Source organism: Ruegeria sp. G7, from assembly GCF_056535465.1.
This window is the reverse complement of the sequence record NZ_JBQFIL010000002.1, coordinates 1-57,671: the sequence shown is the minus strand read 5'-3', so window position 1 is coordinate 57,671 and position 57,671 is coordinate 1. Positions and strand designations below refer to the sequence as shown.

Here is a 57,671-nt window from a genome sequence, read left to right as displayed (position 1 = left end):
TACGCCATCGACATGCAAAGCAACGCCGCCCTCCGCGCCCTGCCCGGCTGGCAAGAACCGGTGGATAACCGCATGAACACAAGCGCGGTGCGCTGGTTCCGCCCCGACACGACCGCCCTGACCCGTGGCATCACGGTTGAGCTGCGCGTCACTTGGTTGTCGCGTCTGATCTCGCGCCGCAGTGTTCTGAACCGGGCCGAGCGGATGATCGTGCAGGAATTTGAGATGATCGGCGATGATCTGGTGGACACTGCCCGCAGTGATCTGACAGAACGGTTGCAAACCGTTTTGGATCACTATCTGGCGCTACTGGCCGGGCATCTGGAACATCGAACCGGTGGCGGCACCAATGCCCGCGCCGAAGCGCAGCGCGCAGTGGATCAGGCGCGCCGCATCACGGATGAGCTGGGGTCGGTGCAGGGTACCGCATCGGCAGATACGCGACAGGCAGAGGCTGCAGAATGATTGAATTCCCCGGAACCGAGCAGGAAGTGCGCCAGCTGGAGCGCTTTTTGACCGTCACCGAAAAGCAACCCGCATCAGCGGACTTGGACGAGATGCGCGCCCGCGCTCTGGCCCATGCCGAGCGGTTGTCGAACGCGGTGTCAATCGGGTTCGCCGGGGAGTTCGGCGCGGGCAAATCCAGCCTCGCCAACATGCTGGCGGGCGCTGATATCCTGCCCACCGGCCCACAGCACCTAAAGCTGCCTCTGGTCATCGTGGCTTATGCCGATGCGCCCGAAACCACCGTCGGCTGGTGGGACAAGGAACCCAAGGTCTATTCCGGCATCGCGCTTGAAAAAGCGGCGGCCGACAATCCCGATTTTATCTCGGTCGGGCTGAACACCCCTGCCCTGCAGGAAATCTCGTTGTTTGACCTGCCCGGCGCAGGGTCTCTCGACGAGTCATATGAGCAGACGTTGAACTTGCTGGAATATGTCGACTGCGCGATTTGGTGCACCAATGGCACCAATGCCTGGCGCGAGACCGAGCGGCATCTGTGGTCGAAAGTCCCGCAAAAGCTGCGTGACAACAGCCTGCTGGCCGTCACCCATGCCGACCTGCCGCCAGTGCGTGACGCCCTGGATCGGGTTCTTGGTCGCCTGAATAAGGAAAAAGAGGGCCTGTTCCGCGCGGTCGTGCCCATCGGAACGCCCGTGGCCGTACGCGCCATGGAACAGGAACCTGAGCCTGATTTTGAACTCTGGGAAAGCTGTGGCGGTCAGACCCTGGCCGAGCAGGTGCTTCAGATCGCCTCAGACCATCGCCAGCACGACCTGGAAGCCGCGCGCAAGGACCTGGCGCAGGAGTTTCTGCCTTATCTGGAAGAATTGGGCGGTGACGCAACCGACACCTCGAATACGGACAGTCAGGCAGTTCACACCAGTCTGGAATCCGCCCTGCCCCCGCTGGATAACCCGATCCTCGAAGACTGGCTTGCGGCGATTGCCAGCATTTATGACGACCTCCGCGAAAGCTCGGAGATCGAACCAGCCGCATTCCTGCAAAGCTGTCAGGAGATCGTCGAGGATTTCGCCGAACGGCTCGAGTCAGGTCAGGAGATTGACCCCGACGCCGACTGGATTCCGGCAGAATTCGAGAAGGCCACAGACTTGCTGTTGCTGCTTCAGTTCGAAAGCGGCGATGCGCCTCTGAAGGACGCCATCAGCATCCTCGCACAACTCAGCGACAACCTCGCCTGGGCCGGAAGCACGGTCGCGTCAGCTCCGCCCAGAACGGGCACCTGAGCCTTACCCGCTAAAATTGAGCCGCAATGCAGCGATTCGAGGCGGCAAGAATCACGCCGCCATTGTTTCGAATCCGTGGACCAACTGGCGAATTCGGCAGGATAGACTCCAAGATTTTCGCCATAAGTTTACAATATGTTGTGCCGCAATCAAATATCGGCACTATATCGTCTATTTGCGATTCTTTGATCCTTAGTGAAGCCATCAGGCGGCCCCAATAAAGTCAAATTTGAAACGTCTAACCGTCTCAAGTGTCCTGCGGTTGTGTTTGGTTGTGAGTTCGCGGGCTGAAGCCCCAGTTATCTATGCCGCAAAACGTATGAAATGGGCGGGAAGATATGAGCCACAACCAGGCTGTCGGCGCAACGCACGACGAACCTCAGATCGAAGGACTGCAACCCGGCGCGAAGCTGCTGCGCGGTCAGTATGAAATCCTCCGTTTTCTCAGCAATGGCGGTTTCGGAATCACCTATCTGGCCAAGGACAGCCTCGACCGAGAAGTTGTGATCAAGGAATGCTATCCGGGTGCCCTGTGCCGGCGCAGCGGTGATGTCGTCGAACCGGCCAACCCCGATCACAAGGATGACTTGCGCGCAATTATCGACCTGTTCATTCAGGAAGCCCGCAACCATGCGCGGCTGGTCCACCCCAATATCGTCGACGTGCATCAGGTGTTCGAGGATAACAACACCGCCTATATCGCGATGGACCTGATCCGGGGTTGTGACCTGCTGGATTATGTCGAAAACCCGGACAACAAAAGTGGCCCGGATTTCATCATTCAGGTCACCGAAAAGATGCTCTCGGCGGTTTCGTTCATCCACCAGAGCGGCATGCTCCACCGTGATATCTCGCCGGATAACATCCTGATCGATGAAAATGGCGAACCGGTCCTGATTGATTTTGGCGCTGCACGCGAACAGGCCGCACACAAGTCGGCCGCGTTGTTGACTCTGCGTGTGATCAAGGACGGCTATTCGCCTCATGAATTCTACGTGCGCGGCGCGGAACAAGGGCCCAGCAGCGACCTCTACGTGCTGGCCGCCACGCTATATCACGCGATCAGTGGTGAACGCCCGATTGACGGTCAGACCCGTCTGAACGCGTTCAACAACGGGCAGGACGATCCGTATGAGCCCTTGACCGGGCGTTTCAAAGGCTACCCGGACGGGTTCCTTGAGGCGATCGACAAAGCGATGGAGGTGCACGCCACCGACCGCCTGCAATCGGCGCTGGACTGGCTGCGCATGTTCCGCGGCCCCGGCGTGATGTTCGACTCCTTCGCATATCGCCCTGTGTCGGTCATCGTCGGCATGGATCGGCAGGACGAAAAGGCCGAGAAAGAGCGCATCAAAGCCGAGAGCGAAAACGCCGAGGCCGTCGTGACCGCCCTGCTGGCCGGAAACTCGGATCTGGTACTGGGCAACGAGGATAAATCCGAGGACGAGTTGGCCAAGTTCGCCCCTCAAGAACAAGAAGTTGCAGCCGTCGATACGGTCGTGAAAAGCGGGTCGGGCGGCAGCGGCAAGATGATTGCGGGGGCAGCGGTGGTGGTCGCCGCATTGGCCGCCGGAGGGTATTTCGTTATGTCGGGCGATCAGTCGACGCCCGAGGCAACGCAGGTTGCGGCAGAGGTTCCTGAACCTGTCGCAACCGAGCCGGAACCGGTCGAGCAGACCGCCGAAGCCATAACAGAGCCGCAACAGGCCGAACCTGCTTTGGCACCGGAATCAGCGCAAGATCAACCTGTCGAGCAGGCACAAACCGCGCTGGACGAGCCCGCTGTGGCCGAAGCCCCGGTGGAAGAAACGCCGCCCGCGACCCAGGATACCGTCGCGGTTGAGGCAGCGCCTGTCGAAACTGCTCAGGCCCCGACCACACCCGTGGATCTGGCTCCCGATCAGGTAGCCTTTGGCCATTGGGATGTCGAAATTCCGTTCACCATGTCCAAGCGCCGCAGCTCCACCGGCAACGTCATCGCCATCAATGGCGTCGAAGCGGGCCAGGATATGGCGGTGATCGGAGAGTGGGTGCAGCGCGGCGCGACGATCTTCACGCTGAACGGTGAACCCATTCAGGCAAACGCCTCGCTTGCAGCGCAGGTCCTGAATGATTTCACGGTCGATCCTGATGGATACATCCGCGTCGCAGCGCGTTATCGCCCGCTGGGCCAGACCCGGGCGCAGAACGGCCTGCTGGCCCTGCCCGCATACCGCATGTTCGGCCTGCAAAACGGATATGGTTTCGACGTCCGCCATTCAGGGGATGCCGGATGGCAAACCGTGGTGACTCAGGTTCCACAAGACGCCGCAGGCGGCCTGCAGCGCGGCGATGTGCTGCTGCGCGAGGCGCTGACCGGAATTGCCGTGGACGAGCCGGAAAGCCTCGATGGCATCCTGGCGCAGCTTGTGTCGGACAACGAGCCACAGGCGCGCCTGAGCGTGATGCGCAACGGTGGAGAAAGCACGGCGGTTATGCCGTTGGCGCAGGAGTAATTCAGACCGGTTATTTGTGAAATTCGCCAGCGTGTGTGTGCTGAGGGTGACGGCAACAACCTCACCCCGTCGGGAACCGGCCCGTCGCGACATTACCAGTATCTTCGTTTCCCTTTCATCAGTGCCTTTGCGCGCGTTGCGCAATGGTTTGTAGCAGCCCCGCGGGATGATCCCCGTGCCAGAATTCAAAAAGGTGTCGACACCATGTTCAAATATAAAAGCCCTCTGAGCCGGCTTCTCGAAGGTGCCGGCAAACCGAAAGAAGAAGAAACCGCCGACGTCGAGGCGGTGCAGGAAGAAAAGCCTGAACCGATCGCGGATTTCAACGCCCTGCGCGCCGCACTTGGTGGCGGCAACATGGCCTCTGAAAGCTATGAGGACACCGATGAGCTGATCCCCGAAGAGGCGATGACTGAGTTTGCCGAGGAGCAAGCAGCTGAAACTGCCGAAGTAGAAGAAGAGATCGCCACCGAGACCGTCGCAGAAGAGGAAGATGACCAGATCGTCACCCTTCACCTCAGCCCCGAGGACGCGGTTGAAGATGTCGAGGAAAACAACATACTGGCCGCGGTGGCCGAAGAGGCAGCAGCGCCCGAGCCGGAAACCATCGACGAAGCACCGGCTGAGCCGGAAGTTGTTGCAGAGCCTGCACCAGAGCCGACCCCTGAACCGGTTGACGAACAGCCCGAACCGACGCCGGTGGCCGAAGCGCCTGCTCCAACCCCTGCGCCTGCCCCCGTAGAAGACCGTCGTTCGCGTGTGAAAACAACATTTCTGGGCTTTGAACGCGCCGATACGCATGTTCAGGAACTGATCGAAACCGCCGAACCGGTCGCCAAGACCGAGGCCGCACAGCAGACCTTCCCGGTCGGCTGGCTTGTTGTCACCTCCGGTCCCGGTCGTGGCGCGAGCATCACCCTGACCGAAGGGTTAATGCAGATCGGTCGCAACGACGATCAGGCCATCCAGCTTGATTTCGGCGATACCGGTATCTCGCGCAGCAACCATGCTGTGATCGCCTATGACCCCGAAGACCGGAAATGCTATCTGGGTCATGGCGGCAAGGCGAACCTTGTGCGTCTGAACGGCAAGCCGGTGCTCAGCACCATTGCCCTGTCCAGCGGCGACCTGATCCGCATCAGCGAGACTTCAATCCGCTTTACCGCCTTCTGCGACGATGGCTTTGACTGGCGGGATGCCGATTGATGCTGGCGACCCCTGCATATGACATCGCCCTGATCCTGGACCAGGGTCAGCGCGAGACGCAGGAAGACGCGATTGCCGCGCGGGTCTTTGACTCGGCCAATGCCGGCTATGTCGTGATCGCCGATGGCATGGGAGGGCATGACGCGGGCGAAGTCGCATCCGAGCTTGTGATCGCCGCCTGGCAAGAGGCGCTGGACACGCAGCTTGAAGACGCCAACGTGACGAAGGGTGCTCTGCTCGACGCCCTGCCCATGGCAGCCATGCAGGCAAATGCCCAGGTGGCCAGCCATGGCGAAACCTCCGGGGTCCGGCTGGGGTCCACCCTGCTGGGCACCCTGCTGATCGATCAGAACCTGTTCTGGATTTCGATCGGCGACAGCCCCCTCTACCTGTTCCGCGATGGAACCCTGAGCCAGATGAACGAGGACCACTCGATGGCCCCGATGATTGACGCTCAGATGTCGCAAGGCCTGCTGAGCGAGGCCGAGGCGCAAGCTCATCCGGATCGCAACCAGCTGACCTCGGTCATCATGGGGGCGGCCATTCCCAAGGTGGATTGCCCCGAAGAGCCTTTGGCGCTCACCCCGGCAGACGTAGTGATCCTCGGCAGCGACGGGCTGCAATATCTCAGCAATCCTGAGATCGAGGGCCTGCTGCAGGCGCATGTTCACGCGCCCGCCCGCGACATTGCGGATGCGCTGCTGCAGGCGCTGCACGCCAAGGCGGACCCGGATCAGGACAATATTTCAATCGCCGTGATCAAACCGGCGCAGACATAAACAAGGCAGAGAAACAGGACAACATGAGAACCCATCTGATCATATCCAGCCTGGCTCTTGCGGCCGCAACAGGGGCGGCGTCAGCGCAAGAGGCGTGTTCGACCTATGAGATCCAGCGCGGCGACAGCCTGCGCGAACTGGCAATCCAAGTCTACGCGACCGAGGATTACCGGTTCATCTATGACGCCAACCGCGATGTCATCGGCTCGAACCCCAACATCATCCGGGTCGGTGACGTTCTGACCTTCCCGTGTCTGGAAGACATCGGCCGCGCACCAGAACTGCCCGATACCGAAGCGGGCCGCATGGCGGCTGAAATGGCCTCGGAACTGGTCAAAGCTGCGGAAGAACGTGCTGCAAAAGCCATCGCCGAGGCCGAAGCCCGCGTGGCCGCCGCTGAAGCCGAGGCCAAGAAAGCCAGCGAAGACGCTGTGATCGCGGCCAAGGCCGAAGCCAAGAAAGAGATCGAAGCCGCCCGCGCCGAAGGTGCGGCCCTGATCCGCAACGCCGATGGCGGCGCGCAGCCCGAGATTCGCGATCGCCAATTGCTGCTGATCACCGGCGGCAACTATGCCCCCTTCACGGACGAGGCGCTGCCGAACCGGGGTCTCTACACCGATCTGGTCGAGACCGCGATGCTGCGGGCCGCGCCCGAGCAGCCATACAAGATTCAGTTCGTCAATGACTGGTCCTCGCATCTGGATCTGTTGATGCCAACGCTGGCCTTTGATGCGACTTTTCCTTGGTCCCGCCCGAACTGTGAAGAGGCCGAGGCCCTGTCGGAAAGCGACCGCAACCGCTGCGAAACCTATAACTTCTCGAACCCGTTTTACGAAGTCGTCGATACGTTCTTCGCGAAAGATGGCTCCGGCTATGAAGAAACTCTGACCTACGCGGATTTTGCGGATACCACGATCTGCCGCCCCGAAGGCTGGTCCTTGTCGCACATGGATGCGGTGGGCCTGTATGAGCCCGCAATCACCCTGATGCGCCCGGTGTCGCCTGACGACTGCTTCCACGCCGTCATGGATGGCAGCGCCGATATCGTCGCCATCGAGGCCCATCTGGCGGTCGAGGCCATCAGCCGTCTGGGTTACGAGCATCAGATCATCGAAAACCCCAACCTGGCGGCAATTAAGTCGCTTAACGTCATGACCCACAAAGATAATCCGGATGGGGAAGCGATCCTTGAGACGCTCAACCAGGGTCTGACGATCATGCAGCAATCCGGCGAATGGCGCGACATCGTGTCGACCGCCCTGCGCTATCAAATGGAAAATGGCTAAGGCCCCAATTGGCCTGACAAAACAAAAGTCTGGAGGACGAGGACATGATGAACAAGACACTTAAGAAGGCACTGCTCTCAGCATCGGCCGTGACGACCCTGAGCGCAGGTGCCGCCGCTGCGCAAGAGGCCTGCACCAACTACACCGTTCAGGACGGAGACACGATGGCAACCATCGCTATCGCAGCCTACGGTACGTCGAACTATCAGCCCATCTTCAACGCGAACCGCAACGCAATCACCAACCCGGGCGCGCTAGAGCCCGGTCTGGTTCTGGCCTTGCCCTGTGAGGATGGCAGTCTGCCAAACGGCCGCAGCGCTCAGGAAGTGATCGCAGCCGAAGAACAACGTGCGGCCAGCGTAAAACGCTCGAACGTCTATGCTCCGCCGATCAAGATGGTCGCGGGCAACGGCTGGGAACCCTTCACCACAGAAGCGCTGAGCGGTGGCGGTATCATGACCCGTCTTGCAACAACCAGCTTGCAGCGCGCGGGCAACAGCCGCGACTATTCGGTTAGCTTTGTGGATGACTGGAGCTCGCATCTGGACACCCTTCTGCCGCTTGGTGCGTTTGACATTTCGATCGCATGGACGATCCCGGATTGCACCAACCGCTCGTATGAGTGGTCGGCAGAAACCGAAGCACGCTGCACGCAGTTTGTTGCGTCCGTTCCGGTCTACGACGTTGTGGGGGGCTTCTTCACCCTGCCCGAAAGCGAATATGCCGGTGCCACTGATTTCTCGGACTTTGAGGGCTCGACCATCTGCCGCATGGCAGGCTGGAGCATGGTTGTTCTGGAAGAAGTTGGCCTGAACCACACAAATACCTCGGTCGTGCAGCCGAACTCGGCCCGCGAATGCCTCGATGCGGTTCTGACCGGTACCGCAGATGTGGCCGCATTCGAAGTCGAACTCTTCGCCTCGACCATGAAGGATATGGGTCTGACGTCGAGCGACATCGTCGAGAACCCTTATGTCTCGACCCTGTCCTCGATGAGCTTCCTTGCGCACCGCACCAACCCCTTCGCGCGCGAGTACATCGCCATGATGAACAAGGGCCTGGTCGAGATGCGGGAATCCGGTGAGTGGTACGCGATCATCTCGGACACGCTGCGCGAACAGAACGAAAAGCTGAACGCAGCATCCAACTGATCCCTCGGTCGAAAAGACCATTTTTTGGGGGCCGGTCCAAGGACCGGCCCCTTTTTTATGCCCGCTGGTTTTATGCAGCGTTGGCGAACGCCGTGGTTCGAATCGCGAGGTATTTGCCAAATTGTATGAACATAAGTGTTTCAAATACTGTATCTAGCGCATAAAAGCGGCCTTCATACGGGAATCCCCCAATGTTCAGCGCGATCAATAAGCGTAGGATACCATTAACTGCACCGGTGAGGCGTCAGCCCCGCCACTCACTCAGAAAAGGGTTGGCTATGGGGGCCGACCCTTTTCTTATTGGGGCGAACAAAAAAACCGGCCCCGAAGGGGCCGGATTTCGTTTGCTTTGAGCCAGTGGGGAACTGGGCGTCAGCCGATAATCGCGTTCAAGGTTGCGCTGGGGCGCATCACTGCCGCAGCCTTGACCGGATCGGTGTGATAGTACCCACCCAGATCCGCAGCCGCACCTTGCGCTGCGGCCAGCTCGGACAGAATTTGGTCTTCCTTGGCAGCCAGTTCCCGAGCCAACGGCGCGAACTGGGCCGCAAGCGCTGCATCATCAGTCTGCTGAGCCAGGGCCTCGGCCCAGTAGCGGGCGAACCAGTAGTGGCTGTCGCGGTTATCCGGCTGACCGACCTTGCGGCTGGGTGATTTGTTGTTGTCCAGAATGCCCTGCGTCGCGGCTTCGGCAGCGGCACCCAGAACACCGGCCTTGGCGTTGCCCTTGCTGTCGGCAAGGAAGTTCAGGGATTCACCCAGTGCACAAAACTCACCCATCGAGTCCCAGCGCAGGTGGTTTTCCTCGACCAACTGCTGGACGTGTTTCGGCGCTGAACCGCCCGCGCCTGTCTCGAACAGACCACCGCCATTCATCAGCTTGACGATCGACAGCATCTTGGCCGAAGTGCCCAGTTCCAGGATCGGGAACAGGTCGGTCAGATAATCCCGCAGCACGTTGCCGGTGATGGCAATTGAGTCCTTGCCGGCCGTGATGGTCTCAAGCGACTGGCGGGTCGCCTCGCGCGGGGCCATGATCAGGAACTTGTCAGCCACGCCAGCCGCCTCAAGCGCCGGTTTGACGTATTTGATCAGTTCCGCGTCATGGGCGCGGTTTGCGTCCAGCCAGAAGATCGCCTCGGAGTCTGTCAGGCGCTGACGGTCCATCGCCAGCTGGATCCAGTTCTCGATGGGGGCTTTCTTGACGGTGCAGGACCGCCAGATGTCACCCTGCTCGACCTCATGGGAATGCAACGTCTCGCCATTGGCCAGAACGATGCGGATGGTGCCATCGGCCGGGGCCTGGAAGGTGGTCGGGTGAGAGCCATATTCCTCGGCCTTCTGTGCCATCAGGCCGACATTGGCCACGGCCCCGGCAGTCGCCGGGTTCAGCGCGCCATTGGCTTTGAAGAACTTGATGGATTCATCATAAACAGGTGCATAGCAGCGGTCGGGGATCACGCAGTTCGTATCTCCCTTGGCACCGGTCTCATCCCAGCCCTTACCGCCCGCACGGATCACCGCAGGCATCGAGGCGTCGATGATCACGTCCGACGGTACGTGCAGGTTGGTGATGCCCTTGTCACTGTCGACCATATACATGGACGGGCGGTCGCCTTTCAGCGCATCAATAGCGGCCATGATATCGGCATTGCCCTGAACCCGTTCCAGCAGATCGCCCAGTCCAGAGTTCGGGTTCACACCCAGCGCATCCAGTTCCGCGCCGAATTTCTCGAACACGGGGGCCAGCCATGCCTTGACCGCATAGCCAAAGATGATCGGGTCACTGACCTTCATCATCGTGGCTTTCATGTGCAGCGAGAACATGGTGCCGTCTGCCTTGGTGTCTTCGATGGCCTCGGCCAGAAACGCCGACAACGCCTTGACCGACATGAAGGTCGCATCGGCCACGGTGCCTTCTTCCAGCGGCCAGCCGTCTTTCAGGACGGTCACGCCGCCATCTTTGCCCACGAATTCGATCTTCGCGTTTCCGGCCTGCGCTGCGGTGATGGTGGCCGATTTCTCGTTGGCATAGAAATCATTGCCCGGCATCGAAGACACTTTGGTCTTGCTGTCCGACGCCCACGTACCCATCGAATGCGGGTTCTTCTGGGCGTAGTTCTTCACCGCCCGCGCCGCGCGGCGGTCACTGTTGCCTTCGCGCAGAACCGGGTTCACCGCCGAACCCTTGATCGCGTCATAGCGCGCCCGGATCGCCTTTTCTTCATCGCTCGAGGGCTCTTCGGGGTAGTTCGGAATATCATAGCCCTGCGACTGCAATTCCTCGATAGCCGCTACCAGCTGCGGGACCGAGGCCGAGATGTTCGGCAGCTTGATCACGTTGGCGTCCGGCGTCTTTACCAGCTCACCCAAAGCAGCCAGATCATCGGTGATTCGCTGCGCCTCGGTCAGGTTCTCGGGGAAGGTCGCGATGATACGCCCGGCCAGCGAGATATCCTTGGTGCCAACGCTGACACCCGCGGCGGATGCGAACTTGCGGATGATGGGCAGGAACGACGCGCTCGCCAGCTCGGGCGCTTCGTCTACAATGGTATACAATATATCGAAGTTCGAATTTTCTGCCATATTCCCTTACCTTTTTTAAAGCCTTTCGGGGCGTGCGATCCAAGAGTATGTGCCAACGTGATTCAATGGCACCGAGCCGTAACGGGGCAGTTGTGCCCCACGGGTGACTCTGATTTGACAGGGCATCCCTTAAATCAGGATGGGCTTGGGATCAATCGTATTTGAAGGCGCATATTGACACGGGGTGGTTCAGATCCCGGGGCGGTCAAGAAAGACAAGGTGACTTAGTCCGACTTCAGCCTGTTTCTTGGCGACATAATCTGCAATCAGCGCATCCATCGCTTCCGGAACACCATCGGACGCGTCTTTCGAGATCAAGAAGCCCTCCTTTTTGAAGCCACGCAATACGATCTTGCGACCGTTCTCTCCTGTGTTTGCCAGAAAGGACTTAATCTCAGTTGTTGCAAGGTCAGTCTTGCCGACGCCAGCGTAAAAAACGGCACGGGCGATCGAATCTGTATTCTGCCCGACCAAAAGCAAACTCGAGACCGTTAGCTTCAGTCTCTCAAACAAGTTCCGTTTTTGGTTACCTAACACCAAGTATTTTTCAACAGTCGCAATCCCATCGGCATCATATCCCATACGGAAGTTCGTAGCGGCAAGAAACAAAAGTGCCGTCGACGACTCTGGGAAAAGCTCAACAGCCTTTTCTGCCGTCGATAAAGCGACGTCTGTATCACCCGAATACTGAAGCGCATAACCAATGCGATAGGTATAGACCCATTCTTTATCGGGCCACGCCAATGCAGCCTGATTGAGGAGTTGTTCAACGCGTTCAAATTCGCTTTGATCAGCAAGCAGGTTAATGAGGTCCTGCATCGCGCTCTGATGGTCGGGCACAATCGCCAAGACTCTTTCGTAGTCGCGCGTTGCAGAGCCAGTTTCTCCGCGCTGACAATGCAGCTTAGCCTTGTTGTATAGCGCATAAGTATCGTCTTTGTTGATCCGCAATACCTGTTCAAAATCCGCATCCGATGCTTGCCGATCTCCAAGCGCATTATGTGCGTAAGCCCGCCAAACGAGCATTCTGGAATTGCCAGGCGTAAGGGACAGTGCGTGGTTCGCGTCCGACAGGGCTTTATCGTAGATATTCGCCCGGTAATGTGCCTCAGCACGTTTTGAATAATAAAGAAACTGGTATTCTGGCCGAGGGTCATTCGTACTAATTAGCGCAGTACACGCCACGATGGAATTAGACGGTGCGTCGTGTCCGCTTACGCATTGCGCAAGTAGATCGTCCGACTTCAGAGGCTCGGAATACCATAGCAGAGCGGCGATGCAGATAGTGATTATTGCGGCAAGGCGGACCTTCATTCAAACTCCTCTTCTGATAAATAACTCTACTATAGATAGTATCGGCGCGATTCGTTTACAAGTTAACGACATCCATCAAGCCGTTGGAAAGATTATTTCAAATCGCGCACCAACGGCAGACGAGGCCAGCGAAATCTGCCCCCCATGTGCATCCAGCAGGCTTGCCGCGATGGCCAGTCCCAAACCGGTGCCACCCTGTTCGCGGGCGGTTGTGAAGAAAGGGGCGAAGATGCGATCCCGGTTACCGTCTGATATCCCGGGGCCATCGTCCTGAACCGTCAACCGGCCCGGTGTGGCGCGCAGCGTGACCTGACCCGCGCCGTGACGGCTGGCATTGTCCAGCAACTGCTGCAGAACCACTCTCAGACCTGATGCGGCGAGTGGGAGGCTCTGATCAAGGCCATCGAACCGCAGATCAAGCCCGGTGAAACGCTCTTGCAAATCGTCGGCCAACTCAGCCAGCGTACTTGCCCCGTGATGCTCGGGCACCCGGGCGACGGCGACGCGGTTGAGGGCGCTCAGGTGGGTTTGCATCTGATCGTTTGCGCCCAGAATCTGCCACAGCAAAGCCCGGTCCTGATCCGACAGGTCCGGTGAGTCGTCCAGCAGCTCTCCGGCGGCGCGGATTGCTGTCACTGGTGTCTTCAACTCATGCGTCACGTGGTCGGCAAAGCCGCGGATTGAGGCTTCGCGGCGTTGCAGGGTTTCGGCCATCCCGAGAACCGATCTAGCCAGACGTGACAATTCCTGCGTTCCGTAATGCTCCGGTGGTGCGGCGGTCTGGCCGAATTCGACCGAGGCCGAATAGGCCGCCAAAGCCGAAATCGGGCGCAGTAGCAAACGCACCAGAAGATAGCCCAGAACCCCGGTTGCCACGCCGATCACCCCCGCCAGCAGCAGCGCCGCGTTGCGAAATCCGATCTCGGGGCCGAGATAGCGCAGAGCGATCAGGCCAAGCAGCGACAGGGCCAGCGTAGCGGCCAGCGCACCGCCCAGAACAAAGCCGAGCGAGGGGCGCCACTTGCGCCTTAGCCCGGCCATGCGCCCATCCGCAGACCAATACCATGCACGGTTTCGATGGCGCTGGCCCAGCCCTGCTCGCCCAGCTTGCGCCGCAGGTTGCGCAAATGGCTGTCCAGCGTGCGGTCGGCCACAGCGCTGCCTGCGCCGTAGATCGCGTCGATCAGTTGCGGACGTGAGACGATGGCCTCGGGTGTCTGCATCAGGCGACGCAGGATCGAAAGCTCGGTGGCCGTCAGCGCCAGCGCGGCACCATCGATACGCACGGAATGGCCCGCTGCATCCAGTTCGACCGGCCCGTGGCGCAGAACAGCCCCCGCCCCTCGCGCCGAGCTGCGTTTCAGAATCGCCTTGATCCGCGCCACCAGTTCTCGAGGGCTGAAGGGCTTGGTGACGTAATCGTCGGCCCCCAGTTCAAGGCCGACAATCCGGTCGATTTCATCATCGCGGGCGGTTAGGAAAAGGATCGGCACCTCGGACCGGGCGCGCAGCCGGCGGCAGACTTCAAGCCCGTCCAGTTCGGGCAGGCCCACATCCAGCACCACGAGATCAGGGGCCTCGCGCAGGGCATGGGTCAATGCCATTTGCCCGTCGCGCGCGGTGATGACCTGATAGCCTGCACGCTCCAGCGTGATCGAAACCAGCTCGCGCAGGCGCGGATCGTCATCCACGACGAGGATTTTCATCAGGTCTCTCCGGTTTCGTTTCGGCGTTCAGACTACGGATCACACGATCCGCGCGAAACCCCCATTCCCGCCAATTGCTGATCTGAGGCACCCATGCCGCGCAGCCCGTAGGGCGCGGAGAATTTGCGATCTCAGCCGCTGCCATCGGGCCCAGTTGGCAGACATAATATTCATCGTAGCGCTGCGGATGGCGCAGATTTTCCCGCGCAATCAGCGCCGCAAAATTCACGAAAGAACACACGTAGAGCACTCCGAGACCCAGCGCGGCGGATCGCAGCAGCAGCCACCGGTTCGATTTCCCGCACAGGATTTGCCAGCCCACCAGACACAGTCCCGCTACCACCAAACCCATCCAGATCGCGGCATGAACCCGCAGATAGGTCAGGCCATAAGCCTCAACATACAGCGACAGGCGCATCAGAGACGAGATCACCAGCAGCACGTTCTGACCCAGCCACAGCATCATCCAGCGGGTCAGGCCCTGCCGCTCGGCCAGAAACGGGCGCGCGGCAAGGGCGAAAGCCCCGGCCAGCAACGCGGTGGCCAGCAGGGGATAGGCACCGCGATGGGCGTATTCGGCGTGGCTCATGCCGTCGGGCAGGTCGGCATTGCCCCACAGAAACGCGATATCCATGACCGTCTGCAGCGCCAGCAGAAGGTTGAAGGTGATCAGCGCATTGGCCACGGATCCAGCGTTCAAGCCAAATCCGGGCAGAGAACGGGGTTGCCTTGGCCCACTCCGCGCGGCCAGCAATTCGGGCCGCACCGCGACGGCGAAAACCGGCCAGATCAACAGGGCGCTCCCCAGCCAGAACAGAATCCGGTCGATGCGAAGGTCAAACCGCCAGAGGTGATCGAGCCAGTCCGACAGGATCGGATTGGCAGACATCATGAGCGACATCAGGATCAGACCGCCCCCGACCGGAAATCCCCAAGCCCGCAGCAGGCGCAAAGCCGCACCATCGGCCCGTGATGCGACATGGCCGCTCCGCAGCGCCTCAATGGCGTCGCGGACCGCCAACAACGGGGCCACAGACAAGAATCTGCGCCACGAGGGGCCCTCGTATCGGCCCAGAACCGCCCAGCACAGCGCCACGGTCGAGCCACCCAGCAGAATCGCAACCGACAGCGCCTGCACATATTCCGCCACCGGCAACATGCTGAGCACCAGCAGAACCGCCGGTCCGATCAGGCCCGCCCGCCGCGCCAATAGAAACCACACAACCCCGGCCACGGCGCAGGCAAAAACTGCCAGCGAAACACCCGGGGGATGGTCCAGAAACAACACATCTGCGAGCGCGACCAGAAGCGCCAGACCCCCGGCCGCGTGCCGCCTGCCGGGTCCCGTGTGGCCATCCCGTCGGTTACCCGGCTGCTCGGGCGCATCAAACCACCAGCTGTCCTGCAGAACCGAGGCCGGAACCCCGCGCACGATAAACTGTCCCATATCACTGCTCCATTTGTTCTAGTGCACCTTCTTTCTGACCTGCCGGGGGTGCAGAACATCGCGCATGGCTCGTGCAGTTTTCGTGCAGGGCGTCAAAGCCCCTTCCCCTCGCCTGCACCTCTGGCTAAGACGGTCCTCCAACCGACTATCAGGAGGCCCCCTTGGACCGCATCGCCCGCACCATCGCCACCGAGATCAACGCCCGCCCCGAACAGGTCGGGGCTGCGGTCAGGCTGCTGGACGAAGGCGCAACGGTGCCCTTTGTCGCCCGCTACCGCAAAGAGGTGACCGGCGGACTGGACGACACGCAGCTGCGCACGCTGTCCGACCGCCTGACCTATCTGCGCGAGCTTGAGGCCCGGCGCGAGGCCATCGTGAACTCGATCAAAGATCAGGGAAAACTGACCGACGATCTGGTCAAATCCATCGCGCAGGCCGAGACCAAGGCGCAGTTGGAAGACATCTATCTGCCCTATAAGCCCAAGCGCCGGACCAAGGCCATGATCGCCCGCGAAAACGGGTTGGAGCCGCTGGCCAACGCGATTCTGGCCGACCGTGCCGCCGATCCCGAAGCTCTGGCCGCAGGTTATCTGGGTGAAGCCGTGCCCACCGCCAAGGACGCCTTGAATGGTGCTCGCGATATCATCACCGAGCGCCTGACCGAAAACGCAACCCTGCTGGGGGAACTGCGCAATTTCATGCAGCGCGAGGCCCTGCTGTCCGCCAAGGTGGTCGAGGGCAAAGAACAGGAAGGCGCGAAGTTCAGCGACTATTTCGACCATACCGAGTTGTGGGCCAAAACGCCGTCTCACCGGGCGCTGGCGATGCTGCGGGCCTCGAAAGAGGGCATCGTGACGCTGGATATTGCCCCCGAGCCCGAAACCGGTGCCGCGCGGGCCGAGGCGATGGTCGCCGCCCATTTGCAGACCCGAGGCGACGCGCCGGGCGACAAATGGCTGCGCAAGGTGGCGGGCTGGACATGGCGGGTGAAACTGTCCCTGTCGATGATGGTCGAGCTGATGTCCGATCTGCGCAGCCGCGCGCAGGACGAAGCAATTCAGGTGTTTTCGCGCAACCTCAAGGACCTGCTGTTCGCCGCCCCGGCAGGCGCGCGCGCAACCTTGGGGCTGGACCCGGGCATCCGCACCGGGATCAAGGCGGCGGTCGTGGACGCAACGGGCAAGGTGGTGGCAACCGATACGCTCTACCCCTTCCAGCCCAAGAATGATCTCCGCGGCGCGCAGGCGGCGATCCTGAACCTGATCTCGGCGCACGGGATCGAGCTGGTCGCCATCGGCAACGGCACCGCCAGCCGCGAAACCGAACGGCTGGTGGCCGACACGTTGGCCCTGCTGCCCAAAACCGTCAAAGCGCCCACCAAGGTTGTGGTGTCCGAGGCCGGGGCCTCGGTCTATTCCGCCTCGGAACTGGCCGCGCGGGAATTCCCCGATCTGGATGTCTCGCTGCGTGGCGCGGTCTCAATCGCGCGGCGACTGCAAGACCCGCTGGCCGAACTGGTGAAGATCGAACCCAAAAGCATCGGTGTCGGTCAGTACCAGCATGACGTGGATCAGCATCGCCTGTCTCAATCATTGGAGTCGGTGATCGAGGATGTGGTGAACGCCGTCGGCGTGGACCTGAACACCGCCTCGGCCCCTTTGTTGTCCCATGTCTCCGGCCTCGGACCCGGTCTGGCCGAGGCTATCGTCACCCACCGCGACCTCAACGGAGCCTTCGCCTCGCGCAAGGACCTGCTGAACGTCGCACGCCTTGGACCTCGGGCCTTTGAACAATGCGCGGGCTTCCTGCGTATCCGCGACGGGGCCGAGCCGTTGGACGCCTCATCCGTCCACCCCGAAGCCTATGACGTCGCCCGCCGCGTGGTCAGTGCCTGCGGGCGCGATATCCGACAGATCATGGGGCATGACGGGGCGCTGAAAGGCCTGCGGGCCGAGCAGTTTGTGGATGACACATTCGGTCTGCCCACCGTGCGCGACATCTTCACTGAGTTGGAAAAACCCGGTCGCGACCCGCGCCCCAGTTTCAAGACCGCCACCTTCACCGATGGCGTGGAAGAGATCACCGACCTCAAACCCGGCATGGTGATGGAAGGCACCGTCACCAATGTCGCCGCCTTTGGGGCCTTCGTCGATGTCGGGGTACATCAGGACGGTCTGGTCCATGTCAGCCAACTGGCCGACCGGTTCGTCAAAGACCCGCATGAGGTGGTCAAGACCGGTCAGGTGGTCAAAGTCCGGGTGGTCGAGGTCGATGTGCCCCGCAAACGCATCGGCCTGACGATGCGCAAAGATGGCGGTGCGTCCGCGCGAGAGGATAAAGCCGCGCGCGGCCCGCGCAAACCCGCGCATCACGGAAAGCCTAAGGGTAACCGGAACGCCCAGCCCGTTCGAGGCACGCAGAATAGCGCATTTGGTGACGCGCTCCGGGACGCTCTGAAGCCCAAATAGTCAAAAAGAGAAGTTCGGGTGTTTGCGAAGACCTCGCGCGACGGATCACAAAAAAGGGCCTCAAACTGAGGCCCTTTCTTATTTCAAACTCCTCCCGCTCACCTTGGCCATGGCAGGGAGTATGTTTTGACGTTAGTGAAGAACTTGATGGCTTCGATGACGCCTTCTTTGACGCCGTTGCCGGAGTCTTTGATGCCGCCGAAGGGGGACATTTCGATGCGGTATCCGGGTTGTTCCCAGATGTTGCAGGTGCCCACGTTGAGGCCGTTGATATAGGCGATGGCGCGGTTGAGGTCGTTGGTGCAGACACCCGACGACAGGCCGAACTCGGTGGAGTTCGAGATGCGCATCACCTCTTCATCATTATCCGGCACGCGGACGATGGGGATGATGGGGCCGAAGGTTTCTTCCATCACCAGCTCGCTGTCATGGGGCACTTTATCCACCACGATGGGCGGCAGCAGCGCGCCCTGGCGACCGGGGTGGTAGAGGATTTCTGCCCCCTCCTTCTCGGCCTGATAGACGCGGTTTTCGAAGATTTCCGCGGCCTTGTCGTGGATCACACAGCCCAGCTCGGTCTCGGGGTCCTGCGGGTCGCCAAACTTGATCTTCCTGGCCTTCTCCAGCACCAGCGGGACAAACTTGTCCGCCACGCTCTCCTGCACCAGAATGCGCTTGATCGCGGTGCAGCGCTGGCCCGAGTTGCCGGTGGCTCCGGCCACGGCAATGGTGGCCGCCTTATCCAGATCGGCATCGGAGAGGTCGTTCAGAACGATCAGCGGGTCATTGCCCCCCAGTTCCAGCGCCTGACGTTTATAGACCGCCTTGGCCGCAATCATCTTGCCCACCGGCACACCGCCGGTGAAGGTGATGATGTCGATCTTGTCATTGACGATCATCTCTTCGCCAATGTCCTGCGGCCAGCCGGTGACCACTTGGAACATCTCGGGCGGCAGGCCCGCCTCATACAGGATATCCGCCAGCGTCAGCGCCGTCAGCGGCGTCAGCTCGGTCGGTTTGCAGACCATGCAATTGTTCGACGCGATCGACGGCGCGATCTTGTGGCTGACCATGTTCAGCGGGTGGTTGAAGGGCGTGATCGCGCTGATCGCGCCCACCGGTTCGCGGGTGGTGAAGATCTTACGGTCTTTGCCATTGTGGGTCAGGTCGCAGGAAAAGATCTCGCCATCATCCTTCAGCGCCTCGGCGGCGGCGAACTGATAGACATCCTGCGCGCGCTTGGTCTCGTAGATCGCGTGCTGGTGGCAGATGCCCAGTTCCAGCACCAGCCATTTGGCCAGATACTCGCGGCGCTCACCGATCAGTTCACCGGCGCGTTGCAGGATCTGGCTGCGTTCGTACCGGGTCAGCTTGGGCTTATACGCCGCCGCAATCTCGAACGCCTTGCGGGCGTGCTCGGCCTTGCCCGCGGGGACATGGCCGATCACTTCGTTGGTGTAGGGATAGAGAACCGGCACCGTCTCGTCGGTAAAGACGATCTCGCCGCCGATGCGCATCCCCTCGTTTCTGATCTCAGACACGGTCTGGTCCTTCATGGCTTACTGCGCCGCCGCTGTTGTGGCGTAGAAAACGCATCAAAGTTGCGCAGATCGGGCGCGTTGCCCAGATCGATCACCCGGTTGACGATGAAGGGCACCTCCTGCTCGGTCAAGCCGCCATGGCTGCGCAGCGGCTCACCCAAGGCGGCCAGATCGTGACGATCCTCAGAGGTGCCGATGGTCATCTCGCCGGTGCAGACCATGGTCAGGTCACCGATGCGGTCAGCGGGCAGTTCGTATTTGGCAACCGCCTCTTCCTTGGTCAGCACTTCCAGCATCTCGGGCAGGGCTGCAACCTTGGCCTTGACCTCATCCCGGTCAGCGCCTTCGGGCAGGTAGACCGTGGCAAACGAGCCAAGCGCGCCGTGGTGAACCACATACGGGTCGGTGATCGGCAGGATTACACGGGCCTTGCCCTCACCCAGCCAGTCGTCAAACACGTCCTGCATGTAGATGACCGATGGCTCTTTCGAGACCGGCTCATGCTTGGCCTTCATGCCGTGGTCGGCGGTGACGACGATGGCCGCGCCCATCTCATCCAGTTGCGCCAGATACTTGTCGAACATGGCGTAGAAATCCAGCGCGCCCTGCTCTTCGGGGGCGAACTTGTGCTGCACATAGTCGGTGGTCGACAGGTACATCACGTCCGGGCGCATCTCTTTCAGCAGCTTCACACCGGCAGCAAAGACAAATTCCGACAGCTCGGCGGAATACACTTCCGGAACCGGCATCCCCAGCCAGGCGCTGGCATTGTCGATGCCGTGCTCGGCCTTGGTGGTCTCACCCGAACGTTCCGCGGAAAACGCAACCGCGCGGTCGTCGTCGAACTTCAGCCCTGCGCCCAGCAGCGCCCGCAGCTTGTCCTTGGCGGTGACCATGGCGACGCGATAGCCGGCCTCGTAGAATTGCGAGAAGATGGTCGGCGCGCGCAGGAAGCGCACATCGTTCATCATCACCTCTTCGCCGGTTTCCGGGTCATAGAGGAAGTTGCCGCAAATCCCGTGCACGATCGGCGGGCGACCGGTGGCAATCGACAGGTTGTTGGGGTTGGTAAAGCTGGGGATCACCGAATGCGCCAGACGGTCGGTGCCGGTCTCGCGGATGCGCTTGAGCGTCGGCATCAGGCCCTTGGCGATGGCCACTTCCAGGTATTCCGGCTCGCAGCCGTCCAGGCAGATGGCAATGGCAGGCACTTTGGGGGCCGGGTAGACGCGCTCATTCGCGGTCACGGGGGTTTGGATGGTCATTTGGGGGGTGTCCTTGTTAATTAGGCTGCCAGTTTGGCGCGTTCTTCCAGCGCAAGAGCCGGAGGTGCCGCGCTGGCGACCCCCATCTCGGCCAGGGTTTCCTTGGCGGCAGCAACAACCTGCCGCATCACATGCTCATCCATCTGCCCGATGCAGCCGACGCGGAAACTGTCCACAACCGTCAGCTTGCCCGGATAGATGATAAAGCCTTTGTCCTTCATCAGATCGTAAAAGCGGTCGAACACGAACTTCTCGTCCGCAGGGCAGAAAAACGTCACGATGATCGGGCTCAGCCAGCGGTTCTGCAGCAGCGTCTCGAAGCCCAGCTCGCGCATGCCCGCGACCATCACGTCACGGTTGCGGGTGTAACGCGCGCCCCGCCCGGCAACGCCGCCTTCAACCTCATGCGCCTTCAGCGCTTCGAGGAAGGCCGCAACCACATGGGTCGGCGGCGTGAACCGCCACTGGCCGGTCTTTTCCATATGTGCCCATTGCGCATGCACATCGAGGCTCAGCGAGTGGCTGTTGCCCTTGGCCGCTTCCAGCTCATCCTTGCGGGCGATGATGAAGCCAAAGCCCGGCACGCCCTCGATGCATTTATTGGCCGAGGACACCATCGCCTCATACCGGATCTCGGACGGCTTCAGCTCAATCGCGCCAAAGGCCGACATCGAGTCGATCAGCAGCTTGCGCCCTGCCCCGTAGACCGCCTCGGAAATCTCCTCGACCGGGTTCAGAATGCCCGAGGAGGTCTCGCAATGGATCGCAACCACATGGGTGATCGCAGGGTCCTTGGCCAGGATCTCGGCCACTTCCGACCCGCGCGGCGGCAGGTAATCGCCCTTGTCCAGCACCAGATGATCGCGGCCCAGATACTCCAGCGTCTGCGCTGAACGCTGCCCATAGGCCCCGTTCGCCAGCACCAGCGCCTTGCCGTCCTTCGGGATAAACGAGGCCAGCATCGCCTCAACCGCAAAACTGCCCGAGCCCTGCATCGGAACACAGTCAAACGCCTCCGCCCCCTCGCCCAGCAGCGCCAGCAGCCGCGACCGCATATCCCGCGTCATCGCCCGGAAATCATCATCCCAGCTGCCCCAGTCCCGCAACATCGCCTGCTTCACCGCATAAGACGTCGTCAAAGGGCCAGGCGTCAGCAAATAAGCCTCCCCCATACGCGGCGCTTCAAGCTTACCCTCAAATCCCATCACCAAATCCCTCCAACACATCCCGATACACAATCATTTGCAACCTCATACCCCATATGTAAAATCGAGAATATCAATCACTGAATAAAAAAATCCTATAGATGGATTGGCAACTCAAAAGCAGATACCCGCAGCTAGAGACTGCGGGTATTTATCTTTTTATGAAGATGTTAGCGATTGCGCCAAGCTTGGGTTCGACTCAGGATTCCTTTGGACGCAATCAGGTGTAAAATCCGCGCCGCCGCATTGGTGTAAAAGATCATCATCCCCATCGCCGCAGCGGGTGCGATATCACCCGCATCGTCCATGTTCAGCACCGCAATCGAGGCCAAGGTGGTCTTGGGTGAATACAGGAACACGACCGCAGATACGGTCGTCATCGCGTTGACGAACAGGTAGATCGAGATATCAAGCACCGCAGGCAAACAGACCGGCACCGTCACCCGGGCGAACAGCTTCATTGTCGGCTGTTTGAGTGAGGCAGAGACAGATTCAAACTCTCGGTCCATCTGCTTGAGCGCCGTCACGGCGGTCAAATGTGACACGGTGTAGAAATGTGTCACCGAGCAGATCACAAGAATGGCCATGGTGCCATAGATCGCGTTCAGCGGGTTGGCAGGGTTGTTGAAGAAGAAGATATAGGCTAGGCCCAACACCATTCCGGGGATCGCCATGGGCAGCATGGCAAACATCTGGAACAAAGCACGCCCGGTTTTGAACCCGTTTGACTTTTCAACAAGATAGGCGCCGAAAAACACGACCGAAGTGCCGATCACTGCAGTCAGCAGCGCCATCCTGATCGAGTTAAAATACGACGCCCAACCACCGCCATCCATGCGGTTGAAGTCATAGTTGCGCAGGCTCAGGCTTAGGTCATAGGGCCAGAACTTGATCAGTGCAGCGAACTGACAAACCGCCAGAATTCCGACAATGAACAGGGCGACCAGGCTGCAATAGACCAGCATGATACGATCCTTTTTTGGGTTCGGATTCGGCTGATAAGGCACGGAACGCGCCGACAGCAGCGCCACCTGTTTCGACTGCACCAACCGGTCTATTGCAAAGGCCAGGATCGCCGGCACCACCAGCACAACGGACACAACGGCGCCCATCTCAAAGTTCTGCTGACCGATCACCTGCTTGAAGATATCGACGGCCAGAACGTTGAACTGTCCGCCAATAACCTTAGGCAGACCAAAATCCGTGATCACCAGGTTGAACACCACGAAGGCAGCAGAGATCAGGCCATAGCGCACGCCGGGGATGGTCACGGTCCAGAAGGTCCGCCATGGCGTCGAGCGCAGACTGGCAGCCGCTTCGTAAAGCCGGGCATCGGAAATGGCCAAAGCTGTCGAGATGATGATGAACGCATGTGGAAAGGTGAAGAAGACCGAACCTATGATGATCCCGATAGGCCCGTAGATACTGGCACCAAACAGCAGTTCCTTGATCATACCCTGATTGCCGAAGAGATACACCAAAGCGATCCCCGGCAAGAGGGACGGCACAAGAATTGGAGCCATCGCAACCAGACGAAACAGGCCTTTGAAGCGCATGCAGCTGCGGTTCAGCGCATAAGCAAACCAGAAGGCCAGCGTCACAGTAATAACCGTAACAACGACTGAAATCCAAAGTGAGTTCTTGATCGAGTTGAACAGTGCCGGGGTTGAGAAATAGCTGACGAAGTTGTCCACGCCCGTCGATTTGACCGGCCGCAACTGAACCCTGCGGAACGTGTTCGAATCTAGCTCGACCCAATCAGTGCCTGTTTGCAGATTGGACCCGATCAGGAACCGCCCATCTGGCACGGTGTTGCGGATCTGGTACATCACCGGGCTGCGGAAACTGAAATCCGGGAAAAACGGAGTGACTGACAGCCGTCCGTCCGAGCCTGTTGACAAATCTTGTTCGCTATAAGCTCCGGTTTCAGCATTCAGTTGAGCGCCATTCAGTACGGTGCCGCTGAATACGCCATTGTCGTCGCTGACCTGAAACTCGTATTGCGACAATTCCATACGAAAGGTTGAAAACGATTTGGACAGCATCGCCCAAAGCGGGAACGCCAGCGTCACAACCAGATACAGGGCGATGATGATCATGCCACCGCGCATAATGATGTCGTCGCGGCTCAACTTGCCCTTGATGATCGGGCCGGCGGGCAGAGAGGTGGTATCGGTCATCAGCCCTCCTCCGCCGGGGTGAAGGCCATCAGGCGGTTGCGGGGCAGCTCGATCATCATCTGACCACCCGCTTCAAGGCCCAGACGACGCACAGCGTTGATCGAGAAATCTGCAATCAGTTCTTCGTCACCAAAAATCTGATGCGACAGGCGGCAGCGCCAGAACGAGCCAAGGAACTCCATCTCGGTGATCGACACCTCGAACGCGTTTTCCGGTGTGGTGATCACATCCGGCGCACCGGGCGAGCGCGCGCCTTCGCCATGTGGAATGATATCCTCGGGGCGTACCGCCGCCACGATCCTGCTGCTTTTCTGCAAGCTGTGCGGCTCGCATTTCAGAATTGAACCGCCAAGCTCCAGCGTCTCGGTATCACCCGCGACCGCAGGCAACTGGTTCATCTCGCCGATGAAGTCGGCCACAAAAAGGTTGGCCGGGTGGCGGTAAATCTCGGTGGGCGTACCGACCTGTTCGATTACGCCGTGGTTCATGACCACGATCCGGTCGGCCATGGCCAGCGCCTCTTCCTGATCGTGGGTCACCATCACAGTCGTCACGCCCAGCTTGCGCTGCAATTCCTTGATTTCATGCCGCAAATGTACACGCACCTTGGCGTCCAGCGCCGACAGCGGCTCGTCAAGCAGCAGCAGGCCAGGATTGGTTGCAATGGCGCGCGCAAGAGCGATCCGCTGTTGCTGACCACCCGACAGTTGGGCGGGATACTTGCTGCCCTGATCCGGCAGGCCCACCAGTTTCAGGAGCTCGGCCACCCGCACCGCAATCTCGGATTTGCTGCGGCCCGTGTTTTCCAGCCCGAAAGCGATATTCTTTTCGATCGTCAGGTTCGGGAACAGCGCGTAAGACTGGAACACGATCCCGAAATCACGCTCGGACGGGGGCAGGTTCGAGACATCCTTGCCGTCCTGCATGACCGTCCCCTTGGTCTGCAGGTCCAGCCCCGCAATGGCGCGCAAAAGCGTGGTCTTGCCGCAACCCGAGGGCCCCAGAAAACAGATGAATTCGCCTTCGTTGATGTCCAGCGAGATATCCCGGAGGGCCAGAAAATCACCAAACGCCTTCCAGAGGTCTTGGATACTCAGATAGAGATCACCGGGAGAGGTTTTCTTAAGCACGGGGAGTGGTCCTTGAGCTTTGCGCAGCAGCCATGGCGGAAGAATGGCCAGAAATTCGCCGCGCCGTTCACATGAATTGTAGGGGGAAGCTTATCCAAAGGCCGGAGGGGCGTTAAGCCCCTCCGGCCCGAGTGGTTTATTCTTTGGGTTCGGACTTGCCGTCGTAACGCTCTTGCCATTCCGCAAGGATGGCAGCGCGGTTATTGGCGGCGAATTCGAAGTCATTGTCGATCATCGCGTCCAACAGGCCGTCGGGGAAGTGCTCGACGGGTTTGGCAACACCGGGCATCGCGACAACTGCATAGCCTACGTTATACATCTCGTTGGCTTCTTTGGTGACCGAGAAATCAACCAGCTTCTGTGCGGCCTCCAGATTTGCCGTTCCGGCAACAATCGCGGTCGCTTCCATGTCCCAGCCGACGCCTTCGCTTGGAACAATGATGTCAAGCGGGGCGCCATCGGCCTTGGATTTTGCGCCGCGGAACGCAAAGGAGATACCGATCGGAATCTCACCAGCAGCAGCCAGCTTACAGGGCTTGGAACCAGAGTGGGTATAGCGTGCAATGTTCTCGTGCAGCGCGTCCATATATTCCCAGCCGCCTTCTTCACCAAACATCTGCAGCCAGCTGGACACGTCAAGGAAACCGGTGCCCGACGAGTTCGGGTTCGGCATGATGACATGACCCTGGTATTGCGCGTCGGTCAGATCTTTCCACGACGTCGGCGGTGTCAGACCCAGCTTTTCAGCCTCGACGGTGTTGTAGCAGATCGAAGCGACCCAGGCGTCCATGCCAACCCAGCTGGGTACATCGCCACTGTCCACGAATTTAGGGTCCAGTTTTTCAACACCAACCGGCGCATAGGGCTCTAGCATATCTTCGGATTTCAGGAGCAGCAGCGAGGTCGCAGCCAGTCCCCAGACAACGTCAGCTTGCGGGTTGTCGCGCTCGGCAAGCAGTTTCGCGGTAATGATACCGGTCGAATCCCGAACCCAGTTGATGTTGATGTCAGGATGTACCGCGTTGAACTGTTCAGCATAGCGGGCCAGATCTTCGGCCTCGACCGCAGTATAGACGGTCAGCTCGGTTTCGGCGGCCGCTGCGGTGGCCATCAGGGCACCGGCGACGATTGCTGCAAACTTGGACGTGGTTTTTTTCATGTTTTCCTCTGTTGAGTTGATTTTGACGCTCGCGCCATTCTTCCGGGGCGCTTGATTATTTATTTTAGATGACAGTAATTTGACAGAAACTAGAAACTAAAATCGATAATACCTACTATATTATAAAATTAACTTATAGAACTTTTTGCACCTTAATTATGTTGCATATCAATAACTTATGACCGATCAACCAAAGCGATAGCGATCGCCTTCCTGGACTGTTTCCGAATTAACCCTCTGCCCAGCAATCTGCCGAGGGTCATGTGGCTGGCCGCTGTACCAAACGACCACCGAAACTGTGACGCAGAAGCCAAGAAGAAGGGCCCTTGGACGATTCTAGCGAATCATTTGAGACGATCATGTCTGCGCCTCGCGCTCACGCGGCGGCAAATCCTCGATCAGCCGTGTCTCGAGCAACTGACCATTCGAGTACAGGATTGGTGTGGAAATGGCCGCGATATGGCTGTTGAATTCACGCAAGGCACGCAAGGTTTCGAGATGCACATCGCTGGTCTCGAAACTATCAATCATACCGTTCTGCAGTCGGCGGAAATGCCGTTTTCGACTGTCACGTTCGGCACGTTTGATTTCCGTCTTCTCCGAATTCAACAACCGGGCACTTTCCAGATCTTCCGAGAGGATCACATTGGTCGCCAGTTTCAGATTGGCCAGAATCTTCTCGTGCATTTCCTGCAGTTCGGACCAGCCCTCGGGAGAAAACTGCTTGCCGGTCTCTTGCAGCTCTTCCGCCAGTACAGTCAATCGCTTGGCCACCACATCACCGGCAGTTTCAAGCCTGACCGCATATTCCAGCACATCGCGCGCCTCATCTGAATGCCGCGAGTCCATTTTTTCTGATGGCAAAGACGCCACGAAACTTCGGATGTCCGTCAGGCACTGGTTCACATCCAGATCAATCGCCCGCACGGCTTCGATCTGCTCGGCATCACCCGAGCGATACAGCCCAAGCAACGGGCTAAACATCATTTGCACCAGATCAGCCATCCGCAGAAGCTCGCGTTTGAGCGCCGAAACCGCCAGTGCCGGAGTGCCGGCCAACTCCGGATCCAGTGCGCTGATCGGGCGCGCTGTGGGATCGGTGCCCGCTTCGGGCGGCACATCCGGGAACATGCGCAGGAACGGGGCCTGAAGCAAAGCACAGAACGGCAGCGACAGGATCAGCAGCGACGCATTGAAGGCAAGATGTGCATTCACAAGCATCTGACCATGATAGTCGCCGCTCAGCACTCCGGCGCGCAGGGATAGATTGGCGGCAAACAGACACAGTATGGCCCAGACCCCCCTCAACGCCAGATTCGCGAATGGTATCCGCCGGGCGCAGGGCTCCATCCCGCGGGTCAGCCAAACCGGGATCAGTGCACTGCCCAGATTGGCACCCAGGACGAGCGACAGGCCCGCCGAAAAGGGTAGCGCGCCAATCTGCACCAACGTGACGCACATCAGAATGGCCGCGACCGAGCTGTGCATAACAAATGCCAACGCACCGCCCACAAGAAAGGCGGTGATATAGTCGCGGACAAGGTAGTCGGCAATTGCCGGCAAAAACGCGCTGTCGCGGATGGGGTCCATCGCTTCGCGCAAAAATCGCAAAGAGATCAGAATGAAAGCGACACCCATCAGGATGCGCCCGATCTGGCGCGGCTTCTTGCGTTCGGTCTTGACGAACAGCCAACCACCTACGGCCAGCAGCAGCGGCACCAACCAGTCCAGCCGGAACGACAAAATCTGGATCACCAACGCCGAGCCCAGATCGCCACCCAAAACAATTGCCAGACCCGCCGGAAAAGCCAGATACCCCCCCGCTGCGAAGCCGGAAGACAGCAACGCAACCGCGGCCGAACTCTGTAGGACCACCGCCAGAACCATCCCTGTCAGACTGGCACCCAACATACTGTCATTGCGGGTGAGCACCCGCTGAAATGATGCGCCATAGCTGCGTTCGATCCCGGTGCGCACCATACGAACAGCAAACAGCAGAAGCATCGTGGCCCCCGCCAGTTGTGTCAAAAATATTAGAATTGCCATACTGCTTTTTCTTTCTGCCCGTTCTGACTGCGGGTCTTCTGGTCTGGGGGAATTTTGTTAAGATCGCCTTGAGAGGTCAGCACCATCATCCGATAACCTCCACCTTGATCTGCCAACGCTCAAGCTTTGCGGACAGCTTCTTACCCGGAGTTGCGTCGCTCACCAGCTTTGCAACAAGTTGCGGGTTGAAGCCCTGATGGGGTGCCACTGCACCAAACTTCTGATGAACCATGGCCACAATCAGCTGCTCGGTCCGTTCAGCAACGACCGAGGCCAGCTCGGCCTCCGCCGGGTCCTGGTACATGAAACCCGCTTTTGCGTTCAGGGCATCCGCACTGAGGATAGCGAAATCATACAGATAGCGCCGCGCCTGACTTTCCGCGACAAAACCAAATGCACCCAGATTATCGCTTTGCATCTCGCCACCCAGCAGGAAAACCCGGTTGCCCTGATGCCCCACCAAACTGTGGGCAACTTTGGCCGAATTGGTCACAACGCGAAGATTGCTTTTGACCCGCAGCGCCTCGGTTACGAAGGCGGTGGTGCTGCCGACATCCAAAAACAGAAAAGCACCATCTGGGATCAGTCTTACGATCGCCTCGGCGATCTGCTGCTTCTCGGTGATGTGCTCACCCAGACGCTGGAAGTAGTTCCCATCATATTGCGAGCCTGACAGACGCGCCGCCCCGTGCGCACGCGAAATAAGACCAAGCTTCGAGAGGGACTTGACCGTCCGTCGGATCGTTTCCTCAGAAACATCCAGAAAACTGGCCAGCTCTGCATTTCGCGCATCCCCACCGAGGCTGCGCAAAGCTTCCAGCAATTGCATCTCACGGGGTGAGAGAGATATCTGATCCGTCATCTTCCCGTCCATCCTTGACGGACGGGTTTAGCAAAACGGGCGCAGAAGTCCACATTTTTGTTGGCAGGTTACAATAATACCCACACCATTGCCCAATGAATTGCTCAAAAATCCTGATTTTCGGTCATATCGTGACAGTGCGGATGCCCGAATGCGCATGCCAGTCCACACAAAGGTGGCAATATATCAATCGATCTTGTTTTTCTGCATTTGAGGCGTGATGCCGAAATATGCCCGATACACACGCGAGAAATGGCCGGGGTTTTCGAACCCACAGGCTATCGCGACATCCGTGACCGAGGCTTCGGTCTGCAACAAGAGCTTCCGCGCCCGGTCCAGCCGCATCTCCATAAAGTACTTTTTCGGCGACGCGTTGAGGAATTTGCCGAACAATCGCTCAAGCTGACGGGTCGAGATGCCAAGGTCGGCCGCAATTTCTGTAGGCGAGATCGGCGTTTCGATACTGCGTTCCATGATGTGGATCGCCTTCGCCAGATGTGCGTTGCGCATTCCATTGCGTGATTGCAATGAAACACGCTGTTCAGCGGTGGCATTGCGTACTGCGTTGTAAACCATCTGATCAGAGATCGAGACCGCCAGGTCATGACCATGATCCTGCTCGATCAGGTGCAGCATCAGATCCGCCGTCGCGGTTCCACCTGAGGCGCTGATATACTTGCCGTCTGCAGTGAACACGCTGCGCACAAGACGGACCTCGGGAAAGGCCTCCATAAAGCTGTCATGGTATTCCCAGTGGATTGCCGCCTCGCACCCGTCCAGAAAACCGGCCTCGGCCAACAGCCATGAGCCGGAGCAGAGCGCTCCGATTGGGGTCCCCAGCGCCCGCTCGCGCCGCAGGGCAGCCAACAGCGGGCGGGTTACATGGTTTCGCATATTGATCCCAGACAGCACAAACAGCCTGTCGCATTTGGGAATTTTCGCGATACCGCCATCGACAAGCGTAACGATGCCGTTGGAACAGGTCACCCGCTCTGCATTCTCGGACAGGATTGACCACTCGTACAGATCTGCGCCCTGCAACAGATTGGCAATCCGTAGCGGCTCGACCGCGCAGGAAAAAGCCAGATGCGAAAACTCTTCTATCAGCAAAAATGCGAAATGCTGGGGCTTGGACATCTTTACCTTCGTACCAGTGTTCCGATTGCGCGCCAAAGCCAGCCATGACTCGAGCCGAGCAATCGTCTGCGTATTTCTATCGTGATCAAATTGCATACTGCATATTTTTTTATTGTACACAATTTGAATTTTCTTGTAAGGGTGCACCGAACGAATGGAAGCGATAGCGCTTTCGCAGCGGAGTAATTTGATGAAAGATGCAGCCCGGCGCCGGAAGTCAGAGCTTTATGATCATCTGAAAACTTCAATCCTGACACTGGCGCTCAGCCCGGGCGCAGATCTTGATGAGGCCTCGCTTTCTGAAGAGTTTGAAGTTTCACGCACCCCGCTGCGCGAGGTGTTCCGGCAGCTTGCGGGCGAAGGCTATGTCGAGCTGCGCGAAAACCGCGGTGCGCGCGTGTCTGGCATGTCATACACAACACTGCGCGATTTCTTTCTGGCCGCACCAATGATTTATGGGGCGATCCTTCAACTGGCCGCAAAAAATGCCAAGCCTGCGCAAATTGAGCACCTGAAACAATCGCAGGACGCATTCAGAACCGCGCTGCGATCTGGGTCGAGTGCGGAGCGCGCGTTGGCCAACAATCGGTTCCACGAGATCACCGGTGACATGGCCGACAATGTGTATCTGCAGCCGTCTTTCAAACGCCTGCTGATCGACCACGCCCGAATCGGAATGACCTTTTATCGGCCACAGGATGCATCGATGGCCGAGAACCTGTCGCAAGCCAGCGCCCAGCACGACGCCATCATCACCGCCATCGAGGCGGGTGATGAGGCGGCTGCTGCGCAGCTGGCCATCGATCACTGGAACCTCTCACGCGACCAGATCGAGCTGTTTGTCACGCCTGCAGGGCTTGACCTGCCGCTGGGCACAGTGGCGCGAAAAACCCCTGCATGAGGATGTAAATGACTCCCCTGTTCAGATTTGAAGGGATCTACACGCCCGTCGTGACCCCTTATTATGAGGATGGCAGCGTCAATTGGGACGCCTTGTCGGACGTGATCGACTACCTGATCGAAAACGGTGTGCACGGTCTGATCTCGGGCGGCTCAACCGGCGAGAACTATGCTCAGACCGTCGCCGAGCGCCTTGAGGTCGCAAGGTTCACCCACGAGCGCCTCAAGGGACGTTTGCCTCTGGTGGTGGGCACGGGTGCGATGATGACGCCGGACTCGATCGCACTGGCTGCGGGCGCGCGCGAGATCGGCGCGGATTCGATCCTGCTGGCCAGCCCGGCCTATTCAGTACCGACCGACCGGGAAAACGCCTTGAATGCGCTGGCCATCGACAAGGCCGCCGATCTGCCGGTGATGCTGTATAACTACCCTCACCGCACCGGCACCATGATGGGTGAGGAGTTTCTGGACCGTGTGGGCCGTAGCCGGAACTTCTGCGGCATCAAAGAAAGCTCGGGCGATATCAACCGGGTGCATCTGCTGGCGCGCGACTATCCGCATATTCAGCTGGGTTGCGGCATGGATGATCAGGCGCTGGAATTCTTTGCCTGGGGCGCGCCCTTCTGGGTCTGTGGTGGATCGAACTTCCTGCCTGCGGAACACGTGGCGTTGTACAACGCCTGCGTTGTCGAGGGCAATTTCGACAAGGGCCGCCGCATCATGAGCGCGATGCTACCGCTGATGCATGTGCTGGAACAGGGTGGCAAGTTCATCCAGACCATCAAACATGGTGTCACCATGAACGGCATAGACGCTGGCATCATGCGCCCCCCGCTGCGCGGGTTGAACAAAGATGACAAACGCGCGCTGGAACAGGTGACCCGCGTGTTGAAACGCAAAATCGCAGATATCGTGGCGGAGGGATAAGGCATGAGCTTGCTGACACAGGACGAGTACAAATCCATCGCAGCAGATCTGGACCTGCCCACTGGCGCTTTCATCGATGGCAGCTTCCGCCCGGCAATGTCGGGCAAGACCTTTACTAGCACCAACCCGGCCACAAGCGAGACTCTGGCCGAGATCGCCGCCTGCAGTGCCGAAGACGTCGATTTCGCGGTGGAAAAGGCGCGCGAAGCCTTCGAGGATGGCCGCTGGTCAAAGCTCCACCCGTCCGAGCGCAAAGATGTGCTGATCCGGCTGTGCAAACTGATGACCCGCAACGCGCGCGAATTGGCCGTGATGGAGAGCATCGACAGCGGCAAGACGATCTTTGACTGCGAAACTGTCGACGTGCCCGAAACCATCCACTGCCTGAAATGGCACGCCGAGGCGATCGACAAGATCTATGATCAGGTCTCACCCGCGTCTGACGATCACATCGCCATGGTTGTGCGTGAACCGATTGGCGTCGTGGGGCTTGTGCTGCCGTGGAATTTCCCGCTGCTGATGCTGGCATGGAAGATCGGCCCGGCCCTGGCCGCCGGATGTTCGTTGGTTGTTAAACCGGCTGTCGAAACCACGCTGACGGCGCTGCGTGTGGCCGAACTGGCGATGGAGGCGGGCGTCCCGGCTGGCGTGCTGAACATCGTCCCCGGCGGTGGGGCCGATGTGGGCGAGCCAATCGGGCGTCACATGGATATCGACATGGTCTCATTCACCGGCTCGACCGTGACGGGCAAGCGGTTTCTGACCTATTCGGCAGAGTCGAATGCGAAGGAGGTCGTGCTTGAGATGGGGGGCAAGAACCCCGCCATTGTGATGGACGACGCCGAGAATCTGGATCGCGTGGCCCATCATCTGGTCAATGGTGCGTTCTGGAACATGGGCGAGAACTGCTCGGCCAGTTCGCGGCTGATCGTACACAGGAAAGTGAAGACTGAATTGCTGCAGCGAATCGCGCACCATACCAAGCATTGGAACATCGGCGACCCGCTGGACCCCGAAACCCGCATGGGGGCCTTGGTCTCGGAAGGACACTACAACAAAGTGCGCAGCTATCTTGAACAGGCCGACACTGTGATCATCGGGGGGCATGCAGACAATGGCTTTGTCGAGGCGACTGTCGTCGAAGTGCCTGACAACACTTCAATTCTGGCGCGCGAAGAGATTTTTGGACCGGTATTATCGGTCATCGAAGTCACGGGATTCGACGAGGCGATTTCAGTTGCAAATGACACCGATTACGGACTGTGCGCGTCGATTTTCACTGCCAATGCAAAACGCGCCATCCGTGGCGCACGGGCCCTGCGCGCAGGGACTGTGACAGTTAACAGCTTTGGCGAGGGCGACATCACGACGCCGTTTGGAGGCTATAAACAGTCGGGTTTTGGTGGTCGCGACAACTCGATTCACGCCCATGATCAGTACACCCAACTGAAAACGATCTGGATTGATCTGTCCGATGACGCTGATGAGGCCGTGAGTTAATGCGGTACACCGCGAAATCGCTGCCGGTTCACCGCGGACCTGCAGCATGGAACGCCATACTGGGCGGCCAGGCTCCGGCAACGGTGCTTGAGGACAATCAGCGCGCTGACTTTGCAATCATCGGAGCAGGTTTTGCAGGCCTGTCCGCCGCCCGTCGTATCCTGCAACTGCAACCCGAGGCCAGCGTGGCCGTTATCGAGGCCGGACGTATCGCGGAAGGTGCCGCAGGCCGCAACTCGGGCTTTATGATTGATCTGCCCCACGACCTGGCCTCGGAAGACTATTCGGGCGGCGGTGACGACCGCAAGGTAATCGCACTGAACCGTCATGCGATCAGTTTTGCGCGTACAGCGGTTGAGGAGTACCAGATCGATCCGAACTTCTTTGACGAGGCGGGCAAGGTCAATGGTGCGGTCAGTGCAGTCGCCGAAGCACATAACAAAAGCTATGCGCAGCATCTGGCGACGCTGGATGAAGACAGCCAGACTTTGGATGCGCAACAGATGCACGAGTTGACGGGCTCGCGCCACTATCGCTCGGGGCTTTACACGTCCGGGACGGTCATGCTGCAGCCCGCTGGCTACATACGCGGGTTGGCCGATGGTCTGGCCGGACAGGGCGTGCGTATGTTTGAGAACAGCCCTGTCCTTGGTTTTGAACGCGCCGGCGATAACTGGTGCGTGAAAACGGAAAAAGGAGCGGTCACGGCCGCGAAAGTAATCCTGACTGTCAACGGCCATCTGGAAAGCTTTGGTATCGCGCGCAACCGCCTGATGCAGCTATTCCTATTTGCGGCGATGACACCCGCGCTGGACACAGATGCGTTGAAGAAACTGGGTGGCCACACGCGCTGGGGCGTGACGCCATCGGATCCCATGGGCACAACAATGCGCCGCATCGATACCAGACAGGGTGGGAACCGGATCATCACACGAACCTGCGCGGCCCTGCGTCCGGGCATGGCCTCTTCCGGCAAAGATCTAAAGCGCGCCGGTCGGGTTATGCGGCACAAGTTTGACCAACGTTTTCCACAGTTGGCCGGGACCCGGATGGAATACCAATGGGCCGGACATCTGTGCCTTAGCCTCAATGGCGTCTCGGTTACACGGGAAATTGATCGTGGTGTCTACTCTGGTTGCGTCCAAAACGGGCTGGGGACCGCACGCGGCACGTTGACAGGTATTGCCGCGGCCGAGCTTGCCTGCAATCATAAATCAGACATTGTCGAACACTTCGGTTCCGAAGACAGACCAAAACAGCTGCCACCGCAACCCTTTCGGGAGATCGGAGCAAATGTCGTCCTAAGATGGAAGGAATGGAAAGCATCCGAAGAATAAGACTGCTGTGCAATCATGCCAACAAGAATAGCCATCGAATGGCGACCGAACGCGACACGGGAGGAATTAGATGTCGATAAAAGAACCATTTACAGATCTGGACATAAAAACTGCGGATGGCGGTTTTTATGAGAACTACAGCGTACCCATTGCACTGATCAGTAAGGCGATCATGGTTGGTCTGGTGCTATGGGCCCTGGTGTTTCCAGCCAACGCGAATGGCACGCTGGGCAGCCTGAACGGCCGTCTGCTTGAAAGCTTCAACAGCTTCTACGTCATCATCGTAGGGCTGTTTTTCTTCTTTCTGGCCGCTGTGGCGATCATCCCCGGCACGGGCAAGCGGATCATGGGTACACCCGGCGAAAAGCCGGAGTTTTCGAACTTCTCATGGTTCTCGATGATGTTTGGTGCTGGCTTGGGCGTCGGCCTGATGGTGTTCGCGACCGCCGAGCCTCTGGGGCTGTGGGGCTCGAACCCCGTGGTGGTCGCAGGCGACGTGCCGGGCAACGAGCCCGAAGCAATCCAGTCCGCTTATCGCTACACCTATTTGCACTACGGCTTTCACGCATGGGCGATCTATGTGATCACCGGTTTGTCGCTGGCCTACTACGCCTACACCCGCGACATGCCACTGACCATTCGATCTGCCCTGACACCCTTGTTCGGCAAGCTGATGAACGGCTTTCTGGGCCACGTTGTCGACGTGCTGGGCGTTGTGGCAACCATTCTGGGTGTGTCGGTGACGATCGGCTATGGCATCAGCCAGTTCATTGACGGTGTATATGCGATCACCGGCATGGAATGGGTGATGGATCTGGGCGGCGAAGTTCCGACCCCATCCAAAGTCGGCCTGATCGCTGGCTTGGTAACCATCATGACGCTGTCGATCATCTCGGCTGTGTCGGGTGTTGGCCGCGGTGTTAAGTACCTGTCGAACCTGAACCTGGTTTTGTCGATCATCCTGCTGGGCACATTTGTCGTCTTCGGCTCGTTCGTTTTCGCCATGACCACCTATGGCACGGCGATGGTCGACTACATCCTGCACTTCATCTCGCTGAGCTTCAGCGCATATGGCCCGCTGTCGGCCGAAGCGTTCGCGGCAGCTCTGCCTGCCGAAGCACAGGCGCATGCAGAGGCTCTGATGGGCGGTGCAACCAATGCCTGGGGCAGCTTTGACGGCTTCAAGAGCGGTCTGGAAGGCGCAGCAGCAGAACTGGATGAGGCGACGCTGGCCGCGGCATATGCCGCAGGTGAGCAGGGTCGCCAGTTTGGCTGGCAGTCCGGCTGGACCACGTTCTACTGGGCCTGGTGGATCGCGTTCTCGCCGTTTGTGGGCCTGTTCCTGGCGCGCATCTCGAAGGGTCGCACCGTGCGCGAATTCATCCTGGGCTGTGTCTTCGCACCGGCGCTGGTGTGTTTCGCATGGATGACCGTTCTGGGTGGCACCGCGATTGATCTGGAACTGGCGGGTGAAGCTGGTGGCGCGATCATCGGGGCATCGAACACCAACAAGCTGTTCGTGACGCTGTCCTACATGATCGATGGCGGCCTGCTGTCGATGCTGAACGTGATGTGTGTGATCCTGATCATGACCTTCCTCGTGACCTCTGCGGACTCGGGCATCCTTGTGATGAACACCATCATGTCGGGCGGCAGCCAGGAGACCGGTGTCAAGCACCGCATCATCTGGGGTCTGATCCTGACCGCTGTGATCGGCGCACTGATCCTTGCGGCGGGCGAAAACAACCCGCTGGACGCATTGCGCAACGCGATGATCATCGGGGCCCTACCCTTCACGATGGTGATGGGCCTGATGATGATATCACTGGGCAAAGCGCTTTATCGCGATGGTCTGCGTGACAAAAGAGGTGACACTGCGGCTCAGGCCGCCGAATAAGCCACCTCGGCAACGCTAAAAACCAGGAAACGCCGCCCCGTAACCGGCGGCGTTTTTCCCGTCATCCGACCCCGTCCAATACAACCAGAAAAACAAAAGACCCATCTCAAAACAGAGATGGGCCAGTAAAGCGGAAAACCGCCGCTTCAATAGGTCTGATTCAACTCATCTGCGGCGGGGATTTCACGTTCTCGGCGCGCAATATAGTCCAATAGCTCTTCGTTCTTGGCTTCGTCCAGCTTCGGCTCCTGGTACTCGGCCAAGAGCTTACGCGCATGTTTGAGCGCACGTTCAGTGACCTCGACGCTTCCCTCGGCCTGCCATTGCTCGATCGAGTTGTTGTCGAACAGGTCCGGCATGAAGAAAGCCTGTTGAAAGTTCTCCTGCGTGTGCGGATGGCCCAGATAATGACCCCCCGGCCCGACATCAGGAACTGCCGCCACCGCCTGATCAAAATCATGCCATTTGGGGCCTTCCGCCATGCGATAGGCCATCGCACATTGCTCGGCATCGACGATGAACTTGGCGACAGAACAATGCATCCCGGCCTCATTCCAGCCGGCCGAGTGCCAGATGTAATTTGCCCCAGAGTGGATCACAGCGCTCAGGGTGGTGGCGGATTCGTATCCGGCTTGCGCGTCAAACGTCTTGGCGCCACCCAATGTGTTCGAAGTGCGCCATGGCACGTCATAGAACCGTGCCATTTGGCCAATCATGAAGTTCATCAAACTGATCTCGGGCGTGCCAGCCATGGGCGCGCCAGACTTCATCGACACCGTGGAAAGATAGTGCCCGTAGATGGCAGGCGCTCCGCGCCGGATGACCTGTGTATAAGCCAATGCGCTCAGCGCTTCTGCATTTAGCTGCGCCACCGTAGCGGGTACGCTAGCGGGCGTATTTGCCCCACCCAGCACAAACGGCGAGCACAGAACCGGCTGATTGCGACGGCAAAGGCCCGCATCGCACCCAGCATTGTCTCATCCCAAACCAGCGGAGAGTTTCCGTTGCAGTTGCCCGTGGTCACCGGATGATCCTCAAGGTACTTTTCGCCAAACAGGATCGCGCACATCTCCATCACATCTTCGGCGTTCTTGGGCGAGGTGGTCATGCCCATGAAGGTCTTGTCCGAGTGCTTCATGGATGAATAGGTGATCCGCAGATGTCGCTGGCTGATGGGGTGATCATAAGGCTCGACAATATGATGCGCCGAGGAATGCAGCGCTGGCATCATGTGCGCCAGTTTGTGGAACATTGCCAGATCGTCCAGCGTCGGGTTGCGGCGCACGTCATCAAGATCACGCAGAAAAGGCGCGCCGGTCATCGGCACAAAGATCGAGTGATTTCCACCCAACCGAACGTTCTTTGCCGGGTCGCGCGCGTGATAAGTAAAACTCGACGGGATCGTTGCGATCAGTTCGCGCACCATCTCCCGGTCAAGGAAGACGAGTTCGCCTTCCACCTTGGCGCCGGCTTTCTTCCAGTCTTCCAGCGCAATCGGGTCACGAAACTGAACACCAACATTCTCGAGAATATCCATCGAGGCCGCATCGATCCGTTCGACATGCGCCGGATCCATCACTTCGCACAGCGGTATGCCGCGCTTCAGGCCCGGAAGCATGTCAAACTTGGGGGCAGTTCGGATAGCGCGGCGGGCCGACCGACCGCCCGATCGGGACCGGGTTACCGTTTCTGTCGTCATCAGGTTTCTCCAGCAGTTTCCACGATCTTCTCAGCTTTGACCGTTACAAACTTGACGATTCCCGAAACCCGTTTGCAGGAAACGACATCGCACATCACCCGGATCAAAAAAACTCAACAACGCATGTCGCCTGCTGGGGTGAAGACTTCGGCTTTGCTTTTTCGCACCACCAGTGGCTTTCTGTAGCCAATGAGGCGGGCTGTACCGCAGCGCTGGAGGTCTGCGATACAGCCGTTTGGTCAAACGAAATAGACCCCGTTTTCGTTCATCGGCAGCTCGGAAACCCGCAGGTCCAGCTCGGCGATGGCATTGGCCAACGCCGGAGCAGCGGGCGGTGTTCCGGGTTCGCCGATGCCGGTGGGCGCGTGATCCGAAGGCACGATATGGGTTTCAATCGCTTGGATATCCGAGATCCGCAGTGGCTCATAATCGGGAAAGTTGGATTGTTCGACCACGCCGCCATCCAGCGTGATCTGATCCCGCATCGCATGGCCGATCCCATAACCGATGCCACCTTCGATCTGGGCCTTGATCACGTCCGGATTGACCGCGATACCACAATCGACGGCTGCGGTCACTTTCTCAATTCGGATGCCATCATCCAGATTTCCTGAAACCTCGACCACCTCGGCCACGTATGACCCAAAGGATTTGTGCACCGCCACACCCTGCACGTTTCCAGGTGCGGGGCTGCCCCAATTGCCTTTCTCAGCCGCCAGTTTGAGCACACCGGCCTTGCGAGACTGATCGGTGTCTTCGCCGCTCAGATACGCAAGGCGGAATGCGACCGGGTCCTGACCTGTCGCCTTTGCGGCCATATCCATCATAACTTCCATGACATAGCCGGTATGCGTATGACCAACCGAGCGCCACCACAAAACAGAGGTCGCCTTTTCGGTATCCGTCAGGCCCACAGCCATGCCCGGGATCGCATAGGGGCTGTCTGCCAGACCCTCGACACTTGAATGGTCTATACCGTCATGGACCAGCACGGCCTCGAACGGGGTGCCTTTGATTACCGGCTGACCGGCCACTTGATGCTGCCAACCTACGATGGCACCGGTCTCGTCCAGACCCACCCGCACCTTGTGACCGAAGGCGGGGCGATAATATCCGCCGCGGATATCGTCCTCGCGATCCCAGACCAGTTTGACCGGGCGCGTCCGATCAGTCAGCACGAAGGCCAGCGCAGCCTCAACCTGATAATCCGCATCCGGTGTCGCGCGGCGCCCGAATGAGCCCCCGGCCAGCATGGTATTGATATGGATCTTCTCTGTGGGCAGATCGAAAATCTGCTGATAGGCCATGTGGGGACCGGTCGGCATCTGGGCACCATCGTGCAGCACGATGTCACCTTCGGCGGTCTGCTCGATGGTACAATTCAAGGGCTCCATCGGGGCATGTGCCAGCAGCGGGAAGTAAAAGGTCTTCTCTACCACCGTCGCAGCGCTATCCACTGCAGCGGCGACCGCCGCCTGATCCGCTTTGTTGACATTGTAGGTCGGTGCCGCGTCCAGCGCCGCCATGATCTCGTCCCGGATTTCCTGCGAGGACCGGGTTTCTGCAGCCGAGAGGTCCCATTCTACATCCAACGCCTCCCGCGCTTGCATCGCGGCCCAGGTGTTTTCGGCATAGACTGCAACGCCATGTTTGGTCGGCAGCGTTTGGGCCATGATAAAACCTTTCACTTCTTTGGAGGCGCTGTCGTCAAAACCCGCAACAGTGCCGCCGCGCTGCGGGGTTCGCTTGACCATAACGACCATTTGATTGTCCAGATGTATATCCATGGCAAACTTGGCAGCGCCATTGACCTTGACCGGGCTGTCCTTGCGGCGCGTATCCGGATTGCCGATGATCTTCCATTCGGACGGGTCGCGCAGGCGCGGCGTCTCGGACGGTGCAAAGCTGGCTGCGGCAGCGACGAAAGTCCCCAAAGGGGCCGACTTGCCAGCACCTGTGATCATACCCTGCTGAATATCCAGCGCGTCAGGCTGGACCCCCCAGGCCTCAGCCGCCGCTTTGATCAGCATCTCGCGGGCATTCGCACCAGCGGTCCGATACTGCATCCATGAATTTGCCATCGCGGTAGAGCCGCCGGTACCCTGAAACGGGCCGAACAGGGTGTTATTGTAGACGTTTGGGTCAGACGGCGCGAATTCGTAGCCGATCTGCTCCATCGTGACACCCAATTCTTCGGCAATCAGCGAGGTCAGGCCGGTGGCAGGCCCCTGCCCTTTTTCAAAGTGCTTTACAATCGCGACCACGTTGCCATTGCTGTCAATCTTGACGAACGGGTTCAGCATCGCGTCCGGCTGAGCGGACGCGGCCATCGCGCCTTTGGCATTGGTGCCAACATACAGGATCGTCGCGGCGGCGGCGGCGGATTTCAGGAACCCGCGGCGGGAAAAATCAGCTGTCATTTGTCTTAGACCTCCAAAATCTCGGATGCACGCAGAACTCCGGCACGAATACGCTGGTAAGTGGCGCAGCGGCAGGCGTTTCCATGCATGTATTCGTCGACATCTTCTGCCGTGGGCTTGGCGTTCTCGCGCAGCAAACCAACCGCATTCATGATCTGACCGGATTGGCAATAGCCGCACTGAACCACATCCAACTCAAGCCACGCCTGCTGCACAGCCGCGCCGATCTTGTCCTGATCGATAACCTCGATGGTGGTGATTTCGGCGTCTTCGACATCCTCAATGTACGTCTGGCAAGACCGGATCGGCTCACCATTCATGTGAACCGTGCAGGCTCCGCATGACGCTACGCCGCATCCGAACTTGGTACCCGTCAACTTCAGCTCATCCCGGATGACCCACAAAAGCGGTGTACCGGGTTCGGCCTCGACGGTATGGGTCTGACCATTGAGTTTCAGTTCGATTGCCATGGGTTCAAACTCTCCTCTTTTTGCAAATTTTTGCGAATGTATGGCAGCGGCGTGCTTCGCTGCATTGCGCGAAACCGCTGACAGGGGGACGTCAATTGTCTGATTACAAACCTAGCGCTCTGCAGCCGAAAGCCACTGCCTTATTCTCCGAATGATCTGCCCAATCCTCCGGCAGGTGTTGGTTGGTTGTTTTCAGACTGCGCGAAACCTTTATATCTCCAAGGACAGGAGGGTTGGCGATGGTACCGACGGATCTGGTTTCTGACGTATTCGAACTGGTTCAATCTAACGGCGCGATGGGTGTGGGATGTACCACCGGGGTCGATGGGCTGTATGCGTTTTGTAATGATCAAACCACCGAATGCGCCGCTGGGTTCTACGAACCCGTGATGTGTCTGGTGTTGCAAGGCGCGAAAGAGGCCTATATTGGCGGCCGCGTGATCCGCTATAGCGCAGGTGACACCTTGATCGTCAGTCATGCGGTACCGGTCGAGGCCGCCGTCATCAAAGCCAGCACCGAAGAACCTTACGCAGCACTGGCGCTGACGCTGGATCTTTCGATGGTGCGCAGTCTGGTCGACGAGATCGGCGAGGTGCAGGACGGCGACGCCCGAACGCTGGACGTTGCCGCCTCGGATCAAGCGTTGATCGACGCGGTGGCGCGCCTTTATCGCCTGTCGCACGATCGGGTCGAGGCCCGCGCGCTGGCACCGCTCGTCCTGAAGGAAATCCACTTCCGCCTGTTGCGCGCGCAACATGGCGCCATGCTGCGCCAGCTGTTGCGGCACGAAAGCCCTGCGAGCCGTATCTCAAAGACAATAGCCTTCATTCGAAGAAACTATAAAACCAGTATCCCGGTCGCTGATCTGGCCACTGAATCCGGCATGAGTCTTTCGGCCTTTCACGAACATTTCAAAGCTGTGACCGCCACGACTCCGCTGCAGTACCAGAAAGACCTGCGCCTGCTCGAAGCCCGACGTTTGCTTCAATCCGGCAACACATCCGTGGCCTCGGCGGCCTATGACGTGGGATATGAAAGCCCGACGCAGTTCAGTCGAGAGTACTCGCGCAAGTTCGGGCTGTCGCCCAGCGATCAGAAACCCGGCAGGACACTGATGGCGGGTTGACCACCCCTTTGCGCGAAGGTCGGCCATAGTCCGCCCCTTTCGCATGATCCGTCGCCGTTGCCATGGGTTGCGAATAAAATCGCCTTGATCCCTTAAGGTGTTCGCGCTTATTCGTCTCCAACGAGGCTAAGGGCGCGCAAACGCACGTTTCTCGTTACGAAGGATCAGATCGCCTGACAACCAGCGCGGTTTTGGTCAGGGATAAAGGTGGCGGACACTCCGCCCGGCAGGGGTCTGCCAGACAGCAGCCCGCCGCATAGAAGGATTTGAAATATGCGTATTGCAATGATCGGCACCGGGTATGTCGGACTGGTCTCAGGCGTTTGCTTTTCGGATTTTGGTCATGATGTGATCTGCGTCGACAAATCCGCCCGCAAGATTGAAATGCTGCAAGCCGGAGAGGTTCCGATTTACGAACCGGGCCTTGACGTTCTGATGGCGAAGAACGTAGCCGCTGGTCGTTTGAGTTTTACCACCGATCTTGCCAGTGCGGTTGACGGGGCCGACGCCGTGTTCATCGCCGTGGGTACGCCGACGCGCCGCGGTGACGGACATGCCGACCTGACCTTTGTCATGGCCGCTGCAGAGGAAATCGCCAAAGCGATCACTGACTATACCGTTGTCGTGACCAAATCGACCGTTCCCGTTGGCACCAACCGTCAGGTCCAACAGGTTGTCTCTGCCGCCAATCCCAAAGCTGCGTTTGACGTGGCCTCGAACCCCGAATTCCTGCGCGAAGGTGCAGCGATCGACGACTTCATGCGCCCTGATCGAGTGGTCGTCGGCGTTGAAAGTGAGCGCGCTGCCGAAGTGATGGCCGAGATCTATCGCCCTCTTTATCTGCGTGATTTCCCAATCCTGACCACAGATTTGGAAAGCGCCGAGATGATCAAATACGCTGCAAACGCGTTTCTGGCAACGAAGATTACCTTTATCAATGAGATCGCGGGCCTGTGCGAACGGGCCGGCGGCGACGTCAAAGAGGTCGCCCGCGGCATCGGGCTGGACGGACGTATTGGAAACAAGTTCCTGCATGCCGGCCCGGGATATGGCGGATCCTGCTTTCCAAAAGACACGGCAGCCTTGGCGCGGATTGGTCAGGACCACGCCTATCCGATGCAAATCACCGAGACCGTGATGCGCGTCAACGACGAGGTGAAAAAGCGCATGATCGACAAGATCCGCGAAGCTTGCGATGACAGCTTCAATGGCAAAACCATTGCCGTACTCGGCGTGACCTTCAAACCCAACACCGATGACATGCGCGACGCACCTTCGTTGACCATCGTTCCCGCACTGATCGGAGGAGGCGCGCAGGTGCGCGTGGTTGACCCACAGGGACGTTCAGAAGGTGAAGATCTTCTGCCCGGTGTTCACTGGATGGACGACCCCTATGCGGCCGCGAAAGATGCTGATGCCGTTGTGCTGCTGACCGAGTGGAACGAATTTCGCGCGTTGAACCTGAGCGATCTGGCAGACGCGATGAAAACTGCACGCATGGTCGACCTGCGCAACATCTATTCTTCAACCATGGTGCTGGGTGCTGGCTTTGACAACTATGTCGGCGTGGGCGTCGGCGAGGCGACAGACAGCAATAAAACCTAGCACATCATACCTTTGCAGGTGGGCCCGGGCCTGAATGGTAGGCCCACCTATGCAATCCGCGCGCGCTAGACCTAGAGCAATCAGGCCCCGATCTCTGATTGCAAGAAAAGCCCGCGCCAGAAGTCCTGACCGTCCCAAAACGGTCCGAAATTATGCATCGCACCAACAGGCACCAAACGAAGTACCCGGCTGTCAAACAGCGCGCGCGACCACGTCCGAACGGTATCTGGTGTCGCGATATATCCAACAGTCTGGATATTGTCCGGAAGCAAAGTAATGGCGGCTTCACGAGTTTGAGCCATGATACGTAAACTCATGAGCCCTGGCGTGCCCCCGGATGACGCGCCACCTGCGACAAATACCGCGCTGCCATTCGATGCGCGCGCTGCATAGCTGCCTTCGGCGCGCGCAACCTGTTCTGCCATGAAAGTGTCGGATGCGATATGCACTGGTGGACGTGTCGTGATCCGGTTGTCGCACAGCGCTTTCATGCGATCGGCGATAGCAGCCGCCTGTTCGGCTGTTCCATCTATCAGCACAAGGCTCTGCGGCGACGTGCAGCCCGCCTTTCCATAGACCCTGAACACACGCAACAACGTTTCCAGAGCCGCATCATCAAGCGCCGATGGCTCTCCCCAAACCAAAGAACTGTGATCTCGGAAGGCAAAAATGGCGTACCTGCTTTATGTGGCAAGGCCTCGACTGCCAAAGCTGCCGTATCACTGCCAAAGAAAACCCGCGCATCAGCGGTCAAAGACCAGTCTTTGTTGCGCGGGTCGTATCGGTCAAAACACTCGGTTATCAGATTGTCTGTCCAAAGGTGGGTTAGAACAGGCCCGGCGCCGGCGTTCAGGATTTCCTCTCGCAGTGCGGCTGTCAGATTGACTGACGCCTGACCTGCTTTGGCCAGAACGCGCGCGCCAGTCAGCAGGCAAAGTATGGCGGCAAGCGGACCAAGTAGGCTTACATTGTTCGGCAACCAGACTGCTATATTCGAACGCGGGCGCGCCATGCGATAGGGCATCTTGGCTTGTCCGTCACAACGGGAGCCAAAACTGTTGGTGAAGACTGCACGCAAGCTTGCTCCGCGCATGAAACTCAGCAAATACCCCCACTCATCGCGGCTAAATGCGGCGGGGCACCGCCGCGCCATGCGTGCTGTTATGTCGTCATACTCATCACACAGAGCATCCAGCGCGAAAGGCAGCGCGACTTCGATGATGCGGTCGCTTGCGTCGCGGAAACTATGGGGAACAAGCACCGGATCAGACATTTGCGCAACCCCGCGTCTCTGTCTTGGGCAAGCGCCCAAGCAACTTGAATCGGCGACCGGTGCGGCCACATGGACACGGATTGGTGCTGACCTCGCCTTGATCCTCGGTCAGCACATTGTGGTAGGGGCTGCCCCTAGGCGTCACATTCATCAACTGCAATTGCGCCGGGGCATCGTAGACCAGACCATGATCAAATGGGTCGCGGCCCAGCACGTCCGCCCATACCGGGACATGCCGCCACCCGGCCGCGCATTCCGGGTAGACTATGCCGTTTTGTTCAACCAACCCATAGTAATCCACCACACATGACCCGGGGCCAGAGATACCCAGCAGCTTTTGCGTCATGGCGTCTTTGGAAACACGCGCGGCCTCAAGCTTTTTCCAACCACCACTATGCACATAGGTGATCTGGACCTCGCGCAGTCGTTTGGCGATGTGCGATGGCATATCGTTCCCCGCCCAAAGCCGCCACAATACCCACGTGAAGCCATAAACCACGACCGCATCATTGCTGTGCAGGGCATCCTCCAAATGGTCCCATAGGACCGGACTGTCCTGTTCCTGCGATGCCAGCCCGAAATACAGCTTGGTTGCAAAAGGACGCAACGCAAGCCCCGCCGCGATACGCGCGCTCACCGTTCCGCGCTGCACCAACGCGGACTTCGTATCCAATATGATCAGAGGTCGTTTCTGGCCGCCGATGTAATCGGCCAGGATCGCCTGACTGCTTTTGGCCTGCAGGTCGCTACTGTAGCGGTCCAAAGCGACCTGACTTGACACATCGGAAGACGTGGCGGACGAGTTCAGCACACGCTCGTGCCTGATCGAACCGTCCTGGGTTCGAAAACGCACATGCTTGAATGTCGAGACATGAAGAAACGGCAAGTCTTCAACCCGGCCGACTGGCGAAATATCCGGAAAGATACGCGCATACTCGGGGCAGTGCGTTTGGTGGAACTGTGTGATCCGGTTCATTTCCGTCAGAAAAGCGGCGTCGTCACGAACCCCGTAGACTGGCATGTCCAGAAGATCGCTCATTGGTTTTGAACCTGCGCAATCAGATCATCAAGAGTGCCGGGGCGTACTGTGGCAACATTCGTACGTGTACACATATCGCGCAGTATCAGCTTCCAGTTCTGCCGGATCAGAGCGGGCCAATCCAGCGGCAGGCGCAGCGCCGGGCCGGAAAGCGCGCTTGCGAATGCCAGCAGCGCATCTTTATCGATGCCTGCAGCATCCAGATGTTCAGCCGCCTTGCCTGAGCGCATAAAGTTATAACGCAGAACGGGTGCCAGAAACCCCGAGCACAGCCGCGCATGGCCCAAACTGTCGCTTCGGCCCAGTCGCACCATTTCGGCGCGCGCGGGCGCCTCGAGCACATGCGCCAACCCGTGCACCAGTCCGACGGATGACTGCGCTTGTCCGGCGCTTGCCAACGCGCTGAGTTCGAACCACTCAGGGTCGGTCGTCACACCCAGTCTCAGCATGCGATGCACCAGATCCGAAAGACTTTGCCGTACTGCGGCACTTGCCAGAGGTGACAGCAATCCTTCCAAAGCATGAGTAAGGGAATCTCCGACGGACCAGGCGATATCCTCGTCACTCAAACTGTCCAGCGCGAAGGGCAGATACGCCCTGAAATCGGCACGGAACTCAGGCCCTTTCAAAACAGTTTTGGCACCCTGATTGTCCAGAACCGCAATATCGTTGGCCTCAGCGCCGCTGCCAAAGCGCGTCGCGATGGCAAGAAGCTTACATTCCGGGCGGCTGCGCGCCCGCCACGCTTTTGCGGCATCAATGCGCGTCCCCCCACCCAAAACAACCAGCAGTTTGGTGTCCATTGGAATGTCATCGAATACATCAACCACTTGCAGAGAAGCCAAAGCCGGAACCCGCGCCGCCGTCGCGGTTCGGCCCGTCATGACTACTTTCTGACCTGAAATCAGATCAGCCAATTCTGACGGTTCAAGGCGCGGGGTGCATTCAATCAAATACGACACCCCGAGCTTGCAGGAAACCGACAATATCGGCGACGCTGGACAGGGCGATCGCCTCTTCTTCGCTAGGATGATGCCCAAAAACCTCTTCGATGCCGATCGCAACCGCGACAGTTGCCATCGAGTCCCAGGTATCTAATCCGTCGCGGGTCAAATCACGAGAGAATTGCCCATCCTCCAGCAACAGAACATCCTCCAGCAGGTCCTGAAGTTTTTCGAGATTGGTCATAAACATCCGTTCCTTTCAAACGCGCTGATCCCAGAGGATTTCCTTGTCTGGCAGCCCCTTAAGGGCCTTCAGGTCAATTTTTGAATTGCTCAGTCTCGGCAGGTTGTCAACGCGAATGATCTGCAAGGGCCAATGCGCCCGCGGATGCGTCGCCCGAATGGCTTGTAGGACAGCGCGCGCGATTGCACGATCGGCGTGTCCCGAAAGAAAAAGCTGAACACCCGGTTCGCCCGCGCGATCAAAAGCAGGAACAAGTGCGTATTCCTGTTGCCAGGCTGCCTCAATCGAGCTGCTCAGGCGCAGCAGCGAAACTTTCTCACCATGGCGTTTGAAGACTTCATTCGTGCGGCCTTGTAGCTGCCACGGGCCCGTTTCGTCCTGCTCGGCCCGGTCGCCGGTCCCGATCCATCCATCATCTGCAAACGGCACATAGCCCTCGGGCGTCACAGTACCAAGCGCGGCGTATGGGCTATGGAACATCAACTCGCCTGTCTCGGATTTGCGAAACGAAACGCCTGACAGAAGAGGGCCTAACTGACCGGCAGGTGGTGTGCTTTGAGACCGCACGTTTGCGGTGACATCTTTTATGGCAAGTCGCGGCATGGCTTCGGCACAGCCGTAGTTGTCAAAGAACCGCGCATTCGGGAACAGCTTTGCAAGGTCAGCGCTATGCGCCCACGGAAATGGACTGCCTGCAAACGCAACCGTTTTGACCCGCGGAAAGGACCCGCCCCCCAGCGCTTTCAGCAGAGGCACCTGCGCCGCCACCAGGCAAATCAGCGCCCGTTCGCTGTCGTTTAGGATCCCGACGAGTTTGCCGGGGTCGGACAGCCGCGCGAAAGCCAGAGGTAACCCGATTGTTTGCGACAAGACCCATTGGTTCACAAACGAAAAGCAATAGCTCAGCGGCAGAGTCACAACAGCCGTGTCACCTTTGGCTACACCTTGCAGTTTTCCGATCTGGTCGGCGATTGCGATTGCGCGTGTGCGGCTTGCGACCAGAAGCTTGGGCGCTCCGGTCGAACCCGATGTGCTCAGCAACACATGATCGCGGCGCAATGGGTCCGGCAGCGCTCGCAGCGCACCTTCGATCCAGGTCTCATCCTGATCAAATTGCTGCGGCAAAACTGCGAACGTGTCTGTGCCGGGCTGCCAAAGCCGTTCGAGGCTGTCCAGAAACGCGCTGTTGGTCTGGTCGTACAGGATCATGAGTTTGCCTTGGCCACCTGATCAGAGTTCTTGGTTTGCACCTCTTATCGCCAAGACCCGGAAAATGAAACTCGACCCGGACAGTTTACCTTTGATGCCATCGCGATGCGGCCTGACATCCCAGCTTTTGTGAATGGCGTCTTTGGACCCATTGTAATAGCAATTGGGTTGATACACGAACCACAAGGTCGCGATGCCATGCAGGGCAACAACTCTACACATCCTGCCGACGTGCGGGCGGACGCAGAAGCGTGGACCGCCCTTGAAGCCGAGCTTGACCAATGGCAGGCGCTGGGTCGGACGGCCACGTTCTGGTGGCGCGACGATGATGCATCGCGCACAGGGCCGCGCCTTGCACGCTTGCTGTCGCTGTCGCAGCAAATGAAAGCACCAATCGTTCTGGCCTCGATCCCAGCGACCTCGGACGCGGCCTATGCCGAGGCCGTTCTGAACTGTCCAACGGCGTATGTCGCGCAGCATGGCTATGCTCATATCAACCATGCCAAAGGCAGTGGCGACAAAGGCGCGTGGGAATTGGGTCGTCACAGACCCCTCGAGGATGTACTGGCCGAACTGCGGCAGGGCCGAGATATCTTGCTGGGGCTCTTTGGAGCCCGCCGGTTCCTATCTGTCATGGTGCCACCATGGAACAGGATAGACCCCACCGTGACGCAGAAGCTGACAATGCTGGGATTTAGTGCGCTTTCTTTATGCGATGCGCGTCCGGCGCCCGAAGCGGCACCAGGGCTGCGCCTTGTAAACAGCCATTGTGACCCGAATGGAAAGGCGGTGCACGGTTTACCGGCACCGCCAAATCGGTTTCATTCATAACCAGCCATCTTGCATCCCGTCGAGCCGGAACAGTTGATCCGCACGAGCCCACCGGGCTTTTGACCCATCATATCGATCACGACGCAGCCACGTGGACTTTCTGCGAAACGCTCCTGTCGCTCCTTTCCGAACACCCATCAGCCCGGTTCCCATCGCCAGAGGACATCTTTGCCCCATGATCGTCAGGCCCGCCCAGAAAGAAGACACCGAAGCTGCGGTCGCGTTGCTGCATGGCAAAATGAACTCAAAGCTATCGCTGGAACGTTGGCGGGGCATCTTCGATTATGATTGGAATATGCCCAAACCCAACTATGGCTACGTGGCCGAGGCAGATGGCCGTATTGTTGGCTATTTGGGCGCGGTGCATTCGGAACGCGCTCTGCCCGAAGGTCGGCTGAAACTGACGAATATGTGCGCGTGGTATGTCGAAAAAGAGTATCGCGGCAGCGCCGGGTTGCTGCTGATGATGAAGGCCACCGCCGACCCCGAGCGGCACTACACAAGCATGACCAGCACGAGCAATCCGCGCACCATGGCGGCATTGCGTGCTTGCGGATTCGCCTCGCTGGACGACTACCGCTGGGACTGGCAGAGACGCGACGCAGGGTCAGACGTGTTGACCGTAATCACCGATCCGGCAGAAATGGAGCCGCATCTTCGCGCACATGAAAAACGTTACGTCCGGGATATGCTGCGCTATGGCGTACGGCCCGTGCTGATGCAACATCCTGAAGGTGAGAGCTTTGCCATGTTCTCGGTCACCAAGAAGGGTGCAGATCAGCCATGGTGGGATGTGCTGTATATACGCACGCCCAAGGACGGCTTTCTGACCCAGTTTGGACAGGACATCGCAAACAAGCTGTTGCCCTCGGACGACGCGGTTCTGTCCGCTGACCAACGGTTCTGCGGCGGCCAGCCGCTTGACGGCACGCGCATCAAGCTGCCGGCACCCCGTTTTGTGAAATCCAAAAGCCTGAACGGACCCGAGCTGGATCATCTTTACACCGAACTGCAACTGCTCTCGCTCAAGCTAGATTGAATGACGTGCGCTTGGGTGCTGCGTCCAGTTGTGCAAAACAGATCGGGACAACAAATCTGAGGCTGCGGATGCTCACAAATTTCAGAAAAATGTTCTATCGCGCCCGGGGGTATTACAACGGTCGCCTGAACGGTGATCCGTTCCGCCTTGATCCCTACCATTCCAAATTCTGGCGCAAAGCAACCGCAGGAGACTGGGAGCCCGAGACCTTTGCAGTTCTGGACAAGTACCTTTCGCCTGATGAAGACTATCTCGATATCGGCGCATGGGCCGGGGCGACCGTCCTTTATGCCGCCCGCCGTGCGCGGCACGTGGTGTTTCGAGCCTGACCCCGTGGCCTATCGCTATCTGATTTGGAATCTCGAATTGAACGGGATTACCAATGTATCCGCTTTCGGAGCAGCCTTGTGGCACGAAACCGGTGTGATGCGCATGGCCAGCCTGGGTGGAGAGCCTGGTGACTCCATGACCTCGGTGCTGGGCGATACCAGCCAGGGCTCGGATGTCCTGAGCCTCTCTTGGGAGACATTCAGGAACGCTGCAGACCTCAGCAGCGTTTCGTTGGTCAAAATGGATGTCGAGGGTGCCGAGTTCGCGCTGGTTCCATATCTGCGCACGTGGTTGCAGACGCAGCGCCCTGCATTCTACCTGTCCACACACGCCCCTTTCTTGGAAAAACCCGACAGTGCGGATGCGATGCTAAAACTGTCTCAAAATCTTGAATTTTATGACACGCAGTTTGGACGGTGTTCAACAGCCGATCCAACAGGCGTTTTCATCGGATCGCGGTCTCAGCCAGTTCCCAAGCTATTTATTCGAGTAGGGACGTCTCGGACAGCACGGCCAAATGCGACGTGCATTGAACGATTATGGCCCAAGGCACGGCACCATTCGATCTTGGTGCCCGTTCGAGACGAAACCGTAGTATTCCCGATGCGATCAGCCTGCGCTGCACCTCAGGCGCTGGTCGCACGGGCTTTTTAATACTCAACCCGCCTATCTGCGCAACAAGAGAAACGATTTCCTCGATACCTTCGCGTTTGCGCAGAGACGAAAACACAAAGGGCCGACCATTGCGCATCTTTGTGGCGTCACGGTTCATGACCTCAAGCGATGCCCCCACATAGGGTGCAAGGTCCGTTTTGTTGATAATCAGAACGTCCGACTTGGTGATCGCCGGGCCGCCTTTTCGCGGTATTTCTTCCCCAGCCGCCACGTCTATCACGTAGAGCGTGATATCCGCGAGTTCCGGGCTGAACGTGGCGGACAGATTATCGCCGCCGCTTTCGATCAGCACCACATCCAGTTCGGGATGCCGCGCCTGCATTTCAGCAACCGCTGCGAGGTTGATCGAGGCATCCTCGCGTATCGCAGTATGCGGGCAGCCGCCGGTTTCTACGCCGATGATGCGGTCCTGCGGCAGGATCTGCATCCGCATCAGGGCCTCTGCATCCTCCTGCGTATAAATATCGTTGGTGATGACGCCCACGGAACAGACGTCTCGCAGGGCTTCAGAAAGTGCGGCGGTGAGTGGTTTTTCCGGCGCCGACCGGGCCGCCAATCCCCACGCGCAGTGGGCCGTTCATGCTGTTCATGTGCGAAACATCCTTGAATACTGGGTTTCGTGTTTCATCGACGCTATGTCCGACAAGAAGGCTGTCGCGCCCAGAGCATCGAGACCCGCGTCAACCGCCTGTTCGGCGACCCGCTGGCACACCGGCGTCAGATCGCGGATCAGGCGTTGGGCATCGGTCTCCAAAGGCACAAGCCGTGTCGCGCAGGTGATCAGGTTCGCCATGAATGCCTGCAGATACATCTGCGCAGTCAATCGCAACGGCAGGGATTGAAGACGCGCCGCGTAGCCAACGGCAACCGGATAGGTCAGATCGTTCAGATTTACGTCCCAAACGCCCCCGGTCACGCTGCTGAATGCTTGGCCCAGTAATTGCGTTTCCATCAATCGCTCGGACGAGGCGCTGAACGCGCGCGCGGTCTGATCAATATGCGCGAGCGTGTCGGGCGCACAAGCCTTGTAGGCGGACGCAAGAAACAAGCAGTCATTCCATCCACTGCCATGTTCGACAACATCCTCAACCCAGCGACCTGCCGAGGCAGAGCATGTAACCGCACCATTTTCGATGGCCCATTCCATCCCGTGCGAATAGGCGAAAGCGCCCACCGGATATGCGGGTGAAAGCCACTGAACCAGTGTCAGTATTTCGGTATCAGTGGGAGTGGCCATGGGTCCTGCCATGCCCATAGGCACCACCTTCAGGGGTAAAGGGCTCGACAGTTTCTGTTATGCGCGCCCCAAGTTTTTCAAGCATGTCGCGGATGACGTGGTCCCGCTGGATCAACAATCTTCCATCCTCGATCTGACAGGGTGTGTGGCGGTTGCCGATATGCCAGGCCAGCTTCAGCAGGTTGTCACCCGTTACTTCCAGCAGGTCTTCGGGCGCCGCCACAACCTCGATCTCGCGCCCGTCCTCAAGGACCAGCACCCCGCCGTGGTCCAACGATCTTGTTTGCGCCAGATCGACCAGAAAGGTCTCGCCCTCATCGGTAGCCAGCATTTTTCGGCGAAGGAAACGTCCGTCATAGTCCAAAGACACCTGTGCATGGGCCTGAGCGTGATGGTGATCGTGATAGATACGAGCAGTTTTGATAGCGGTGGTCATCTCGGCCTTCTTCTTGTCTCAGAACATGAAATAGCGCTGCGCCATCGGCAGCACTTCGGCGGGTTGGCAGGTCAGCAATTCGCCATCGGCGCGGACCTCGTAGGTTTCAGGATCAACATCGATCTCGGGCGTTGCGTCGTTCAACAGCAAATCACGCTTACCGATGTTGCGCGTGTTCTGCACGGCGACGGTTTGCTTTGCCAACCCAAGCGTTTCTCCAACCCCTGCCGCCTGCGCCGCTGCCGACACAAAAGTGATCGCAGACCGTTCAACCGCGCGACCGTAGGCTCCGAACATCGGTCGACTGTAGACAGGTTGCGGTGTGGGGATAGACGCATTCGGGTCGCCCATCTGCGCACAGGCAATGGTTCCGCCTAGCAATACCATCTCGGGCTTCACTCCGAAAAAGGCAGGGTTCCATAGGACCAGATCAGCGCGTTTGCCTTCCTCGATGCTACCGATTTCGTGGCTCAGGCCATGTGCAATCGCAGGGTTGATCGTGTATTTCGCGATGTACCTCCGAACCCGCAGGTTGTCATTATCGCCCGTTTCCTCGGGCAGGCGACCGCGCTGTTTCTTCATCTTGTCAGCGGTTTGCCAGGTGCGGATCAGCACCTCTCCGACCCGGCCCATGGCCTGGCTGTCAGAGGCGATGATACTGAACGCGCCCATGTCGTGCAGGATATCCTCGGCTGCAATGGTTTCGCGCCGGATGCGGCTTTCGGCAAAGGCCACATCCTCGGGGATGGATTTGTCCAAATGATGACAGACCATCAGCATGTCCAGATGTTCCTCGACCGTGTTGACGGTAAAGGGCCTCGTCGGATTGGTGGATGAGGGCAGAACATGGCTTTCACCACAGATCTTGATGATGTCCGGGGCGGCCCCGCCCGCGCCCTCGGTGTGGAAGGCGTGGATGGTGCGGCCTTTCATGGCAGCAACGGTGTTTTCGACAAAGCCGGATTCGTTCAGCGTGTCGGTGTGGATCATCACCTGCACATCCATCGCATCAGCAACCGAGAGACAACAATCGATGGCGGCAGGTGTGGTACCCCAATCCTCGTGCAGTTTCAGGGCACAGGCCCCGGCGTTGACCTGCTCCTCCAGCGCGGCGGGCAGCGAGGCATTCCCCTTGCCCGCAAAGGCCAAGTTCATGGGAAACGCATCGGCTGCCTGCAGCATGCGCCCGATATGCCAAGGACCAGGCGTGCAGGTGGTGGCCAGCGTGCCATGGGCAGGTCCGGTACCGCCGCCCAACATGGTGGTCAGGCCGGAATGCAGTGCGTCTTCGATCTGTTGTGGGCAGATGAAGTGGATGTGGCTGTCAAAGCCCCTGCGGTCAGAATACGCCCTCACCCGCGATGGCCTCGGTGCCGGGGCCGATGATGATATCCACGCCGGGTTGGGTATCGGGGTTCCCGGCCTTGCCGATTTTGGCAATGCGCCCGTCTTTCAGGCCCACATCCGCCTTGTAGATACCCGAATGATCCACGATCAGCGCATTGGTGATGACCGTATCCACGGCTCCCTCGGCGCGCGTAGCCTGAGACTGACCCATCCCGTCGCGGATCACCTTACCGCCGCCGAATTTGACCTCTTCACCGTAAAGCAGCGCATTGTCGCCGGTTCCCCCGGTCGCGGCAGCGCCCGCGCGTTCGGCGGTTAGATCGCGCTCGACCTCGATCACCAGATCGGTATCGGCCAGCCGCAGTTTGTCACCGGTGGTGGGGCCGAACATGGCGGCATAGTCAGAACGTTTGATTGTTGCCGGCATCAGAGCGACCCCATGACCTTTTGATTGAACCCATAGACCTTGCGCGCGCCGATCGGGATCAGCGAGACCTCGCGTGCCTGACCGGGCTCGAACCGAACGGCGGTGCCCGGCGCGATGTCCAGACGCAGCCCGTGGGCCGCAGCGCGGTCAAAGTCGAGCGCCGGGTTGGTTTCGGCGAAATGATAGTGTGAACCGACCTGAACCGGGCGATCGCCAGTATTGGCGACCATCAGGGTGATCGCCTTTGCGCTTGCATTCAGGGTGATCTCACCCTCGCCGGGGAACAGCTCACCCGGGATCATTTGTTCAACTTCACCATCAATGCGATGACGGCCAGCGCGAAAACCGCAAGACCGACGCCCAAAGTCGCGTAGTCTGAACCGTGGGCGTGGACGTGAGTGCTGTTATGGGCGGCGGCTGGGCCAGCAAGTATCAGGGCGGGAAAGAGCATGCGGGTCATATCAGACCTCCTTTTCAGCGAATGGGATTATGTACCGTCACCAGTTTGGTGCCGTCGGGAAAGGTTGCCTCGACCTGAACCTCATGGATCATCTCGGCACGCCTTCCATGCATTGATCGCGGGTTATGACCGCCGCCCCCGCCTGCATCATATCGGCGACGGATCGGCCATCGCGCGCGCCTTCGACCACCGCATCGGTGATCAGGGCAATCGCCTCGGGATGGTTCAGCCGAACCCCGCGCGCCAACCGTTTGCGGGCGACCTCGGCGGCCATGGCGATCAGTAGTTTGTCTTTTTCGCGTGGGGTCAGATTCATGTCAGAGCATCCAGCATCGGGGAAGAGAGCCATCGTTCAGGCAGCGCAGAACCGGCATCAGTGTTCGGCGCAGGGCAAAACCGGTTTCGGCCAGAAGCCGGACGACCATGAGATCCGGTTGGATCAGTGTGGCGCCGGCTGTCTCAGGCAGTATTTGCACACGGTCCAATTGCGCTTCGGCTTTGGAAGAAACCAAGACGACCAGCGCCATCGCACCCGCGCCGCCCGCAATGGCTGCTCTGCTCAGATGAGAGTCAAGATCGCCACTGAACCGCATCACATCCAGAAACAGCGGCTTACCATCACGCCGAAGTTCAATCCGGTCGCGCAGGCGGACCTGCGTCAGGGTTTCCCCCATCGCTTTGCGTCCGAAGATCAGCGGTTCGACCAGCAAGGCGGCGGCATCCGGCGCAAGGTCGACAAGCAGGTGCCGATCCAGAGCGCTGCCATCGAACAAGATCAATTCTTGCGGCAACCAGTTCAAACGCGCTCCGGCATCGACGACCAGGTGGTTCACAATCTGGCCCGACTGCCGCGGCATGGCTTTGTACGCACGCTCGCACGCCTGAGTGGTCACCGTGAGCGTCGTCCCTTTGCCCGCGCGTCCATGAAACCGAAACTTGTCACCGCCGGTAATACCACCTGCGGTATTAAGCAATACCGCATCCAGGGCCGCCCCAACTGCACGTGGGAACAGGCATTTGAACGAACCCGCCTGACGCAACCCATCCAGAACCGAGCGTTTTCCCAACCGCTTCGCACTCAGCTGCACCGACCCCTGCGCACGCGGCGGTGGCGCCGATTGGGTCGGTAATATCGGGGCAAGCTGTGTTATGGCGCACCTGCAGATCGAAGGACTTCGCCATTTGTTTTTCCGTTCAAGCCGCAGAACACTATCTATCCGGCGCAGGTTCGACGGCTTTACAGCGTATGTGCGTAAGTTTTGGGCGCTCAGGCGCGCTAGTGTCTATAAATTAATCATTCGAGGTTGATCCACCCTGGCCGTCCGGGAGCCATACCCCCCACTTCTTCTGATCAGCATTGGCGCTTGATCACCCAAACTCGGCGAGGAAAGCCGACACCTTTGACAGCCCCGCCCGAAGGATCGCCGGATTGTTGGCGTAACCGATCCGCACACAGCCTTCGAGCCCCAAGGCGGACCCGGGCGTGAACATCACACCGGTTTTCTGAAGCAGCTCAACACAGAACGTCCGCGAAGGGATATCAAGATCATAATGCAACAGCGCGGTCGTCCCCGCCTGGGGTTTGGT

Annotated in this window: 46 protein-coding genes and 5 pseudogenes (1 of these 51 running past the window's edge); 19 read left to right on the top strand and 32 right to left on the bottom strand. The window is 58.9% G+C overall.

Features of this window, described 5'->3' with window-relative positions; translation table 11 throughout:
• The 7 genes from ACR3EN_RS17060 to ACR3EN_RS17030 all read left to right on the top strand — a co-directional run.
• Positions 1 to 465: the final stretch of a dynamin family protein gene (locus ACR3EN_RS17060; RefSeq protein ID WP_480820937.1), read on the top strand. It extends 1,575 nt beyond the left edge of the window; only the last 465 of its 2,040 coding nucleotides appear in the window; its start codon lies off the left edge, out of view; it ends in the stop codon at positions 463 to 465.
• Positions 462 to 1,748 carry a dynamin family protein gene (locus ACR3EN_RS17055; protein ID WP_480820939.1) on the top strand — a complete coding sequence of 429 codons (1,287 nt, stop codon included), beginning with the start codon at positions 462 to 464 and terminating at the stop codon, positions 1,746 to 1,748. Before ACR3EN_RS17060 ends, ACR3EN_RS17055 begins: the two co-directional genes overlap by 4 nt.
• Before the next feature lie 338 nt (positions 1,749 to 2,086).
• Positions 2,087 to 4,243 (top strand): serine/threonine protein kinase, encoded by a 2,157-nt coding sequence (locus ACR3EN_RS17050; protein WP_480870374.1) that lies wholly within the window; start codon positions 2,087 to 2,089, stop codon positions 4,241 to 4,243.
• A 204-nt stretch (positions 4,244 to 4,447) separates the two neighbouring features.
• Entirely contained in the window at positions 4,448 to 5,449 is a 1,002-nt protein-coding gene (locus ACR3EN_RS17045; RefSeq protein ID WP_480870371.1) for an FHA domain-containing protein, read from the top strand.
• On the top strand, positions 5,449 to 6,228 hold the full coding sequence (locus ACR3EN_RS17040; RefSeq protein WP_480870368.1) for a PP2C family protein-serine/threonine phosphatase: 780 nt from the start codon (positions 5,449 to 5,451) through the stop codon (positions 6,226 to 6,228). Before ACR3EN_RS17045 ends, ACR3EN_RS17040 begins: the two co-directional genes overlap by 1 nt.
• 23 nt (positions 6,229 to 6,251) lie before the next feature.
• Positions 6,252 to 7,514 (top strand): substrate-binding periplasmic protein, encoded by a 1,263-nt coding sequence (locus ACR3EN_RS17035; RefSeq protein WP_480820947.1) that lies wholly within the window; start codon positions 6,252 to 6,254, stop codon positions 7,512 to 7,514.
• A gap of 47 nt (positions 7,515 to 7,561) precedes the next feature.
• The gene (locus ACR3EN_RS17030) at positions 7,562 to 8,665 is read left to right on the top strand and encodes a peptidoglycan-binding protein LysM (protein WP_480843212.1); all 1,104 of its coding nucleotides are present in this window, start codon (positions 7,562 to 7,564) and stop codon (positions 8,663 to 8,665) included.
• A 372-nt stretch (positions 8,666 to 9,037) separates the two neighbouring features.
• Here the strand turns inward: ACR3EN_RS17030 and ACR3EN_RS17025 are convergent, their stop codons facing one another.
• The 5 genes from ACR3EN_RS17025 to ACR3EN_RS17005 all read right to left on the bottom strand — a co-directional run bounded on the left by ACR3EN_RS17025 (position 9,038) and on the right by ACR3EN_RS17005 (position 15,718).
• A complete protein-coding gene (locus ACR3EN_RS17025) occupies positions 9,038 to 11,251 on the bottom strand; it encodes an NADP-dependent isocitrate dehydrogenase (RefSeq protein ID WP_480820951.1) in 2,214 nt (737 codons plus the stop codon).
• Positions 11,252 to 11,440: 189 nt separating this feature from the next.
• A complete protein-coding gene (locus ACR3EN_RS17020; protein ID WP_480820953.1) occupies positions 11,441 to 12,565 on the bottom strand; it encodes a tetratricopeptide repeat protein in 1,125 nt (374 codons plus the stop codon).
• 75 nt (positions 12,566 to 12,640) lie between these two features.
• Positions 12,641 to 13,606 (bottom strand): sensor histidine kinase, encoded by a 966-nt coding sequence (locus tag ACR3EN_RS17015; RefSeq protein ID WP_480820955.1) that lies wholly within the window; start codon positions 13,604 to 13,606, stop codon positions 12,641 to 12,643.
• Positions 13,594 to 14,271, bottom strand: a complete 678-nt coding sequence (locus ACR3EN_RS17010) for a response regulator transcription factor (protein ID WP_480820957.1) — start codon at positions 14,269 to 14,271, stop codon at positions 13,594 to 13,596. Before ACR3EN_RS17010 ends, ACR3EN_RS17015 begins: the two co-directional genes overlap by 13 nt.
• Positions 14,249 to 15,718, bottom strand: a complete 1,470-nt coding sequence (locus tag ACR3EN_RS17005; RefSeq protein WP_480820959.1) for a DUF4153 domain-containing protein — start codon at positions 15,716 to 15,718, stop codon at positions 14,249 to 14,251. The genes ACR3EN_RS17010 and ACR3EN_RS17005 overlap by 23 nt, the downstream gene beginning before the upstream one ends.
• A gap of 161 nt (positions 15,719 to 15,879) precedes the next feature.
• Between ACR3EN_RS17005 and ACR3EN_RS17000 the strand changes: the two genes are divergently transcribed.
• The gene (locus ACR3EN_RS17000; RefSeq protein ID WP_480820961.1) at positions 15,880 to 18,186 is read left to right on the top strand and encodes a Tex family protein; all 2,307 of its coding nucleotides are present in this window, start codon (positions 15,880 to 15,882) and stop codon (positions 18,184 to 18,186) included.
• 98 nt (positions 18,187 to 18,284) lie between these two features.
• Here ACR3EN_RS17000 and phnY read toward each other — a convergent pair whose 3' ends face one another.
• From phnY to ACR3EN_RS16955, 9 genes are all read right to left on the bottom strand, one after another.
• Positions 18,285 to 19,742, bottom strand: coding sequence for a phosphonoacetaldehyde dehydrogenase (gene phnY, locus ACR3EN_RS16995; protein ID WP_480820963.1), 1,458 nt, complete (start codon positions 19,740 to 19,742; stop codon positions 18,285 to 18,287).
• Entirely contained in the window at positions 19,739 to 20,992 is a 1,254-nt protein-coding gene (phnA, locus tag ACR3EN_RS16990; protein WP_480918461.1) for a phosphonoacetate hydrolase, read from the bottom strand. Before phnA ends, phnY begins: the two co-directional genes overlap by 4 nt.
• Before the next feature lie 20 nt (positions 20,993 to 21,012).
• Positions 21,013 to 22,197 (bottom strand): 2-aminoethylphosphonate--pyruvate transaminase, encoded by a 1,185-nt coding sequence (locus ACR3EN_RS16985; protein ID WP_480820967.1) that lies wholly within the window; start codon positions 22,195 to 22,197, stop codon positions 21,013 to 21,015.
• A gap of 170 nt (positions 22,198 to 22,367) precedes the next feature.
• Positions 22,368 to 24,377, bottom strand: coding sequence for a putative 2-aminoethylphosphonate ABC transporter permease subunit (locus ACR3EN_RS16980; RefSeq protein ID WP_480820969.1), 2,010 nt, complete (start codon positions 24,375 to 24,377; stop codon positions 22,368 to 22,370).
• Positions 24,377 to 25,507, bottom strand: coding sequence for a putative 2-aminoethylphosphonate ABC transporter ATP-binding protein (locus ACR3EN_RS16975; RefSeq protein ID WP_480820971.1), 1,131 nt, complete (start codon positions 25,505 to 25,507; stop codon positions 24,377 to 24,379). Before ACR3EN_RS16975 ends, ACR3EN_RS16980 begins: the two co-directional genes overlap by 1 nt.
• A 136-nt stretch (positions 25,508 to 25,643) precedes the next feature.
• Positions 25,644 to 26,666 (bottom strand): putative 2-aminoethylphosphonate ABC transporter substrate-binding protein, encoded by a 1,023-nt coding sequence (locus tag ACR3EN_RS16970; protein ID WP_480820973.1) that lies wholly within the window; start codon positions 26,664 to 26,666, stop codon positions 25,644 to 25,646.
• 357 nt (positions 26,667 to 27,023) lie between these two features.
• Positions 27,024 to 28,712 (bottom strand): Na/Pi cotransporter family protein, encoded by a 1,689-nt coding sequence (locus ACR3EN_RS16965; RefSeq protein ID WP_480820975.1) that lies wholly within the window; start codon positions 28,710 to 28,712, stop codon positions 27,024 to 27,026.
• Between the two features lie 85 nt (positions 28,713 to 28,797).
• Entirely contained in the window at positions 28,798 to 29,574 is a 777-nt protein-coding gene (locus ACR3EN_RS16960; RefSeq protein WP_480820977.1) for a DeoR/GlpR family DNA-binding transcription regulator, read from the bottom strand.
• Positions 29,575 to 29,760: 186 nt separating this feature from the next.
• The gene (locus ACR3EN_RS16955; protein WP_480820979.1) at positions 29,761 to 30,711 is read right to left on the bottom strand and encodes a GlxA family transcriptional regulator; all 951 of its coding nucleotides are present in this window, start codon (positions 30,709 to 30,711) and stop codon (positions 29,761 to 29,763) included.
• A 190-nt stretch (positions 30,712 to 30,901) separates the two neighbouring features.
• On the opposite strand from ACR3EN_RS16955, the gene ACR3EN_RS16950 reads away from it, so the two are divergent.
• From ACR3EN_RS16950 to ACR3EN_RS16930, 5 genes are all read left to right on the top strand, one after another.
• The gene (locus ACR3EN_RS16950; protein WP_480820981.1) at positions 30,902 to 31,612 is read left to right on the top strand and encodes a GntR family transcriptional regulator; all 711 of its coding nucleotides are present in this window, start codon (positions 30,902 to 30,904) and stop codon (positions 31,610 to 31,612) included.
• Positions 31,613 to 31,620: 8 nt separating this feature from the next.
• Complete coding sequence (locus ACR3EN_RS16945; protein WP_480820983.1) at positions 31,621 to 32,538, top strand: dihydrodipicolinate synthase family protein; 918 nt, start codon at positions 31,621 to 31,623, stop codon at positions 32,536 to 32,538.
• Between the two features lie 3 nt (positions 32,539 to 32,541).
• On the top strand, positions 32,542 to 34,038 hold the full coding sequence (locus ACR3EN_RS16940) for an aldehyde dehydrogenase (RefSeq protein WP_480820985.1): 1,497 nt from the start codon (positions 32,542 to 32,544) through the stop codon (positions 34,036 to 34,038).
• Positions 34,038 to 35,375 (top strand): NAD(P)/FAD-dependent oxidoreductase, encoded by a 1,338-nt coding sequence (locus tag ACR3EN_RS16935; RefSeq protein ID WP_480820987.1) that lies wholly within the window; start codon positions 34,038 to 34,040, stop codon positions 35,373 to 35,375. Before ACR3EN_RS16940 ends, ACR3EN_RS16935 begins: the two co-directional genes overlap by 1 nt.
• Positions 35,376 to 35,445: 70 nt before the next feature.
• Entirely contained in the window at positions 35,446 to 37,272 is a 1,827-nt protein-coding gene (locus ACR3EN_RS16930) for a BCCT family transporter (protein ID WP_480820989.1), read from the top strand.
• 146 nt (positions 37,273 to 37,418) lie between these two features.
• Here ACR3EN_RS16930 and ACR3EN_RS16925 read toward each other — a convergent pair.
• The 3 genes and pseudogenes from ACR3EN_RS16925 to ACR3EN_RS16915 form a co-directional block, all read right to left on the bottom strand.
• Positions 37,419 to 38,890, bottom strand: a pseudogene (locus ACR3EN_RS16925) (trimethylamine methyltransferase family protein).
• 320 nt (positions 38,891 to 39,210) lie between these two features.
• Entirely contained in the window at positions 39,211 to 41,391 is a 2,181-nt protein-coding gene (locus ACR3EN_RS16920) for a xanthine dehydrogenase family protein molybdopterin-binding subunit (protein ID WP_480820993.1), read from the bottom strand.
• A gap of 5 nt (positions 41,392 to 41,396) precedes the next feature.
• Positions 41,397 to 41,861, bottom strand: a complete 465-nt coding sequence (locus tag ACR3EN_RS16915) for a (2Fe-2S)-binding protein (RefSeq protein ID WP_480820995.1) — start codon at positions 41,859 to 41,861, stop codon at positions 41,397 to 41,399.
• A 239-nt stretch (positions 41,862 to 42,100) separates the two neighbouring features.
• Here ACR3EN_RS16915 and ACR3EN_RS16910 point away from each other — a divergent pair, with 239 nt between their 5' ends.
• Both ACR3EN_RS16910 and ACR3EN_RS16905 read left to right on the top strand, forming a co-directional pair.
• On the top strand, positions 42,101 to 42,988 hold the full coding sequence (locus ACR3EN_RS16910) for an AraC family transcriptional regulator (protein ID WP_480820997.1): 888 nt from the start codon (positions 42,101 to 42,103) through the stop codon (positions 42,986 to 42,988).
• Between the two features lie 273 nt (positions 42,989 to 43,261).
• A complete protein-coding gene (locus tag ACR3EN_RS16905; RefSeq protein WP_480820999.1) occupies positions 43,262 to 44,593 on the top strand; it encodes a UDP-glucose dehydrogenase family protein in 1,332 nt (443 codons plus the stop codon).
• 80 nt (positions 44,594 to 44,673) lie between these two features.
• On the opposite strand, the gene ACR3EN_RS16900 is transcribed toward ACR3EN_RS16905, so the two are convergent.
• From ACR3EN_RS16900 to ACR3EN_RS16875, 6 genes are read right to left on the bottom strand one after another with little or no spacing between them, the layout of a single operon-like run.
• The gene (locus ACR3EN_RS16900) at positions 44,674 to 45,132 is read right to left on the bottom strand and encodes a hypothetical protein (protein ID WP_480918460.1); all 459 of its coding nucleotides are present in this window, start codon (positions 45,130 to 45,132) and stop codon (positions 44,674 to 44,676) included.
• Positions 45,126 to 45,866 carry an acyl-CoA reductase gene (locus tag ACR3EN_RS16895; protein WP_480918459.1) on the bottom strand — a complete coding sequence of 247 codons (741 nt, stop codon included), beginning with the start codon at positions 45,864 to 45,866 and terminating at the stop codon, positions 45,126 to 45,128. Before ACR3EN_RS16895 ends, ACR3EN_RS16900 begins: the two co-directional genes overlap by 7 nt.
• A complete protein-coding gene (locus ACR3EN_RS16890; protein WP_480821003.1) occupies positions 45,859 to 46,905 on the bottom strand; it encodes a LuxE/PaaK family acyltransferase in 1,047 nt (348 codons plus the stop codon). The genes ACR3EN_RS16895 and ACR3EN_RS16890 overlap by 8 nt, the downstream gene beginning before the upstream one ends.
• Positions 46,902 to 47,822: a dehydroquinate synthase/iron-containing alcohol dehydrogenase family protein gene (locus ACR3EN_RS16885; RefSeq protein WP_480869441.1), complete on the bottom strand. Its 921-nt coding sequence runs from the start codon at positions 47,820 to 47,822 to the stop codon at positions 46,902 to 46,904. Before ACR3EN_RS16885 ends, ACR3EN_RS16890 begins: the two co-directional genes overlap by 4 nt.
• Positions 47,823 to 47,850: 28 nt before the next feature.
• Positions 47,851 to 48,093, bottom strand: coding sequence for an acyl carrier protein (locus ACR3EN_RS16880; protein ID WP_480821007.1), 243 nt, complete (start codon positions 48,091 to 48,093; stop codon positions 47,851 to 47,853).
• A gap of 15 nt (positions 48,094 to 48,108) precedes the next feature.
• Entirely contained in the window at positions 48,109 to 49,302 is a 1,194-nt protein-coding gene (locus ACR3EN_RS16875) for an AMP-binding protein (RefSeq protein ID WP_480821009.1), read from the bottom strand.
• A gap of 198 nt (positions 49,303 to 49,500) precedes the next feature.
• Here ACR3EN_RS16875 and ACR3EN_RS16870 point away from each other — a divergent pair, with 198 nt between their 5' ends.
• From ACR3EN_RS16870 to ACR3EN_RS16855, 4 genes are all read left to right on the top strand, one after another.
• Positions 49,501 to 50,133, top strand: coding sequence for a polysaccharide deacetylase family protein (locus tag ACR3EN_RS16870; RefSeq protein WP_480918458.1), 633 nt, complete (start codon positions 49,501 to 49,503; stop codon positions 50,131 to 50,133).
• 175 nt (positions 50,134 to 50,308) lie between these two features.
• Positions 50,309 to 51,172 carry a GNAT family N-acetyltransferase gene (locus ACR3EN_RS16865; RefSeq protein WP_480821013.1) on the top strand — a complete coding sequence of 288 codons (864 nt, stop codon included), beginning with the start codon at positions 50,309 to 50,311 and terminating at the stop codon, positions 51,170 to 51,172.
• Positions 51,173 to 51,261: 89 nt separating this feature from the next.
• On the top strand, positions 51,262 to 51,501 hold the full coding sequence (locus ACR3EN_RS16860; protein ID WP_480918457.1) for a hypothetical protein: 240 nt from the start codon (positions 51,262 to 51,264) through the stop codon (positions 51,499 to 51,501).
• The gene (locus ACR3EN_RS16855; RefSeq protein WP_480918456.1) at positions 51,413 to 52,156 is read left to right on the top strand and encodes an FkbM family methyltransferase; all 744 of its coding nucleotides are present in this window, start codon (positions 51,413 to 51,415) and stop codon (positions 52,154 to 52,156) included. The genes ACR3EN_RS16860 and ACR3EN_RS16855 overlap by 89 nt, the downstream gene beginning before the upstream one ends.
• Before the next feature lie 4 nt (positions 52,157 to 52,160).
• Here ACR3EN_RS16855 and ureG read toward each other — a convergent pair.
• From ureG to ACR3EN_RS16810, 9 genes and pseudogenes are all read right to left on the bottom strand, one after another.
• Positions 52,161 to 52,767 (bottom strand): annotated as a pseudogene (ureG, locus tag ACR3EN_RS16850) (urease accessory protein UreG); the annotation flags it as partial.
• Complete coding sequence (locus tag ACR3EN_RS16845) at positions 52,764 to 53,414, bottom strand: urease accessory protein UreF (RefSeq protein WP_480918455.1); 651 nt, start codon at positions 53,412 to 53,414, stop codon at positions 52,764 to 52,766. The pseudogene ureG and the gene ACR3EN_RS16845, both read right to left, overlap by 4 nt.
• The gene (gene ureE, locus ACR3EN_RS16840; RefSeq protein WP_480821021.1) at positions 53,398 to 53,850 is read right to left on the bottom strand and encodes an urease accessory protein UreE; all 453 of its coding nucleotides are present in this window, start codon (positions 53,848 to 53,850) and stop codon (positions 53,398 to 53,400) included. Before ureE ends, ACR3EN_RS16845 begins: the two co-directional genes overlap by 17 nt.
• Positions 53,851 to 53,868: 18 nt before the next feature.
• A pseudogene (ureC, locus tag ACR3EN_RS16835) lies at positions 53,869 to 55,624 on the bottom strand (urease subunit alpha).
• On the bottom strand, positions 55,624 to 55,926 hold the full coding sequence (locus tag ACR3EN_RS16830) for an urease subunit beta (protein ID WP_480918454.1): 303 nt from the start codon (positions 55,924 to 55,926) through the stop codon (positions 55,624 to 55,626). Before ACR3EN_RS16830 ends, ureC begins: the two are co-directional and overlap by 1 nt.
• On the bottom strand, positions 55,923 to 56,084 hold the full coding sequence (locus ACR3EN_RS16825; protein WP_480821027.1) for a hypothetical protein: 162 nt from the start codon (positions 56,082 to 56,084) through the stop codon (positions 55,923 to 55,925). The genes ACR3EN_RS16830 and ACR3EN_RS16825 overlap by 4 nt, the downstream gene beginning before the upstream one ends.
• 14 nt (positions 56,085 to 56,098) lie before the next feature.
• Positions 56,099 to 56,400, bottom strand: a pseudogene (locus ACR3EN_RS16820) (urease subunit gamma).
• A 1-nt stretch (position 56,401) separates the two neighbouring features.
• The gene (locus ACR3EN_RS16815) at positions 56,402 to 57,172 is read right to left on the bottom strand and encodes an urease accessory protein UreD (RefSeq protein WP_480918453.1); all 771 of its coding nucleotides are present in this window, start codon (positions 57,170 to 57,172) and stop codon (positions 56,402 to 56,404) included.
• A gap of 280 nt (positions 57,173 to 57,452) precedes the next feature.
• Positions 57,453 to 57,671, bottom strand: a pseudogene (locus tag ACR3EN_RS16810) (aminotransferase); the annotation flags it as partial.

Excerpts from the sequence above, each read along its gene's own strand:
- ACR3EN_RS17010 (WP_480820957.1), bottom strand. The coding sequence starts at position 14,271 with ATGAAAATCCTCGTCGTGGATGACGATCCGCGCCTGCGCGAGCTGGTT.
- ACR3EN_RS16980 (WP_480820969.1), bottom strand. The coding sequence starts at position 24,377 with ATGACCGATACCACCTCTCTGCCCGCCGGCCCGATCATCAAGGGCAAG.
- ACR3EN_RS16825 (WP_480821027.1), bottom strand. The coding sequence starts at position 56,084 with ATGACCCGCATGCTCTTTCCCGCCCTGATACTTGCTGGCCCAGCCGCC.
- ACR3EN_RS16950 (WP_480820981.1), top strand. The coding sequence starts at position 30,902 with ATGAAAGATGCAGCCCGGCGCCGGAAGTCAGAGCTTTATGATCATCTG.
- ACR3EN_RS17035 (WP_480820947.1), top strand. The coding sequence starts at position 6,252 with ATGAGAACCCATCTGATCATATCCAGCCTGGCTCTTGCGGCCGCAACA.
- ACR3EN_RS17055 (WP_480820939.1), top strand. The coding sequence starts at position 462 with ATGATTGAATTCCCCGGAACCGAGCAGGAAGTGCGCCAGCTGGAGCGC.
- ACR3EN_RS16890 (WP_480821003.1), bottom strand. The coding sequence starts at position 46,905 with ATGAGCGATCTTCTGGACATGCCAGTCTACGGGGTTCGTGACGACGCC.
- ACR3EN_RS16920 (WP_480820993.1), bottom strand. The coding sequence starts at position 41,391 with ATGACAGCTGATTTTTCCCGCCGCGGGTTCCTGAAATCCGCCGCCGCC.
- ACR3EN_RS17050 (WP_480870374.1), top strand. The coding sequence starts at position 2,087 with ATGAGCCACAACCAGGCTGTCGGCGCAACGCACGACGAACCTCAGATC.
- ACR3EN_RS16905 (WP_480820999.1), top strand. The coding sequence starts at position 43,262 with ATGCGTATTGCAATGATCGGCACCGGGTATGTCGGACTGGTCTCAGGC.
- ACR3EN_RS17020 (WP_480820953.1), bottom strand. The coding sequence starts at position 12,565 with ATGAAGGTCCGCCTTGCCGCAATAATCACTATCTGCATCGCCGCTCTG.
- ACR3EN_RS16930 (WP_480820989.1), top strand. The coding sequence starts at position 35,446 with ATGTCGATAAAAGAACCATTTACAGATCTGGACATAAAAACTGCGGAT.
- ACR3EN_RS16830 (WP_480918454.1), bottom strand. The coding sequence starts at position 55,926 with ATGATCCCGGGTGAGCTGTTCCCCGGCGAGGGTGAGATCACCCTGAAT.
- ureE (WP_480821021.1), bottom strand. The coding sequence starts at position 53,850 with ATGACCACCGCTATCAAAACTGCTCGTATCTATCACGATCACCATCAC.
- phnA (WP_480918461.1), bottom strand. The coding sequence starts at position 20,992 with ATGACCATCCAAACCCCCGTGACCGCGAATGAGCGCGTCTACCCGGCC.
- ACR3EN_RS16855 (WP_480918456.1), top strand. The coding sequence starts at position 51,413 with ATGAAGACTATCTCGATATCGGCGCATGGGCCGGGGCGACCGTCCTTT.
- ACR3EN_RS16960 (WP_480820977.1), bottom strand. The coding sequence starts at position 29,574 with ATGACGGATCAGATATCTCTCTCACCCCGTGAGATGCAATTGCTGGAA.
- ACR3EN_RS17005 (WP_480820959.1), bottom strand. The coding sequence starts at position 15,718 with ATGGGACAGTTTATCGTGCGCGGGGTTCCGGCCTCGGTTCTGCAGGAC.
- ACR3EN_RS16955 (WP_480820979.1), bottom strand. The coding sequence starts at position 30,711 with ATGTCCAAGCCCCAGCATTTCGCATTTTTGCTGATAGAAGAGTTTTCG.
- ACR3EN_RS16945 (WP_480820983.1), top strand. The coding sequence starts at position 31,621 with ATGACTCCCCTGTTCAGATTTGAAGGGATCTACACGCCCGTCGTGACC.
- ACR3EN_RS16880 (WP_480821007.1), bottom strand. The coding sequence starts at position 48,093 with ATGACCAATCTCGAAAAACTTCAGGACCTGCTGGAGGATGTTCTGTTG.
- ACR3EN_RS17015 (WP_480820955.1), bottom strand. The coding sequence starts at position 13,606 with ATGGCCGGGCTAAGGCGCAAGTGGCGCCCCTCGCTCGGCTTTGTTCTG.
- ACR3EN_RS16985 (WP_480820967.1), bottom strand. The coding sequence starts at position 22,197 with ATGGGATTTGAGGGTAAGCTTGAAGCGCCGCGTATGGGGGAGGCTTAT.
- ACR3EN_RS16940 (WP_480820985.1), top strand. The coding sequence starts at position 32,542 with ATGAGCTTGCTGACACAGGACGAGTACAAATCCATCGCAGCAGATCTG.
- ACR3EN_RS17040 (WP_480870368.1), top strand. The coding sequence starts at position 5,449 with ATGCTGGCGACCCCTGCATATGACATCGCCCTGATCCTGGACCAGGGT.
- ACR3EN_RS16970 (WP_480820973.1), bottom strand. The coding sequence starts at position 26,666 with ATGAAAAAAACCACGTCCAAGTTTGCAGCAATCGTCGCCGGTGCCCTG.
- ACR3EN_RS17030 (WP_480843212.1), top strand. The coding sequence starts at position 7,562 with ATGAACAAGACACTTAAGAAGGCACTGCTCTCAGCATCGGCCGTGACG.
- ACR3EN_RS16865 (WP_480821013.1), top strand. The coding sequence starts at position 50,309 with ATGATCGTCAGGCCCGCCCAGAAAGAAGACACCGAAGCTGCGGTCGCG.
- ACR3EN_RS16875 (WP_480821009.1), bottom strand. The coding sequence starts at position 49,302 with ATGATCCTGTACGACCAGACCAACAGCGCGTTTCTGGACAGCCTCGAA.
- ACR3EN_RS16870 (WP_480918458.1), top strand. The coding sequence starts at position 49,501 with ATGCAGGGCAACAACTCTACACATCCTGCCGACGTGCGGGCGGACGCA.
- ACR3EN_RS16860 (WP_480918457.1), top strand. The coding sequence starts at position 51,262 with ATGTTCTATCGCGCCCGGGGGTATTACAACGGTCGCCTGAACGGTGAT.
- ACR3EN_RS16895 (WP_480918459.1), bottom strand. The coding sequence starts at position 45,866 with ATGTCTGATCCGGTGCTTGTTCCCCATAGTTTCCGCGACGCAAGCGAC.
- ACR3EN_RS17045 (WP_480870371.1), top strand. The coding sequence starts at position 4,448 with ATGTTCAAATATAAAAGCCCTCTGAGCCGGCTTCTCGAAGGTGCCGGC.
- phnY (WP_480820963.1), bottom strand. The coding sequence starts at position 19,742 with ATGAAGGACCAGACCGTGTCTGAGATCAGAAACGAGGGGATGCGCATC.
- ACR3EN_RS16915 (WP_480820995.1), bottom strand. The coding sequence starts at position 41,861 with ATGGCAATCGAACTGAAACTCAATGGTCAGACCCATACCGTCGAGGCC.
- ACR3EN_RS16965 (WP_480820975.1), bottom strand. The coding sequence starts at position 28,712 with ATGGCAATTCTAATATTTTTGACACAACTGGCGGGGGCCACGATGCTT.
- ACR3EN_RS16910 (WP_480820997.1), top strand. The coding sequence starts at position 42,101 with ATGGTACCGACGGATCTGGTTTCTGACGTATTCGAACTGGTTCAATCT.
- ACR3EN_RS16935 (WP_480820987.1), top strand. The coding sequence starts at position 34,038 with ATGCGGTACACCGCGAAATCGCTGCCGGTTCACCGCGGACCTGCAGCA.
- ACR3EN_RS16845 (WP_480918455.1), bottom strand. The coding sequence starts at position 53,414 with ATGGCCACTCCCACTGATACCGAAATACTGACACTGGTTCAGTGGCTT.
- ACR3EN_RS17025 (WP_480820951.1), bottom strand. The coding sequence starts at position 11,251 with ATGGCAGAAAATTCGAACTTCGATATATTGTATACCATTGTAGACGAA.